Here is a 57,523-nt window from a genome sequence, read left to right on the forward strand (position 1 = left end):
AATCGATTACATTGGCTTTGAAAGGATTTGGTGATAAAGTAATCTGGCTCATCGGAATATCATTTTTCATCGCAAGAGGATTTATAAAAACAGGTTTAGGAAACAGAATTGCTTTTTTATTCATTAAAATATTCGGAAAAAGTTCGCTCGGATTAGCGTATGGTTTGGGTTTGGCAGATTTGGTTCTAGCGCCGGCCGTTCCAAGTAATACGGCTAGAGGAGGAGGAATTATTTATCCAATAATGAAATCTATGTCGATGAGTTTTGGTTCAATGCCAGATCAGCCCGAAACGCATAGAAAATTGGGTTCCTATTTAACTTTAAATAGTTATAATATGAATTTGATCGCATCGTCTATGTTTTTAACCGGAACAGCAAGTAATCCCATGTGTCAGAAGTTTGCTTTAAATCTCGGAATTAAAATCACGTGGATGTCTTGGGCAGCTGCGGCAATAGTTCCTGGATTATGCGCTTTTTTTGTAATTCCGTTTGTGTTGTATAAAATATATCCGCCAGAATTAAAAAAGACTGGAGATGCACCACAGATTGCCACGCAGAAACTAAAAGAAATGGGGGCAATAACACGAAACGAATGGATGATGTTATTAACGTTTTTTATTCTGCTTTTCCTTTGGATGACAGGAGATTTATTTTCAATTGATGCCACAACTACAGCCTTTATTGGATTAGTGATTTTGCTTTTAACCTCAGTTTTAACTTGGGATGATGTCAAAGCCGAAAAAGGAGCGTGGGATACTATTGTTTGGTTTTCTGTTTTAGTAATGATGGCCAGTTCGCTAAACGAATTAGGATTTATTGCCTGGTTCAGTGATTTGGTAAAAACAGAAATTGGCGGATTAAGCTGGCAGATGGCTTTTCCTATTATAGTTTTGGTTTATTTCTTTAGTCATTATTTATTTGCCAGTGCAACGGCGCACGTTGCGGCAATGTATGCGGCTTTGCTTGGTGTTGGAATTTCACTTGGTATTCCTGGTTTGTTGCTTGCGTTTATGTTGGGATTTATAGGTTCGCTATACGGGACTTTAACGCATTATGGCCACGGACCAGCTCCCGTTTTCTTCGGGAGCGGTTACGTAGACCTAAAAAGCTGGTGGGTTAAAGGATTGATAACCGGATTGGTTATGCTCTTTATTTATATGGTAATCGGAGGATTATGGCTCCGATTAATCGGCGATTTTTAGATTCTGATTCCAGGAGGAAGTAATTCTTTGTATCGAGGATTTTTTTTGAAGAATGCCACAATCTTTGGGTGAATAGGGACAACTCTGTAATTTTTTTCGCCGCTTAAATCTAAGACATTTTTAAGCAGTGTATTAATAGCTTCTTCGTTTTGATAAGAATCCGGCGTGTTGATTTTGGTCAAAAAAATCTTTTTTTCTTGAAATGAATATTCAACTGCCAGCATTCCTTCAGATACTGTGGCTTCAAATTGGCGCGCAAAAGTGTTGTCTTTGATTTCCATAGTTGCAATTGTTTCCATAGTAATTAGTGTTTTTTGGTTATGTTTAAATAGTGAATTTGGGACGGGAAATAAAACTGAAAGAAAATTCTTTATAAGATTTTAGGTCAGAATTTATTTCAAATACAAAGGTAATCATTTGATTTTCAATATTAAGTTAATTTTTTGAGAAGACCTATTTTTTTTGGAATCGATTACATAATTAAGGCTTGAAATTTGATTAAGATAACAGTAAAAAAAGTTAATTTTAGAAAATAATTGTAATCGTAATCTCTATTGGGTGCTATGAGTAAAATTCCGGTTTATTTTATGCCAGGTTTGGCGGCAAGTCCTACTATTTTTGAAAGAATAAAACTAGACGAAAATATTTTTGAAGTATATTTTTTAGAATGGGAAATTCCGAAACAAAAAGAATCATTATCTGATTATGCGCTTCGTATAGTTAAAAATATAAAACATGAGAATCCTGTTTTAATTGGTGTTTCGTTTGGCGGTATTTTGGTTCAAGAAATGGCAAAACATATAGAGGCTCGTAAAGTGATTATTATTTCGAGCGTAAGAAGTAATGCTGAATTCCCGAGAAGGATGAAGTTTGGAAAAAGAACAAAAGCATACAAATTGATTCCGCTGCAGATTTTATTGAATGTAGAAAAACTAGCTAAGTTTTCGTTTGGTGAAAGAATAAATAAGCGCATTCAATTGTATGAAAAATTTCTTTCGGTACGAGATATTCGTTATTTGCAATGGGCAGTAGAAACTGTTATCCGATGGGATAGAAATAGTGTTGACGAAAAAGTAATTCATATTCATGGAGATAATGATTACGTTTTTCCTATAAAATATATCAACAGCTGTATTGTCGTAAAAGGAGGGACACACATTATGATTCTCAATAAATATAAATGGCTGAACGAGAATCTGCCTTCTATTATATTGGAAGATTAAAAGGTTTAAATTCCAATTTTAACTTGAGATTTCTTTGACAAAGTATTTTTCACCTTTTTTGTCATCCTGACGAAGGAAGGATCTTCGTAAGCAGCTCTACAAAGATTGTCGATTCTTTCCTCGGATAAAAAATCTAAAATAAAAAAAATCCCAAACTCTTTTGGAATTTGGGATTTCATATTTGGAATTTAAAAAAATCGTTAGATTTTCTTCATTTGTTCTTTCATCATAGTAATCTGTTCTTTCAGCATTCCTTGTTTGTCTAATTTCTTAGCTTCATTAAGTAAATTAGTAGCTTCCAATTTTCTTCTGCGTGACATAGCAACTCCAGCAAGGTTTAATTTAGCTACAGCTAAATCCATATCCATAGATAGTCCAAGTTCGATTGCTTTTTTAAAATGTTTCTCTGCTTGGTTGATATTTGTTTGAGACAACATGATACCTTGTAAGTAATTTAAATATCCTTGTTGTTTTCTTACTAATGCACCTTCTGGATTTCTAATGTATGATAACCATTTTTTAGCGCCTTCAAAATCTTGTTTTCTTAATTTAAGGAAGGCTAAAAGGATAAATTCGTTTTTAAAATAAAGAAAAATTGGAATTGCAGTAAGTAAAATAAGGAAAACACCGTTCCCGATATTACTTTCTGTAAATTGCCAGATGCCAGCAACCACAAGAAGTCCGGCCAAAATAAGTTTAATATTTTTGTGAAACATAATTATTGTAAATTTGTGATTGCAAATATAGTAAAATGAATTAAAAATATTTTTATTAAAGTGCTTGCCAGAAAAAAAAGTCTTTGTATATTTGCACTCGGTTTTTGAACAACGATATCCAAAACCAAAAAAGAGTTAATAGATACCATTTTTAAAGATACAAAGCAATGAGCAAAAGAACCTTTCAACCATCGAAAAGAAAAAGAAGAAATAAGCACGGATTTATGGACAGAATGGCTTCTGCGAATGGAAGAAAAGTTCTAGCGCGTAGAAGAGCAAAAGGAAGACATAAATTAACTGTTTCTAGCGAGCCTAGACACAAAAAATAATGTTTGTATAAACATACATAAGGCGATTACTTTTTTAGTATCGCCTTTTTTTATACCTTGTCGGTAATAATTTTCCCAACATTCTAGTTTAGAATACACTACGAATGTTTTTAGAAGACTTTTTATAACTACACAATACATACAAAAAATGCCTAAAGACACATCAATAAAATCAGTTTTAATAATAGGTTCAGGACCTATTGTTATTGGCCAAGCTTGCGAATTTGACTATGCGGGATCTCAATCTGCACGTTCAATTCGTGAAGAAGGGATTGAAGTTATCTTGATCAACTCTAATCCAGCAACTATTATGACCGACCCATCTATGGCCGATCATATTTATTTGAAACCTTTAACTACAAAATCGATTATTGAAATTCTGAAGGAACATCCACAAATTGATGCAGTTTTACCAACAATGGGAGGGCAAACGGCTTTGAACTTGTGTTTGGAAGCAGACGAAAAAGGAATCTGGCAGGATTTCGGAGTAAAATTAATTGGTGTTGATGTTAATGCAATTAATATTACTGAAGATAGAGAGCAATTTAAACAGCTTTTGCAAAAAATAAATGTACCAACTGCGCCTGCAAAAACGGCTACTTCTTACTTAGAAGGAAAAGAAATCGCTCAAGAATTTGGTTTTCCATTAGTAATTCGTCCTTCGTTTACACTTGGAGGAACTGGAGCAGCGGTTGTTTACAAAAAAGAAGATTTTGATGAGCTTTTAACAAGAGGTCTTGAAGCTTCTCCAATTCACGAAGTTTTAATTGATAAAGCTTTAATGGGATGGAAAGAGTACGAGTTAGAGCTTTTAAGAGATAAAAATGACAACGTTGTAATTATCTGTTCGATCGAAAATATGGACCCAATGGGAATCCACACTGGAGATTCGATTACAGTTGCGCCAGCGATGACATTATCAGATACAACTTTCCAAAAATTACGTGACTACGCAATTTTAATGATGAGAAGTATCGGAAATTTTGCTGGAGGATGTAACGTACAATTCGCAGTTTCTCCAGATGAAAAAGAAGATATTGTAGCAATCGAGATCAACCCTCGTGTATCTCGTTCTTCTGCTTTAGCATCAAAAGCTACAGGTTATCCAATTGCTAAAATCGCTTCGAAATTAGCTTTAGGATATAATTTAGATGAATTACAAAACCAAATTACTAAATCTACTTCGGCTCTTTTCGAACCTACTTTAGATTATGTAATCGTTAAAATACCACGTTGGAACTTCGATAAATTTGAAGGTTCAGACAGAACTTTAGGTCTTCAGATGAAATCTGTAGGTGAGGTTATGGGGATCGGACGTTCTTTCCAAGAAGCGCTTCATAAAGCAACTCAATCTTTAGAGATTAAGAGAAATGGTTTAGGAGCTGACGGAAAAGGATATAAAGATTACGAACAAATTATCGAGAAACTGACTTACGCAAGCTGGGATCGTGTGTTTGTAATTTACGATGCAATCGCAATGGGAATTCCGTTGAGCAGAATCCACGAAATTACAAGAATCGATATGTGGTTCTTGAAACAATACGAAGAACTTTATGTTTTAGAAAAAGAAATTTCTAACTATAAAGTGGGCGATCTTCCAAAAGAATTATTGTTAGAAGCGAAACAAAAAGGTTTTGCAGACAGACAATTGGCACACATGATGAATTGTTTAGAAAGTGAAGTTCACACTTTACGTATGGAGCAAAAAATCAACCGTGTATTTAAATTGGTAGATACTTGTGCAGCTGAGTTTAAAGCACAGACTCCTTATTACTACTCAACATTTGAGGCAGAAATCGAAAAAGCAAACGGAGAACGTTTTGTAGATAACGAAAGTATTGTAACAGACAAAAAGAAAGTTATCGTATTAGGTTCTGGACCAAACAGAATTGGGCAGGGAATCGAATTTGATTACTCTTGTGTACACGGAGTTTTAGCAGCAAAAGAATGCGGTTACGAAACGATCATGATTAACTGTAATCCTGAAACGGTTTCTACAGATTTTGATACGGCTGATAAATTATACTTCGAGCCAGTTTTCTGGGAGCATATTTATGATATCATCCAACACGAAAAACCAGAAGGTGTAATTGTTCAGTTAGGAGGACAAACAGCTTTGAAATTGGCTGATAAACTTTCTAAATACGGAATTAAAATCATCGGAACTAGTTTTGATGCATTGGATTTAGCAGAAGACAGAGGACGTTTCTCTGACTTGTTAACTGAATTGCATATTCCTTTCCCAAGATTCGGAATCGCTGAAACAGCTGACGAAGCTTCAAAATTAGCTGATACTTTAGATTTCCCACTTTTAATTCGTCCTTCTTATGTATTAGGAGGTCAGGGAATGAAAATTGTAATCAACAAAAAGGAATTAGAAGAGCACGTTATCGATTTGTTGAAAACAATTCCTGGAAACAAATTACTTCTGGATCACTATTTAGCTGGAGCTATCGAAGCTGAAGCTGATGCAATTTGTGATGCTGATGGAAATGTGTACATCATCGGAATTATGGAACACATCGAGCCTTGTGGAGTTCACTCTGGAGATAGTAACGCAACATTGCCTCCTTTTAACTTAGGAGAATTTGTAATGCAGCAAATTAAAGATCACACGCATAAAATTGCAAGAGCTTTAAAAACGGTTGGATTAATCAATATCCAGTTTGCAATTAAAGATGATACCGTTTACATTATCGAAGCGAATCCAAGAGCTTCTAGAACGGTTCCGTTTATTGCAAAAGCTTACGGAGAACCTTATGTAAACTATGCTACAAAAGTAATGTTAGGTCATAATAAAGTAACTGACTTTGATTTCAATCCACAATTAAAAGGATATGCAATTAAACAACCAGTTTTCTCTTTCAGCAAATTCCCGAACGTAAACAAAGCGTTAGGACCAGAAATGAAGTCAACAGGAGAAAGCATCTTGTTTATTGATGACTTAAAAGACGATCAATTCTACGAATTGTACTCTAGAAGAAAAATGTATTTGAGTAAATAATCTCAGATTCTATTATAAAAGAAAAGCTCCAATGAAAATTGGAGCTTTTTTAGTTTTTATAAAATTTAAATTATTTTTTATAATAAGATTCTTTAGCATTTTCATAATCAAAATATCTTTCTTCATTTGCTACCCATGAAAAATCTAAACCTATAATTTCATTGTATTTTTTCTTATTGTTGTAATTCCCGAAAAATTTTTCTTCTTCAAGTGCAATTGAATCTTTTTTAATTTTTCCATTAATTACTGCAATATAAAAATTATCATCTGGGATGTCTGCCCATTCTGTGTAATATTCAATTGAAAAATCTTCTAATTTATATGTTTCGATAATATCAATTATAGAATTAATGCTTTGCTCACTCTCTGATGAACCTCCCATTATGTTATAAAATGGAAGTGATTTTAAATATTCTATATATTCAATAATAGTATCAAAATTATCGGCTTCTTTGATAAAATATTGAATTGTATTTCCGTCGATTTTTAGAGGTATAATTACCACATCATTTTCTAAGAAATGAATTAAGTTTTTATCGTATTTATATTTTTTTTCTGTTACAATTGCACAAATTTTTTGTCCCATAAAACGATTATTTATAAATTAAAAAAGCTTCAATAATTAGAAGCTTTTTTGTTCTCTTATTTCTGAAATTACTCACTTTGATTAAAATTCATATTATCTCTAGTATTTTTCTGAACAGAAATAGCACCAAAAAGAGCTAGTAAAAATGCAAATGCATAAAAACCTTTTTCGCTTGGCAGAATCGTCGCATTCCACAGTCCAACCACTAAAAGAACGATTGATAATAAAGTTCCGAACCAGCAGATTCCGTAGTAAATATCAGTAACAGGAAGTTTTTCAAGTCTATCTCTTACGCTTTTTTGCAAAGAAACTACAGCAAAAAGTCCGAACATAAGAACTGTGAAATAATATCCTTTTTCGTTTAATAACATTTCAGCTCTCGCAAGTCCAACGATAAATCCAACTGTTCCAGCTCCAAGAGCCACCCACGATGCCGCTATAAAGGCATTTGATGTTTTTTGTATCATAATTATGGTTTAATTAGTTTTGAGATTCAGTTTTTGGTAGTTTAAAATCTCATTTGGTAAATGTAATTAATTTTGATTAGCATCAAAATAAAAAGCAAATTAAATTAGTAAGTTTTATCTTTCTTATTTTGTTTTTAAAACTTCGATAGCTTCAGCTATAACTGAGTCGCTTTTATTCTCAATATCTTTTTTTGTGTTTTGAATTTCAATCTTTACAGGAACTCCAATATCTTCTAATAATTTTTTGTCTGTAGAATAATAGCGTTGATTTGACAGCGTAAACATAATATTTTTAGAAAGTTTTGCATCAAACATATCCGACATCATTCCAGAAGTATTGGTGCCGATTGTAGTTACGTTGGGCTGTTGATAAAGTGAAATTGTAAAATCTTCTGCAGAACTCGCAGTTTTGTCGTTGGTTAAAATAACGATTGGTTTTAAATATTGGACTCCATTATTAGGTTCAATTGTTATGGGTTTTAAAGGAGAAAAATTTTCATAATCTCCTTTCTCTTTGATAGATTTATAATGCGTAATTCTTTTTTCTGATGCAAATCGTTTTGCCAGAAGTTCGCCGGCATGACCACCGCCGTTTGCTCGTAAGTCAATTATAATTCCTTTGGTGTCGGTAAAAGATTTTAAAATACTGTCAAAAAGGGTAAGCATCAAATCGATGTCTTTTTTTTCTTTTTTGTCATCAAAAAGACTTTCAATTGTTCCGAAACATCTTGAAATTCGAATAAAACCAAAATCAGTGCTTCTACAACTGTTGTATAAATAAACCTCTTTGAATAAAGGACCGCTTCCTTTCATTTTAGAAAAACCATTATTTTCTAAAGTCAAAATACTAGTTTCCCATAATTGTTTTTGAGCGCCTTTAAATTCTTCCAAAAAAGGAGATTGTTTTTTGTATTTGTAAACTACTTCTTCGCCTTTTAAAATGGTGATATGGCCATCTTTTAGTGGTTCGACCATTTTTTCTAATGTTTGAAGAAGTTGCTGTTCGGAAGTTTCTTTTGAGATTAATGGACGAAATTTGGTATAGGTTTCATCCCAATTGACTTTTTTTAGTTCGAAAAAAGCGTAGTGATCTTTAAAAGTATTCCAAAAAGTCTCAAAATCTTTTTCCGGCTGGCTCAGCTTTTTTGAATTTTGACTATTTATTGGTGTAGAGAATATTAAAAGTAAGAGCAATAAATAATAGTTTTTCATTTGGTTAAAGTTTTAAATTTGAGTTGGTTATCAAATTTAAATAAAAAAGGAGTCCCGAATTGAGACTCCTTTAAAAATAAAGTAAGATGTTTTATTTTTTTAGTAATTGTTCCAAAGGTTTTAACTGTTCCATATCAATTTTTGATTTTTGAAGAACAGACATCAAAGTCATGATATTATTCGGATTCATGTTGTCTCCTAAAACTCTTACAACTGCAAAACCATTTTCTTTTCGGTTAGCAAAAATGACAAACTCTTTAATGTTATCATCACTGCCTACATAACTTACAGAAGCGCCGTCTTTACCCGAACCAAATTTCATTAATTCTTGATATTTCGGATCTTTTAATATGGCTTTTACTTTGGTTCTTTCTGTTTCAAACTGCGCCTGATTCGTTTGATCTGCTTTAAAAGCCAGAATATTCATTTTGTCAAAAGAATTTAAAGCTTCGTTTTGTTCGGCAGATAATTTAGATTTTTCTACATTTAATATGTTTGGCGAAATATCCAGCGCGATAAAATCTTTCTTCTCCGAGTTCTCTACAAAATATTTTTGAAGAGAAGGTTCAGAATTACAACTTACTAAAGTAAGCAAGAAGAATAGGGCTGAGGTAAAAACAGTTGCTTTCATATTATTTTTTGCCTTTAGAAGCTTTTTTAAGATCAGAACCGCCTGGTAATTGCATTTTGTCTGTTAGGACAGAAATTTCATTTAAATCAAAATTACCTGTTAGAGACAACAAGACCGTTTCGTCGTTTTTCGCTCCGTCAACAAACATCAGCAATTCTTTGATTTGTGTGTCACTAGCGCCGGATTTTACCATGATGCGTACATTTTTGCCGCTATCATTTACTCGCATTAATTCTTCAAGACCTGCTGTTTTAATGTATTTGTCAGCAGAAGCTTTCATGTCTGCTTCCACTTTAGGATTTTTAGTTGTAAACACTTTTAAGTAATCTAATTTCTTGATTAAGTTAATGTATTGCTGTGTTTCTTTGTCAGAAGCATCTACTTTTACTTTGCTCATTAAGTCAAACATTTTTTTGTTGACAATTACAGAGGTTACATCGTCTTGACCATCAAATTTGTCAAAAGCACTTTGAGCGTAAAACAACTGCGTGAATAAGGCAAAAACTAAAGTTAAAAAGACTGTTTTCATACTATTGGTATTATTTTTTCTGTTTTCTAAGATTGTTGATTTCATTTTTGATTGATTTTATTGTTTAAATATTTTACTTTTTGATTTTTCATATTCGTTAATGTATTGTACACTTTCAATACCCACATTAACATTGTTTGATAATAATGCTAAAGCTTTCTGCGTTGCCGCTAATGCTTCTTCAGGATCATCATAAGTCCCTAATTCTGTCTTAGAAGCCACTGCAGTGTTTGTTTTGCTTTCGCTGACATAAAAATAGGTTCCAATTCCCAGCAAAACCACAGCCGAAGCCGCAATCGATAACCACGCTGTATTTCGTTTCTTAGTTTGTAGTGGAATCTCATACGTCGATTTCTGTTCTTTTGCATGAGAGAAATAGCCAAACATAGGCTTGTATTGCTCCAAATGCTGCGCAACATTTGATGAAGAAAAGTATGCTCTTAACTGATTTTCTTCGGCAATAGAAGTTTCTCCCTGAAAGTATTTTTCTAATAGATTTTCTATATTATTTAGTTCCATAAAGGTGTGTATTGATCATTGATTCTCTAATTTTTTTTCTCGCTCTCGAAAGTGCCACTCGAATTGCAGTTTCATTCATGTTTACAATTTTGGCAATTTCATCAAATTCATATTGTTCAACGTCCCGAAGCTGTATTAATAACTGCATTTGTTCCGGCATCTGATTTATAATTTTTTCGACCCATTCCAGCGTATCTTCATCTTCTATTTTTTTATCTAACCTGGGTTCTCGATCTGTAAAGTTGTTATGGACGATTTGAAGATTACTGGCTCTTTTAGATTTTAATTGATCCAGACAATAATTCTTTGTCATTGTCATGGCAAGTGCTTCTACACTATTATAATCTTCCAGGTTTTCTTTTTTGTTCCATAATTTTACCATTACTTCCTGAGTAGCATCTTCGGCCTCTTCTGTACTGGTAAGCAATCTTTTTGCCAGACGAAAAACTTTGTCTTTAAAAGGATTTATCAGTTCTATAAATACATTTTGGTTCATTAATCGGTTGGTTAGTGATTAGCTTATATAGTCAAGACGAAGCACAATTCTATTTGTTACAATAAAAAAAAATATTTTTTTTCTGTAAAAAAATACTGCACAGAAGTTAAAGATAAAACTAAAGATAGTACTTTTACGTTAATACGATTATAGAAACCTACACGATATGAAAACACCTTTAAAAAGCGTTCTTTTTATTTTTTTTCTTGCCTTTTCTTTACAGTCTTGTGAAGATAATGATGATAAAGCGGCTCCAGCGTCTTTACAAGTAAATGATTTTATTTGGAAGGGATTGAATGAAGTTTATTTATGGCAGGCTGATGTCCCGAATTTAGCTGATAATCGTTTTGCAAGCCAGAACGAATTAAATGATTTCTTAAAAGGATATAGCAAACCAGAAGATTTATTTGAAGATTTATTATATAAACCAGAAAGTAAATTCCCAAATGGCGATGCTGTAGATCGCTTCAGCTGGATTGTTTCCGATTATACCGTACTTGAACAAGAATTAAACGGTGTTTCTAAAAATAACGGAGTTGATTTTAGATTAATGCGCATGGCAACTGGATCTAATGATGTGGTTGGATATGTACGTTATATTATTCCAAATTCGGATGCTTCTTCAAAAGCTATAAAACGTGGTGATTTGTTTACCAAAATCAACGGAACTCAACTTACGGTTTCTAATTATCAGCAATTGTTAGGTCAAGACAGTTATACTTTAAACTTTGCAGATTATAACGGAAGCACATTTGTGGCAAACGGAAAATCGGTTTCTTTAACTAAAACTGTTTTAGAAGAAAATCCAATTTTTATCAATAAAGTAATTACTTCTGGAAGCCATAAAATTGGTTATTTAATGTATAATGGTTTTTATTCTGATTATGATGAAAAATTAAATCAAGCTTTTGGTGAACTGAAATCACAAGGAATTACAGAGCTGGTTTTAGATTTACGATACAATGGAGGAGGATCTGTTCGTACTTCGACTCGATTGGCTACTATGATTACTGGACAGTTTGGAACTAATGTATTTTCTAAAAGACAATATAATGATAAATTGATGCAAGTTTTTAGTCCAGAAAGTTTAAACGAAAGATTTGTATCCGATATTGATGGTAAAGCAGTAAACAGCTTAAACCTAAGTAAAATTTATATTATTACAACAGCAAGTACAGCATCTGCAAGTGAATTGATTATTAATGGTTTGAAACCTTACATTAGCGTTGTACAGATCGGAGAAACTACTACTGGTAAAAATGTAGGTTCATTTACCGTTTATGATTCAGATACGTATGTTACTAAAGAAGGTTTGAATAAAAATCATAAATATGCCATGCAGCCTTTAGTATTTAAAATTGCTAATGCATCTGGTTTTGGAGATTATCAGCAAGGTTTAACAGCAGATTATCCACAGATTGAGAGAATTTCGACTTACGGAGTTTTAGGAGATCCTGCAGAGCCTTTGTTAAGTAAGACTATCTCGATTATTACAGGTAATACGGCTAAAAGAAGCGACAATGATTTAGAAGTTAATCCAATGCCTTACGTAACGGATTCAAAAATCATCAACGGACTTCGTCACGGAATGTACTTAGAAACGGCTCCGCAAGAGTTAGTAAATCTAATTAAGAAATAGAAAAAGAAAAAGGCTTTCAGAAATGAAAGCCTTTTTTGCGAATAAACAAAAACAATTCTAAAAGTAAAAGTTTAATCGTTAAAATAGAAACCGTTTGGATTGATTCCTACACTAAGTGTATTTGATAAAGTTCCTGTTAAAGAATAGATGTAAATATTTCCTGCATCAGAATAATTAACAGCATCTGAAAAGTAAATTTGATTGTTTTTTACAGCAAAACCATAAGGAATATTGATTTTTGATGCTTTAAAAGTTGAAGCGGTCGGCAAAGATGTAGAGCTTACTGCAGTTGTATAAACTTCATTTCCAATTGTATAATACAGTTTGCTGCTTTCGATATCTAAGAATCCAGGATGTGTTTTCTCAGAGAAATTAATCGTAGAGCTAATTGTGTTACTGCTTAGGTTTAACTTAACAATTTTACCAGCAGTTTCTACATCAGCATAAGATGGTTTTCCAGCGCATAAAATATATAATGTTCCATTATCTTTTTCTAGTACACTTGGTACATCTCCAACCACAAAATTTGTTGCAACGGTATTTGTAGCTGCATTAATGATTGTTAAAGAATTTCCTTGATTCCAGCCGCCTTTGTGTGCTACATACAACTTTCCATCATTTTCGATAATTTGCTCTGGACCTTCAACAACGGGAATAGTTGAAGTTATGGTATTTGAAGAAAGATCAAGTACCGCTACATAATCATCAGAAGAACTTGCTGGATCTCCCCAGTTTGTTACATAACCTTTTCCGTTTGCAAAAGCAATAAATCTCGGATTAATTAAACCTGTAGTAATTGTTGCAATAGATTTAAAAGTATAACGATTAACAAGTTCAATTTTGTTAGAAGCATTTGTAACGATATAGGCTAAATCTCCATTAAAACCGATACTTTGTGGTGTGTCGCCAGATGTTTTATTATTAACCAATTTAAATACATCATTCTCAACCTTAAGATCGTCAGACAGGTAAGAGATAGTTCCATTAGGAGTACCGTTATTTCCTTCGTTTACAACAAATATTCCTCCATCATAATTACCACGTGGAGCTTGAGTCTCATCATCATCGCTGCTGCACGATACAAAAAAAGCCGACGCAAAAATGACAGTTAAAAAAAGTTTATTAAATCTTTTCATGTATTTAAAAATTTAGGTTAATATATATAGTATAATTTCTTCCAGGCATTTGTCTGCTGATAACAGGCTGGTAATCTTCATTTAATAAATTCAAAACTTGAACGCCAAGTTTGAAACTGTTTTTTCTTCCAAAATCATAATCAGCACCAAGATTGGCAACATTATAAGCTTTTACGATTCCAGCTTTGCTGTTAAAAGGCGTGCTGTAAACTTCACCATTGTATAAATATTGAAAGTATGATGAAAGTTTTTTCCAATTATAGGATGCTGATGCCGTCACTTTATGGTAGGGTACATAAATCAATTGTTTGTAAACCAATTCACCAGCAATGAGCTGTTTGCTTTTTGAAACCGTATAGGCATAAGTCCCGTTGATAGTAAAGTTGTGATTGTTTATTTTGGTTTTCCATTCTAAAAGAACTTCTGCTCCATAAGTTTTTACATGATCAGTATTTTCTGGAGACCACACATCACTGCCGCTATCTGTAGGAACCCAGCGTAATAAATCCTGAATATCATTATAATATCCTGTTAGAGAAACAGAAAAGTTTTTAAAGAAAAATTCGTTTCCAATTTCGGTTTGATAGGAAGTTTCAGGTTTTAAGTTCGGATTGCCGCTTCCTTCCCAGAATAAATCATTGTAAGTCGGCATTCTGTAATTCTTCGAAGCATTAAGTTTTATTCGATAAAAATCAGTCAATAAATATCGAGTTCCAAAAGAAAAAAGAAATGGATTTCCGTAATTGTCCGTTAATTCCTGACGAATGCTTACCGAATAATCCCATTTTTCAGAAACTAAATGACTTAGTAATAAACTCCCTGAACTAACTTCTCTTTTAACATCATTAATACTTGATCCGTAGCCTTTATTTCGGCTATAATCCACAATAGTGTTTAGTTTGATTTTGTCATTTACATCAAAAGCCAAATCATATTTGAGGATAGAAGTTTCTACTTTTCCAAAAGTGAAATAATCAGAAGTAATAGTTGGGAAATATTTATAAGATTCTCCAATATGAGCCGCTCTTAATTTTGAAGTAAAACGATTCAGTCTGCTTTCCCATTCTAAAAGATTTCGGGTATTAAAATCGTCGTATTTTGTTTTGGTAGCAGTCGGGGTTGTTAGAGAAAAATGACGCTCAGAGTCATAAAACTGACTGTATAATTTAATGGTATTTTTAGAATCAATTTTATATCCAAAAGCCGTATTCATGCTCGTATTATAATATTGCCCATTTAAGTTTTTCTCGTTTTGATTTCCAGGATATTTAAAATCATTATCAGAGCTGTTTCTAGAAATACTAATTTGAAGACTGTACTTATCAGATGAAACTGCGGCTTTATAATTGGCGCTGTAAGTATTAAAACTTCCTGCGCTGAAAAATAAATGATTTGTAAATCCTTTTTTAAAACTCAAATCATTATTTAGGTGAATACTGCCGCCAATTGCACCGCTTCCGTACAAAATACTTCCTCCGCCGGCTTTTACAGTAATAGAATTAAAATCTCTCGTGCCGATAGTATTAAAATCGGACTGTCCTAAAAATTGAGAATTGATATTGATACCGTTCCAGATAACTGCTGTCTGTGCACTTGTAGTTCCTCTAAAAGATGGGCCAGATGTCATTCCGAGACCATTTTCTTTAAAATAAATTACCGTGTTAAAGTTTAAAAGAGAAGTTAGTGATGCTTGATTGGTATTGATGATCGAATCACTTATGACTTGAATTGACTGAGAACTACAGAATTTTTTAAGATTGCTGTCTGAAACTACAACTTGTTTTAAATTCGTAATAGAATCCTGCTGCGCCAAAATAAATTGGCACATGAATAAAAAACAAAAAATGACGAATTTCTTTAAAATCATAAATTTCTACACTCTTGTTCCCGAGAGCTTGATATTAGTTATAAAGGCAGGTCTCCTGGCTTGCGTCTTGTTGTCTTCCTTCCCATCACGCAGGGCGTGGCAGTGGATTGTAGTAACAACAAGCATTCATTTTGAACTAAGCTTACAGTTGCGGGTACAGCTCAAGATTATACTTGATTCCCTTTTAATGTGCTTTTTTATAAAAACACAACCTTAAATTTGTGCAAAGATAAAGTTAAAACTATCGATTTTTCAAATTTGTTTCACATTTTGAATCAAATTCTAAACAAAAGAGCTGTTAAAGCTTAATTCTAATAACCTTGCCAAAATCAACATTATTTTGAAAAGCATCTTTTAATGGCAAAGAAGTTTGATGACATAAGATACTTCTGATACTTCCAGCATGCGCCACAATTATAATTGGATGCAAAACGTCTTTTGCGAGTTTTTCATTTAGAAAAGATTCAGTTCTTTCGTGAAGTTCAGTAAAGGATTCGCCATTGGAAACTTTTATGTTCACAAAATCTTCCATCCACGGATTTAGCTGGTCCTGCGGAATTTCATTCCAAGATAACATTTCCCAGTCTCCAAAATTCATTTCCATCAAACGAGGATCTTTCTGGTAAGAATGAATTTTCATGTTTTTTTGAATATAGTCTGCTAAAATCACGCATCGTTTAAGCGGACTTGTAAATAGTACTGCTTCAGAAGGTAACTGGGAAAGTATATTTTTAAAAACTTCTTCAAATGGTTCAGCTATATTCACATCGGTTTGTCCGTAGCAGATACCTTTTTCGCAAACCGTTTCGGTATGACGGATTAAATAAATTTCCATAAAATTAAAACACTGAGATAAATGATTACTTCACTGACTTGCTGTGTGGCGCCGAGACAGTCGCCTGTATAGCCGTCAATCCATTTTTGAAAATAACGCGCCAAAAAAAAGCGGGTCAAAAAAACCGGAATCAAAATCAGAATAAACAAATGATAAAAATAAGAAAGAACAATCAAAGGCAGTAAACCAAAGAAAAAGGAACCAAAAACTTCTTTCCAAGTATATTGCTGCGCTATAGGTTTGCTTTTACTCGAAGCATCGTCACGAGAATATTCATGTGTAAAAATGATACTCACTGCCGATAAACGACTTAAAGCATGAGCATTCACAAACAACAGAAAAATAAGAAAAGGAAAATCTAAATTGTTTGTTTGAAAGATAGAAATGCTTTCGGATAGCAATTTAAATTTTAAAAGAAAAAGTAAAACGAGTCCGACAGCTCCGTAAGCTCCAATAGCGCTGTCTTTCATAATCGTTAAGATTTTTTCTTTTGTCCATCCGCCTCCGAAACCGTCGCAGACATCTGCAAAACCGTCTTCGTGAAAAGCGCCTGTTGTTAGAATAGAAGCAATTATTGCCAGAATTGCAGCAGCTTCAATCGATACAAAAAAAGAAAAAACATAAAAAGCGAGAAAAGAAATACTCCCGACAATCCATCCAATAAAAGGGAAATATCGTGTGGCTTTATTTAAATAATCAGGATGATGTGTGATGTTTTTTGGACAAGGAATCCTGGTGTAAAACATTAAACAAGTAAAAAAAATATGGAGTTCTTTTTTCATTAAATGGAAAAGATTTTTATTGATATTTTCATTGAGATTGAATTTTTATTTTTTACTTACCCCAGCACTTTCAAAACTAGCCATTTCATTTAAAAAAACTTCAGCAGATTTCAGAACTGGAAATGCAATCGCACAGCCCGTTCCTTCGCCGAGGCGCAGATCTAAATCTAAAACAGGTTTAGCGTCTAAGTAATGTAATAATTTCTGATGCGCTTTCTCAGCAGAACAATGGCAAAAGATGGCATTTTGTTTGATTTTCGGGTTCATTTTATAGGTAATTAAAAAAGCAGTTGTGCAAATAAAACCGTCCACGAGTATGAGCATATTATTTTCAAAAGCGCTTAACATCCCGCCAGCCATTTGAATAATTTCGAAACCTCCAAAGTAGGCCAGCTGTTGTTTTAATTCGGCTTGACCGGAATAATTTTCAATCGCTTTTTTTAGGATATTTTGTTTTTGAATTAATTTTTCATCTGAAACACCTGTTCCTTTTCCGGTACATTCTTCAATAGAAAAACCCGTCAAAAGACTCATTAAAACAGAAGCCGTTGCTGTATTTCCAATTCCCATTTCGCCAAAACCGATACAGTTACAGTTCGTTTTTGCAATAGTAGTGACAATCGATTTTCCTTTTTCAAAACACAATTCTAATTCACTTTCGCTCATTGCGGGTGCATGAAGAAAGGATTGTGTGCCGTTTCCGATTTTGGCATTTATCAGTTTGGTGTTCGTCGGGAAATCATAATTTACTCCTGAATTAACAATCGACAAAGTAATATCATTTTGTTTGCAGAATACATTGATTGCGGCACCTCCGTCTAAAAAATTAGAAACCATTTGGCGCGTAACATCTTGCGGATAGGCACTGACACCATGATTAGCGATTCCGTGATCGGCAGCAAAAACTACAATATTCGGATTTATAATTTTCGGATTTAAAGTTCCAAAAACAGAAGCTATCTGAAAAGCCAAAGTTTCTAAAGTTCCTAAGGCGCCAAGCGGCTTTGTTTTAGAATCTATTTTTTCTTGTAAAAGAATATCAAAATTCTTTTCTTCTGGTTTTTCTGAGGTCGAATGTGAACTACTTTCTGAAGTATTTTTTAAATGAAGAGTTGTAATTTCTTTGCAATCGGGTGTTTCCGATTTTTGTCTCCAATGCAGTTGCTGCAACATCGGCTGATTATTGTAATTCGTTGCAGGTTTTCCGATACAGAAATAACCCAAAGGCTCTATATTTTCTGGAAGATCTAGGATTTTTTTAAACTGATAATAATTTAGAATAGAAACCCAGCCCATTCCAAAACCTTGTTCTGTAAGAGAAAGCCAAATATTCTGTGCCGCGCAGACCGAACTAAATTTTACTGCCTCGTTACTTCCGATGGTTCCGATTGTAAATTGATTTAAAACCGAACGATCGTAAGCGATAATAAGTCCGATTGGAGCTTCTTCTATAGCTTCAAGTTTAAGAGAATTGTAAAGTTCTTTTTGCTCTGGATTATCTGTCAAAGAAGCGGCTTTTTTATTGTATTCTAAAAATAGGTCTTTAATAGCCGTTTTTACTTCTTCTGATTTTATGAGGAAATATCGTGTAGCATCTGTCAAACCGACCGATGGTGCCCAATGTCCTGCGCGAAGTGCTTTTTCAATTACTTCGTCTGGAACTTTATCGTGGGTAAAATGTCGGGTGTCGCGTCGGGATTTTAGTATATCGTCTAAATGGCTCATTTTTAAATACCAATTTTAAGAGTTCCAAATTCTAATCTTCATTATAGTTCGAATATCGAATCGCTGTAAAGAAATAGAATTGTAAATATTGTAAAGTTACGCTATCAGTTTGGAATTTGGAATTTAAAAATTTTCGAATTTCTATAAATCAGCCTTTTATTTTAACGGGAATTCCGGAAACCATCAAAATAACTTGATCGGCTTTTGAAGCCAAAAACTGATTCATCCAGCCTTGAAGTTCAACAAATTTTCGTCCGATATGAGTTTCGGCATGAACGCCCATTCCGATTTCGTTGGTAACAATAATGATATTTGTATCTTTTTGATTTGCAATTGCTTCAAACTCTTTTTTAGCTTCATCAAGACTTAAACTAACATCATTTTTAGTATCAACAAAAAAATTCGTGAGCCATAGTGTTACGCAGTCAATTAAGGCTGTTTTTTCAGAGAAATCAATTTTACTGAGGTATTTTTCTTCTTCAATATTAGTCCAGCGCTGGTCACGTTCTAGTTGATGACGATCAATTCTAGTTTGAAAATCTTCATCCCATTTTCTCGCTGTAGCAACATAAATTGGATTTCCAGAAAGTTGCAAAGCCAGATTTTGAGCATAACTGCTTTTTCCTGATCGTTCTCCGCCGGTTATTAAGTAAATCATTTTTTGGTTAAGGGTTATGGGTTAGGGCTTATTAAGGTTTAGAAGTTTTGCTTAAGGTTTAAAGTTAAACGACAAGAATTTTTAAATTTTTGTTGCAGCGAAACTATGTAAAATATTTAATTAAATCGAAGCATAACTTTTTCCTTTTAACTCCTAACTTAAAACTAATAAGGACAATGTCGGCAGCCGTTACCGCAGCAACTTCCTCTTTTAAGATGAAACCAGGATTTAAAAACATAATTTCCGTTTTCAATATAATAATCAATTCCTTCAATTAGTTTTTCGGTTTTGGGTAGTGATTGTGCTTTATTTTGAGTGGCTTTTTCGGGTGTAATTGTTTCTAAGTACGCGTCAATTTTGTCTTCGCATGCCTCTTTAAAACAAGCTGGACAAAGACAGTCTCCATCTTCAGAAAGACTAAAAATGGGAGGGAAGTCATTGCACCAGCATTTATTTTCTATAGAAATATCTCCACAGCTGAAACTAGTATCACAACTGGAACATTTTTTTGTTTTGACTGCGTTCATCAAATAAAAATATTATTTGTTTAAATTTGTAAGAATAAAGGTAAACAAAAAAAATAGAAATTGATTTACCTTTGCTTCGACACAAAACGCAAAATATGAAATATTTTTTTCCTAAACTATTTATCGTTTATTCGTTTTTCCTTCTTATTGGATGTAAAAAGAATGAAACGGAAAATCTTGTAAAAGCTGATACAGCAAAGAATACTATAGAATATGCTTCTGGACTTTCGATAGTAAAATACGAAGGCTATTCTGTTGTAAATGTGATAAATCCGTGGCCAAATGCTAATAAGAATTTCATTTATATTTTAAAAGAAAAAGAAGCCAAAATTCCAGACAGCTTACAAAAATATACTACTATAAAAGTACCGTTAGAATCTATTGTTGTTACTTCGACAACGAATATTCCGTATTTAGAAATGCTTGAGGTGGAGAACAAATTAGTTGGTTTTCCGCATACAGATTACATTTCATCAGAAAAAACAAGAAAGCTGATTGATCAAGGTTCTGTGAAAAATGTTGGACAAAATGAAAAACTAGACATGGAGAAATTAATTGATCTGGCGCCAGATTTAATTGTCACTTTTGGAGTAGATAACAACAATCCGATGCTGGATAATTTAAAGAAAAGTGGTTTAAATGTTTTAATTCAAGGCGATTGGATGGAACAATCACCCCTTGGAAAAGCGGAGTGGATTAAACTGTACGGAGCTTTGTTTGGTAAAGAAGAGAAAGCCGCAGAATTATTTAATAAAATTGTAGAAAGTTATAATCAGGCTAAAAAATTGGTTGCTGAAAAACCTGCGTCAGCAAATGTTTTATATGGTTCCATGTACGAAGATGTTTGGTATGTAGCAAAAGGTAAAAGCTGGGTAGCACAATTTATGAAAGACGCGAAAGCAAATTACTTATGGGCAGATCTTGACGGAACTGGAAGCGAAGGTTTGTCTTTTGAAAAAGTTTTAGACAAAGCCAAAACGGCACAAGTCTGGATTGCTTCTGGAGCTGTAAAAACATTGGATGAATTGGGAAAAAGCAATCCGCATTACACAGAATTTGATGCTTTTACAAACAAAAATGTGTATAATTTCGAAACTAAATTGGGAGCAACCGGCGGAATCATTTATTATGAATTATCGCCAAGCCGTCCAGATTTGGTATTAAAAGATTACATCAAGATTTTTCATCCGGATTTAATGTCAAGCTACGAATTTACTTTTGCAACAAAACTGAATTAAATTGGCAGATAAAAAACGAAATACCTTTTTGTTTGTATTACTGGCCTTGGGTCTTGTGTTTATGTTTTTTTCGAGCATCAGTTTAGGCTCGGTCAATATTCCGTTTAAAGAAGTGTATTCAAGTTTAACGGGAAGCCACGCTAGTAAATCGACTTGGGAATACATTATTATAAATTACAGATTACCAAAAGCCATTACAGCCGTTTTGGTTGGCATCGGGTTATCAATAAGCGGTCTTTTGATGCAGACACTTTTTAGAAATCCGCTTGCAGGACCTTATGTTTTAGGACTAAGTTCGGGCGCTAGTCTTGGTGTTGCCTTTGTAATTTTGGGAGCTGGATTTCTGCCTTCCTTTTTGCAAACGATCGCTTTGTCTTCTTACGGAATTGTTTTGGCATCGACCTTAGGAAGTACTCTGGTTTTGTTATTAGTTCTGGTCGTTTCTCAAAGGCTTCGTGATACAATGGCAATTTTGATTGTCGGATTAATGTTCGGAAGTTTTACTACGGCAATCGTTTCGGTTTTAACCTATTTCAGTACCGCAGAACAATTACAGAAATTTACGTTTTGGTCTATGGGAAGTCTTGGAAATTTGTCTTGGTCAACAATCATTATTTTGGCAGTTTGTGTAATCATCGGACTTTTGCTTAGTGCCAGCAGTATAAAACCTTTAAACGCATTGCTTTTAGGCGAAAACTACGCAAAAAGTATGGGATTGAATTTTAAAAAAGCGCGTTTGATTATCATATTTGCAACCAGTACTCTGGCAGGAAGTGTAACAGCTTTTGCGGGACCAATTGCTTTTATAGGTTTGGCGGTACCGCATATTGCAAAACTCACTTTTCAAACCAGTAATCATACGGTTTTATTTTGGAGCACATTGTTTTTTGGAGCTATAATAATGTTGTTTTGTGATATTGTTTCAGAAATGCCAGGCTTTGATGTTACGCTTCCAATAAATGCGATCACGTCTATAATTGGTGCGCCAGTCGTAATTTGGCTTTTGGTTAGAAAAAGAAATTTTAAGTAAAATTGATTTTGCCACAGATTTCAAAGATTAACGGATTTATACATCAAAAAAACTTAGAACCTTAGCGTCTTAGTGACTTAGTAGCTTAAAAATGAACTCAATTCTAAAAACTTCAAACCTAAACATCGGTTACAAATCCAAAAAAGAAACGGTAACCATTGCCGAGAATCTAAACCTAAATTTAGATTCGGGAAAACTTATTACCCTGATTGGAGCAAACGGAATAGGGAAATCAACTTTATTGCGAACCATTACCGGGATTCAACCCTCTTTGGCTGGAAATGTGTTTTTGAATGGAAAAGAAATTAATGCTTACAGTCCGTTAGATTTGGCGCAGAATTTAAGTGTGGTTTTAACGGAGAAATTACCGCCGAGCAATCTTTCTGTTTTTGAATTAGTCGCGTTAGGACGCCAGCCGTATACCAATTGGGTCGATTCGCTTTCGCAAAATGATATAGAAAAAGTGCAAGAAGCTATGTCGCTGACCCAAATTGAACATTTAGCCAGAAAAAAACACTTCGAAATTAGTGACGGACAATTACAAAAAGTTTTGATTGCAAGAGCTTTGGCACAAGATACGGCATTGATAATTCTGGACGAACCCACAACACACTTGGATTTGCTTCATAAAGTTTCCTTATTCAAATTATTAAAAAAATTAACGCACGAAACCCAGAAAAGCATTTTGTTTTCGACTCATGATATTGATTTAGCCATTCAGTTAAGTGACGAAATGATTATCATGACACCCGAATTTGTAATTCAGGATCAGCCGTGCAATTTAATTTCAAAAGGGAGTTTTGATACTTTATTTAAAGATGAAAACATCATTTTTGATGCTGAAAAAGGAAAGTTTATTGTGACTTAATTTTTGAAGACTTTCACTCGTTTATTAGGAGCTTTATCCCGCTCTCCGCTGTATCTTTTATTTTTTAAAGAAAAAAATAAAAGGATGTCGCTACGATCGGGGCTAGGGCATTCGGTTTCAAAAGAAAAAACTAAATTTTTGCAGCTCTTTCATTTTCAAATCGACCTCTATGTATAGTAAGTGCGTGTTTTAATTCTCGAGTACCAACACCAAATTCTCTGATATCAAATTTCATAACCTGCCCTGAATCTTTTATATAATAGATAAGGTAATCTATATAACCTTGGTCATTATTAATGTATTCATTAACAATTCTTTCATTTTCAATATTATCCCAAGGCTCCAGCATTTGACCTCTATACTGAATTCCTATAGAATTAATTAGAAATTGAATTTCATTCATTCTCTTTATAGATTTTATTAAATACGGAATTTGAAATAAAAAAATGCTGCCTGCTATGAGTAATGATAAGTAATCATTTTCAATTAAATAGTAAATTAAAGTTCCAGCTAATAATAACAGAATCAATATTCTAATAAGAATAATTGTTCGACTATAATAAATTTTAGTTTCTTTAGAATAGCTGAGATTATTTAAATCAACAATTGGTCTCATATTATTTCTTCAAACCAATTTGTCTTTTAGCTTCTCCAACTACAAAAGCAACCGAATTGGCAATATTAAAACTGCGGATTAATTTTGACATCGGAATCGTTAAATGATTATCAAACAAAGCCAAAACTTCTTTGCTCAAACCCACACTTTCTTTGCCAAAAACCAGCCAATCACCATCTTGAAAATCGGTTTCCAAATATGATTTTTCAGCGTGTGAACTCATCAAAAAAACACGAGATTTATCTGGAATCTGCTGCATCCATTCTTCCACATTTTGATATTCGGTAACATCAAGATGAACCCAATAATCAAGCCCAGAACGTTTTAGGTTTTTATCATTAATCACAAATCCAAAAGGATGAATTAAGTGCAGGCGGCTTTCGGTACCCACGCACAAACGTCCGATATTGCCGGTATTATTTGGAATTTCTGGTTCTACAAGAACTATGTTTAGCATTTTATTTTTTTTAAAGGTCCTAAGATTCAAAGTGACTAAGGTTCTAAGGTTAAGAATTATCTAATTGTCGCATTCACAAATTATCTAATTAATTATCTAATTCAAAATCAATCACTTCGCGTACTTCTCCCGCTTTTAAGCTTTGCAAATATACATTTCCTACACGAACACGAACCAATCTTAATGTCGGAAAACCAACAGCAGCAGTCATTTTTCGCACCTGACGAAATTTTCCTTCTCTCACCGTAATCGAAGCCCAGGAAGTAGGACCATGACGTTCGTCTCTAATTTTTTTGGCTCTTGGTCCAAAATCAGGAATATCAGTTACAATAGATGCTTTACACTTTTTCGTTTTGTATTTACCGCCGTCCAAACCAATTTCAACACCATTTTGAAGTTTTTCTATGGCTTCAGGCGTAATTACACCATCAACTTGTACATAATATTCTTTATCTACTTTTTTGCTTCTAACGAGTTCGCTCATGTTTCCGTCAGTTGTTAAAAGTAATAAACCTTCAGAATCTTCGTCTAAACGTCCAATCGCCATTGTTCCTTCGGGAAAATCATGTAATTCGCCCAAAAGCTTTTTCTTTCGCTTCAGCTCATAAACAAACTGACTTAAATAGCCGTAGGGTTTAAAAAGAATAAAATGTCTGTGCATGCCGTATTATTAGACTGCAAAGATAGTTTTGTTTAAAGAGATTGAAAGTAAAATCGATGCTAATTCGGCTGTTTCATTTTTTTGAGCCATTGATATACGAACCACACGACAGTAAATCCGAATACAACAAATAATACATTGTAATATGCTGCAAAGAAATCGTGAAAATAACTTCCGATAAAAAGATAAGCCGAAGCCATGCAGAGTTTGATTAAGATAAATTCGGCATTTGACCAGCTGGTTTTGATTTTGAAGAAATTCATATCGTTTGTTTTTTGAGTTTCTAAAAAGATTTTGAAGCAAGAATTGTGTTTTTGGAAGGAACATTAAAAGTACAAAAAGACAGCTGTAAAATGATACAAAAAGAGATTGATTTTCATTTGATTACATTCTTTTACTCTTCATTACTCAAAAGAAAATTCAAAGAAAAAATGACCTAAAGCAATGTTAAATGACTTAGTTTTCGTTCTTAAAATTCGTAATATTATAATAGTAACACAAAAGGATAATGTCATGGAAAATAATAATTTAGGAACAAAAAAGATAAACGGAACGCAGAAAAATATAGACGAGAAAGGTAAAAACGTTTCTCACGATAAAGATTTGAAAGATCCAAATTTAAAAAGAGAAATGGTCACCGATGCTGACGGAGATAAAAAAATAGTAGAAAGAGCCAGAAACGAAAACGAAGATATTCCGAATAAGATTCCGAAAGTCTCAAAAGATAATCCGAACTCCAATCGAGGAGTTGCTACCGATGAAGAAGCGAAGAAAACGGTAGAAAATAAAGACCGAAACTCTGATATAACGCCAAATCGATATCCTAATTCTAATCCTGATAATCACAAAGAAAGAGGAAATATGAAATTGGATGAAGATGAATAAATATATTAATACGAAATTTTTAATGAAAAAATATCATTTTAATATCAAATAACATAACATTAGCGCTTAGCGTTAATCTTATTGTAAACTCTTGTAAAATCAAGGCTTTCGGCAAACATCTTTGTAAATTAGAGGTATCAATTTTAAAACATTTATAAAATGGCACTTTTAGAAAATAAAGTAGCTTTTGTATCTGGAGCCGGTTCAGGAATCGGACGCGCAGTTGCAGAAGCCTACGCTCGAGAAGGAGCAAAAGTAGTATTGTCAGATATTAACGTAGAACACGGTGAAGAAACGGTAAAAATTATAAAGGAAAAGGGCGGAGAAGCTTTTTTCGTAAAAGGAGATTCTTCGAGTGCCGCAGATAATAAGCACATGGTTGAAGTGACAGTTTCAAAATACGGCCGTTTGGATATTGCGTGTAACAACGCCGGAATGGGCGGACCAGCAAAACCAACAGGAGAATACGAACCAGAAGCTTGGGACAAAGTGATTGCGCTAAACTTAAGCGGTGTTTTTTACGCCTGCCGTTATCAATTGGAACAAATGGAAAAAAATGGTGGCGGGAGCATTGTAAATATTGCTTCAATTCACGGGCAGGTTGCTGCGCCAAATAGTGTCGCTTACACAGCAAGTAAACACGGAGTTGTTGGTCTGACCAAAAATATTGCAGTAGAATATGCTCAGAAAAACATTCGTTGTAATGCGGTCGGTCCTGGTTATATTGAAACCGCCTTATTAAAAGATAATTTGAACAAAGATATGATGAATGCTGTTGCGGCCAAATCGGCGATGAACCGTTTAGGAACCGCAGAAGAAATTGCCGAATTAGTAGTTTTCTTAAACTCTGATAAATCTTCTTTCACCACGGGAAGTTATATTATTGCCGATGGAGGTTATACGGCAGTATAATACTCAAAAAATATATTTTTTTAGAAAGCAGTAAACTTTTTGTTTACTGCTTTTTTGTTTTAAAATAAGCTAGTGTTTGTAGGAAACACGGAGCTTTTAGGACGTTTTGTGAATTAGAGTTTTGTTGAAGTATGTGCTAAAATGTGGGTTTTTTGTTGTTTTTAATTTAGGATATTAAAAGTATTATTGTGTTTTGTTAAATTATATTTATAATTTTATAAACATTAAATTTATGGTTATATAATATTCCCTTAACTTTAAAGGCGATAAATTTGATTTCTAAAAACTCTATTTTTTAACGTATGAAAAAACTCTACTTTTCGCGCCAAATTCTGGCTTTATTATGTTTTTTTGGATGCTTTGCGGGAACACTCTCAGCCCAGACAATGCCGACTGCTCAAGTACTTCCTTATAAACAGGATTTTACAGGCTTAGGAACAGCTTTTCCTGTAGGAATTCAAGGTTGGTCTGCAAGTACACCTTCAAGTTTACCTACACCTTCAAGTTTTACAACTTCAGGGACTATAGCAGGAAATAAAGGGTTAACTGCGGGTTCTGCTAGCTCTACTTCTGGAGATGTTTACAATTTTAATGACAAAATAGGACTTTTGAATGCGGGAAGCTTCCTTGATCAAGCAATAGGACTTGCATTAGAAACTACTAATTTCTACGGAATTCAAGTACAATATGATGTGATGGTAATTCGTAATCCAACAGGAGTCGGAAGTCCAGCAACAACTAGAATTAATGAGTTCGTATTACAATACAGAGTCGGAACAACAGGAGTATTTACAACTTTGCCAACTACTGTTTATGTCAATAATTCAACTCAGAAAATAGGGGCAGGAGATACTTCACCTCAAAATCTTCAAGTTATAAAAGTAACATTGCCTTCGGATTGTGATAATCAGCCGATAGTTCAGATTAGATGGATCGCAAGGCAATTGTCAGGGACAGGCTCTCGTCCTTCTTTTGCAATTGACAATATTGATGTAAATAGCGATCACACAGCACCGGTAAACGAAACTGGATTTCCAAAATCTGCCAATATATCTTCAACACATTTTGATTTTTCGAATAAGTTGAATGAAGAAGGAAAAACCTATTACGTTTTACTTGCAGGCGGAAGCACAGAACCAACTCCTGCTCAAGTAAAATTGGGTCTTGATGCTAACGGAATCGCTGCTTTACAAGCTGGTTCTTTAGATATTGCTGATGCGGCGCAAGCTTACACTAAAAACTTTGCAGGCTTAACAGCTTCTACGGCTTATTCTGTTTTTTCTGTTTCGGAAGATGAGTATGGAAATCTACAAACAGCGGTAAATAAATTAGATGTTACAACAACAGCAACTCCATTGCCTGTAATAACAGCGTCTGTAGGTGCGGTAGATTTAGGTTTAGTGGAGATAAATACAGAATCGACATCTAAAAGTTATCAAATTCAAGCAACAGATCTTTTAAGTGATTTAACGGTTAGTGTTACGCCAAATTTTTCAATCTCGAAAGATAATGTAACGTTTGGTTCAACGCTTACATTTGTTGCGGCGGACTTTGCTTCAAATGCTTCACAAACGGTTTATGTAAAGTTTAATCCAAATTTGGCTTCTGTTTATACTGGTCAAATCACGCATGAATCTACTTCTGTCATTAAAAATATATCATTACAAGGAAGAGGAATTAATCCGTATGTTCAAAATTTTGATGATCCAAATGTATTAAGTAATAGTGGCTGGACACAATATGATATAGCAGGAACCGCTAACAAATGGGCATACACTACAACAGCAAGAAATGTAAATTCTGGAACTGGAGCGGTTCTTATGAACGGTTATTCAGACAGCGGAGCAAGTAAAGACTGGTTGATTTCACCAAAATTACGTTTGGATACTTTTGATAAATTACCATTATTATCTTTTTATTCTCGTAAGTACTTTCAGGGACCAGCTTTAAAATTAATGGTTTCTACAAACTATGATGGAGTAAGCAGTCCTGAAACAGCTACATGGACAGAAATTGACGGCAGTTTTCCAACTACAACAGATTCGTACGTTCAATCTCAATATATTGATTTAACAACTTATAAAACAAGTAATACTTATTTGGCTTGGGTTTATGAAACTGCAATGGGAGGCGGTACAGGAAATGCTGCAGAATGGTCTTTTGATGATTATGCCATTACAAATGAATCTGGTTATGTAGCTTCAAACCCAGTTTTAGATTTTGGAACTATAGACCAAAATACTATTTCTGCTTCACAATCTTTTGCTTTCAGAGCCAAAGGATATGGAGATGTAACAATTACTGCACCTGCAGGTTATCAGATATCTTTAGATAATAGTACATTCCAAAACAGTGTTGCTTTGACAGAAGCAGATGCTTTTGCTGGAAAAACATTATATGCGAGATTTGCACCGACTGCAAAAGAATTTAAAATTGCGGGTCCATTGACAGTTACAGGAACTTCATTAAACAAACAAATAGGTTCTTTAACTGGATCTTCACTTCCAAAAGCAGAAACTTTTGATGTGGTAACTTATAATTTAGAATTTTTTGGCGCTCCAACCGCTGCTTACGGACCAGCTAATAAAACATTACAGCTGGATAACGTAGCAACAGTGATGAACAAACTAGATGCCGACGTGTATGTAGTTCAGGAAGTTTCAAGTGATGCTCAGATTGATAATTTGATTCAAAAACTAAATGTAAACGGGAAAACATTTGATAAAGCCATTTCAACATCATGGTCATATTCTTGGGATCCGACTTCAGATCCAACTTTCCCGCCTCAAAAATTAGTTGTGATTTATAATACTCAAACTACGACGGTTAAAAAGACACGCGTTATGTTTAAAGATCTTTATGATGAATTACGTGCCGGAACAAAAACTTTGGCTAATTATCCTGGAGGTTCTAGCAGCAGTTTCTTTTCTTCTGGACGTCTGCCATATATGGTGACTCTGGAAACGAATCTTAATGGCGTTAAAAACGAAATTAATTTTATAGATCTTCACGCTCGTGCTAACAGCGGAACGGATATCGCACGTTACAATATGCGTAAATACGATACGCAGGTACTAAAAGACAGTTTAGATGCACATTATCCAAAAGCTAATTTGATACTTTTAGGAGATTACAATGACGATGTAAAAGCTTCAGTTATTCCAGGACAGCCATCTTCTTATGAAGCTTTTGTAACAGATACCAATAATTATAAAGCTTTGACATTAGAAATCAGCCAAGCGGGTGCATTCAGCTTTTTAAGTTCAGGCGGATTTTTAGATCATATCACCATTTCTAATGAATTAGTTGATCAATATATTCAAGGTTCTACGGCAGTTTATGATCCTCGTAACGATATAACAAGTTATACGACTACGACTTCTGATCACGGACCTGTAATTGCTCGTTTTCAGTTGAAACAAGATGTATTGTCAACGCCGGATTTTGCTAAAAACAAATATTATGTAAAAGCTTACCCAAATCCAGTGACTGATGTGGTGAGTTTTGATGTAAAAACTACAGCAGACAGAAATCTGAAAATTAGACTGTACGACATTAACGGACGCACGATTGGAAATCCGATTAGTGTAAAAAATGAAGATGAAATAAGTACTACTGTTGTTTCTGTGAGTAATTTACAGGCAGGATTTTATTTCTATACCGTTTCAGAAAATAATAAGGTAATATTTAAAGATAAATTGGTTAAAAAATAATTGTTTTTAAATTTTACTAAAAAGGCAGTCCGTTTAAGACTGCCTTTTTTTATGCTGAAAAATTATTTTTCGGATAGTAATTCTTGAAGTTGATTCAGATTAAAATTGTTTTTATCTAACGAGAAAAAATAATCAAGCTGCCATTTTTGCGTTTTTTGCGCTTGTTTACTCGAAGTTTCGTCCCAAGGAGGGTAAACACGTGTGGCTCTAATTCCTTCTTTAGTTATGGTCGAAAAAATGCCTTTTGCTGCTAAAGCCTTTTTAGGAAAAATAAACATTCCCCAGTTTTCATCTTTTCGAACACTTATCATCACAAAATTGATTGGATCAGAATCGTCAAAAGGTGCAATGATTCCCTTTTGATTTCTCTTCCATAAAGTAACAAACTGACCCGTTTTCGTAGGCGTAATTTTGGCTTCTCTGTAACAGATTTTTTTGTTTTGAATCTCAAAACGATAAGCGTTGTATCCTTCGCTTTCATTTTCTTTTGTTAAAAGCGAAAGTTCTAGAAGATTATGATTTGAAAATAATTCCTGAATCTGCAGCAAATTAAATGGAATAGAATGGGTTTTAAAAGTCATTTATTTAAAAAAATATTTTTGAAATTTACATCAAAATATCTTTTAAAACGACACATTCAAACCAAAATTTAATCCCCACTGAAATTGATTGAAAGATTGACTGTTCAGCGGATTAATATAATAATTCATAGCTGGCTCTACAAAAACATTGGTTTTTTTGTACACACGATATTGCAGTGTACTGCTTAATGTTGAACCATACACATAATCGTTTGCATTAATATTTTGTCCAAGAGATTGTCCGTCAAGAGTTACAGTGTTCGAAATCAGTTTTCCGACAAAACCTCCTGTATTTAAATTGATGCTCGCTTTATTTCTGTTAAAAATAGAATATGAAACCTCTAATGGCATTTCGATGTAACGTAAACTTTGATCCAAATTACCATTTTTTACATTTTCACTTGCCGCTGCCTGCTGGCTGTTAGAAGGCACAAACAAGAAATCTGAATTTCCAGTTAATTTATCAGCCGAAGCAACTTGCGAATTGTAATAATCACTTGTTGTAAAAAATGCCGTATTTCTCGCGTTCATATACGAAACATTGGCTACACTTTGTCCGAGTTCATTGATTTTAAGCCCAGAACCAACAGCCCATTTCTTATTGATTTTATAAGAAGTTTTTACACCGTAAGTACTGGTTTGCTTAGAATCGTTTACATTGCCCAGCGTTTTGTCGTTTTTATAATTTTCAGAATTGGCAACTCCTGCGTACAAGGCAACTGCCCATTTTTCTTTTTTAGATACTTTTTTATCCTCTTTTTCGTCTTCCTTATCTTTTGTAATTTCAGGAGTCAAAATTCCTTTTTCTAAGTTTTGAAGCACTGCTAACTGCGCAGAATCCTGTTTAGTTAAGGCGTCACCAAACTTCGATGTGTTTTTAGAATTCTCAGTTTGATTCAATGCAATTGCTTTTTCAGAAACAACATTTCCATTTTTAGAATCTGTTTTATTCAGACCTGTAGCCGTTTTATTCCTAGCATTTAATTCAGGACTTAATGCGATATTCGGAATATTTGCATTGTTGTTAGTACCAAAATTAAAAGTGCCGTTTTTATTAGTTGTATTGTTGAGGTTCATATTTCCATTAAAACCATTGCTTTGAGAAGATTTTTTAGTATTCGATGCTACTTTTTGCTCTTCAAAAGCATTTGTAAACGGATCCTTAACTGATGCGTTAAATCCTTTAGTTTTTCCAAAAACAACATTTTCAGCAGGAATTCCCGTTACTGTTTTTTTGTTCTTAGCGATCAATGTATTTGATTCGGCTACTGCATGATTTTTAGCCGTAATATTTACATCTTTACCAACTTTAACTGAATTGGTATTGTTGTTTTTTTGAATTTTACCATTAGAATTCAAATGTTCAGCACCTTTTTTGTTTTTAGAATCTGTATCAGAATAAACATAACTCGACTGCTGATTAAATCCGTTTGAAGAATTGTTTAACTGCTCTTTTGCAATTACAGATTCTTCTTTATTCAAATTAGATTTAGTCTGATTTTTTTGAATTTTAGCATTAGAATTTAAATGCTCAGCACCTTTTTTGTTTTTAGAATCCGAATCAGAATAAACATAACTCGACTGCTGATTAAAGCCGTTTGAAGAATTGCTCAACTGCTCTTTTGCAATAACAGATTCTTCTTTATTCAAATTAGATTTGGTTTGATTTTTTTGAATTTTAGCATTAGAATTCAAATGTTCAACACCTTTTTTGTTTTTAGAATCTGAATCAGAATAAACATAACTTGACTGCTGATTGAAATTGTCTGAAGGATTATTTAACTGTTCTTTTGCGATAACAGATTCGTTTTCGTTTGAATTAGATTTAACTTGCTGATTGTTTTCGTTTTTCTTTGCAGGCGTTGTTTTATTTGAATTTGGAGTTGTTTTATTGTCTAATACTATTTTTTCTGTACCGTTAGTATTTAGGTCAAAGTTTTTGTTTTCGAGAGCTATAAAGTATAAAATAGAAGGAAGCAGTAAACCTAATAATAAGCATGCCGCAGCCGACCACCAAAGAATAGCTCTCTTTTTCTTTTTTGGTTTGTCTAATTTCTCTTCAATCTGTGCCCATAATTCTGGAGGCGGAACACTCGAGAAGTCTTCCATTGAAGAGAAAATATTTTCTATTTTTTGCTTTTTCATGCTGTCTTAAAATTTTTTATGCTCAAAATTCGCTTTTGCAAAATGTGCTTGGCGCGATTTAAATTTGATTTTGATGTCCCTTCTGATATTTTGAGAAGTTCGGCAATTTCTTTGTGTTTTAGTTTTTCAAAAACATAGAGGTTAAAAACCGTCCGGTATTGATCGGGTAAGTCTCGAATATATTCCAGCAGTTTTTCCTGCTCTATCGGAACCACTTCGAGTTCTTCCTCCTCAATAAAATCAGTATCAGGATCAAAAACATCCAAAAAGAAACTTTCTTTTTTCTTTTTATTTAAGGTTTCGATGAGTTTATTGATAAAAATTCGTTTCAGCCAGCCTTCAAAACTTCCTTCAAATTTGTATTGACTTATTTTTTGAAAAGCGATTACAAATGCTTCTTGAAAAACGTCTTTTGCATCGTCTTCGTTTTTCATATATTTCAAACAAATACCATATAAAACAGGAGAGAACAACTGATAAATTTTCAGTTGTCCCTCTCTGTCATTTTTCATGCACAGTTTGATATATTTTTCTAAATCGTCTTTCAAGAAAAGGTTTAAATTTGGTGTTGCAAAAATAGTTTTAAATAGCTTACAAAACTATCTTTTAAAAATAGTGCGAACACCATCTTCGTTGTTAGTTATAATGGTTAGGTTTTGATTATCAAGTTTTTCTATGGCATATGTCTTGCCTTCAAACGTGATAAGGTCGTGTTCGGTCTTGTCAAAATGAGCAATCCCTTTTTCTATTTGATAAGTATTATTTCTAATTTCTACATCATTTTTATAAGTAATAATTCTACCTTCAGATGTAAAAACAATTTTCTTAGTAAAACCAATTGTTTTTGGTGTCGAAATATACGGATTAGCATTTCCTCCAACCGATTTTTCCCAAGTCCAAGTATTGATAATTGATCCTCCAGCAACTTTTTTAGAGTCTAGAGAATAACTAGTCGTAAAAAGACAAATTGCAATAAAAAAGAAAAGATATTTTTTCATAATATATTAGTTTGTAGCAGCGATTTTTTCTCTAACAGCTTTTTTGAAAGCAATAACCGCCGCACTTTGGTCTGCAGTATCATTGTTATCAATATAGACTTTAGTAACAGAAGCGCCTTGAGTCAATTCAAAATAAACACCGCCTTCAGCTGCAGTATTTGGCGAACCATAGATTTTAGTTTGTCCTTTTAGGTTTAAAATTTCTGTTGGAATAACTTTAGAAAACGTAGTATATTCAGTTCTTTTAGTTGTAGTTGTATAGCTGTATTGCTCAAAATTATATTGATTGAAAACCACGTTTTGGAACTTCAAAATATTAAAATCATTAAGCTGAATAAATTTCTGAGTACCGCCTGATACACTTGTAAAGTTTCCAATTACAATATGATCTGGACTTTCATTTGTTTTATTGAAAACAATAGATTTGTTAGTTTTTGGAATTAAAATGTAATCTGCTGGATACGTTGGATTCTGAGTCAGCGTTTCTCCCGCCACTGGATTTTTTTCGTAGAAATTAATGATCATTTCACATTGATTTTCTACAATCGAAGTAATTTTAATATCGTAACCGCTTGTTGGTTTTGCACCAGCAAAAATAGCAACCAAGTAGTTTTTAGAAAAATCAATATTAGGATCGCTTGGAACAGAACAGCTATTGACGTGTTTCGTAAAATACTGATCCATTTTTTCTGTAGACGATGCAATCAAGGCAACAGGGTTGTTGTAAAGCGTTTTTACAGTGTAGTTACATCCTAATGCAAATTTAGAAAAAGCAACTTCTGTATTGGCGCCACAATCAGTATAAGTATCTTCATTATTAAGAGAACAGGCGCTGAATCCGAAAGCTATAAATAAGCTAAGCAATAATTTTTTCATGATGGTATTAAAATAGGTTTATATCATGTAGATGAAACTTTTAAAAAAAGGTTGCGTCCAGCATTAAAAAAAAATAAAATGTTGATTTAATTTGAATTGAATATGAATTCGTGAAATTTTTATTTTTAAAATTTTCTACTACGTATTATTGCGTACTTTTACGTAAAATAAACTTAGATATGTTAGATTATTTACCGTTTTTACTGGGTTTTGCAGTGGCGCTTGTGATTGGGATTTATGTTGGAAAATTACTTTCTGGATCAAAATCGCAGTCTGATAAAGCAATTTTAGAAGAGCGAATAAATGCTGTAAACAGTCAGCTGCAAATGCAAAAAGAACAGTTTGAGAGCGAAAAAAATAATTTTCAGAAAGTAATACAGCTAACGAATTCTGAAAAAGAAAACATCAGAACAGAAAAAGACAGTCTTGCGATTCAGCTTTCTAAAAAAGAAGTTGATTTTGAAAATTTGTGGGAACGTCATAAAGAACAGAAAAGTGAGATCAACGAGCTTCAGGAAAAGTTTACCAAAGAATTTGAAAATTTAGCCAATAAAATTCTCGAAGAAAAATCGGCTAAGTTTACTGAACAAAACAGCGAAAACATGAAAAATATTCTGTTGCCGCTTCAGGATAAAATTCATGGTTTTGAACAAAAAGTGGAGCAGACTCATAAAGAAAGTATTGATTATCATGCCGCGCTTCGCCAGCAGATTTTGGGTTTAAGCGAAATGAATGCCCAAATGAGTAAAGAAACCCTGAATCTAACCAAAGCACTAAAAGGAGACAGTAAAATGCAGGGAAATTGGGGCGAATTGGTTTTGGAGCGTGTTTTAGAAAAATCAGGTTTAGAAAAAGGGCGCGAATATGAAGTACAGCAAAGTTTTATGAATAATGAAGGAAACCGTGTTTTTCCAGACGTAGTTATAAATCTTCCCGACGGTAAAAAAATGATTGTCGATTCTAAAGTTTCACTCGCAGCGTACGAAAAATGGATTAATGAAGAATCAGAACTCTTAAAAACTGAATTTTTAAGAGAGCATGTTATCTCAATAAAAAGACACGTAGAGCAATTAGGAAATAAAAATTATCATGATTTATATCAAATAGAAAGTCCTGATTTTGTACTGCTTTTTATTCCGATGGAACCCGCATTTGCCATCGCTTTAAACGAAGATCCAACATTATACACAAAAGCTTTTGACCGCAATATTGTAATTGTAACGCCAAGTACACTTTTGGCAACGCTAAGAACAATTGACAGTATGTGGACCAACCAGAAACAGCAGGAAAATGCTTTTGAAATTGCAAGACAAGCCGGAGCTTTGTACGATAAATTTGAAGGTTTTGTATCTGATTTAGTTCGAATTGGAAATAAAATTAAAGATACAAAAACAGAATACGAAAGCGCTATGAATAAACTCGTTGAAGGAAAAGGAAACTTGGTGACGAGCGTAGAAAGATTAAAGAAAATGGGAGCAAAGGCCAAGAAATCGCTTCCGGAAAATATCATTGCCAGAGCTTCTAACGAAGAAGAAAACGAATTACTGAATTAAAAAAATAAAATATTAAACCTATAAGTCTGTAAGTCGTATGAGTTCATTTAATTCAAAAACTTATATTTCTAATGACTTGTATGGTTGAAATTAAATACCAAAAAACAAACAAAAACATGACTACAGATTTTAAACCCGTTTCTTCCTCAAAAATTAGCATATCAGAATTAATGCTTCCGTCGCATACCAACTTTAGCGGCAAAATTCATGGAGGTTATATTTTACAATTATTAGATCAAATTGCCTTTGCTTCGGCATCCAAATTCAGCGGTAATTATTGTGTAACTGCTTCTGTAGATACAGTTAATTTTTTAAAACCTATCGAAGTCGGCGAATTGGTAACCATGAAAGCTTCTGTAAATTATGTGGGAAGAAGTTCGATGATTGTCGGAATTCGTGTGGAAGCAGAAAATATTCAGACTGGGGCAATCAAACATTGTAATTCGTCTTATTTTACAATGGTTGCCAAAGACAAAGAAGGCAAAAGCGTACAGGTTCCCGGATTAATTTTATCGAATTTACAAGAAGTACGCCGTTTTAGAAAAGCCGTAAAACATATAGAAGTTCGAAAAGAAGTTGAAGAACACGAAAAACTAACCAACATTAACTCGATCGAAGATTTGGCTAGTTTAGAGAAATATAATGTCTTGCTGGAAATTAGCTAAAAGCTAGCAGTTGAAATTTTAAAAGGAAATTACAGATAAATTTCTACCTTTAAGATATAAACTTTAAAAATTTAGAAAATGATAAAATTCGGATATACTATATTATACGTTGAAAATGTAGAAGAATCTATTGCGTTTTACGAGAATGCTTTCGGATTCTCGAGAAAATTTGTGTCGCCAGATAATGATTACGGAGAATTAATTACAGGAGAAACTACTTTATCTTTTGCATCAAAAAAATTAGCAGCTCAAAATCTTAAAGAAGGATTTATAGAAAGCAGTTTAGAAGACAAACCTTTTGCCATAGAAATTGGTTTTATAACAGATAATGTTCCAGAAATGCTACAAAAAGCGACCACTTTTGGAGCCGTTATAGTTTCTGAACCGGTAGAAAAACCTTGGGGACAAATTGTAGCGTACGCAAGAGACTTAAATGGTTTTTTAATAGAGATTTGTACAGAAGTGCAAGGATAATTTGTTTTTCATTTCGGTGTTACTAAGATATAATTTATAAATCTATATGATATCAATTGCCTCCAGCTTTAGCTGGGGATAATAAATTAAAAAAACTACAATGGCTTTAGCCAAACTGCTATAGTTTGGCTAAAGCCATTTGTATAATTATTAAGACCCCAGCTAAAGCTGGAGGCAATTGATATTTGTGACATAGATAAAACATTGTAGTTTTTTGAATTTATTATCGCGTTACGCGTTATCGCGGATTTGTAATCCGTGCCCGCAACGTAACCATAAAGTTTTAAACACTACGGGCTAGAATTTGTAATCCTAGCCAGCAGTGTGTTTTTAACTAATTTTAGGTCCAAAATATTTCACAAATTTTTAGGATAAAGCCACAACCATTGTGGTAAAAAAATCGTAACTTTAAGTATGAAGTTCAACGAACTGATATTCACGGAGTACTGCCGTTTGATTTTTTTTATTCACCTGAAATCTTAATTTTTTCGTTTCTCTTAAATGGAAAAAAATCGAATGACATAATTGTTTAAATGCAGACGATTATGAAAACAACTACATTATTAATTTTATTTTTTACCGCCTTTTCAGTCTTAGCGCAAGACAAATTTTTTACCACTGCCGGCACCGTAAATTTTGAAGCTTCTGTTCCTTTTTTTGAAGAAATAAAAGCGGTAAACAGACAAGTTGTTATTTTTTTAGAGCCTAAAACCAGTAGTTTTATCTGCACGGTTATAATCAAAGATTTTCAATTTAAATTGGATATGATGCAGCAGCATTTTAATGAAAATTATATGGAGAGCGATCGTTATCCGAAAGCAGTTTTTAAAGGGAAAATTCAGAAGTTTGATTTGAAAGATATTAATGAAATCGAAAAACAATACCAGATAAAGGGCAGACTAAGTTTAAAAGGAAAATCAAGAGAAGTAATAGTAAGTGCTTTTATCAAAAAAGTAGCAGACGGAATTCAAATAATATCCGACTTCCCCATAGCAGTTTCTGATTTTGATATTAAAATTCCAAACCCAATTGCGGGTAAAATTGCTAAAACGGCGAATACAGAATTAACTGGAATAGTTCGTACGCAAGAAATGCTGTTGACTTTAAAATAAGACGCAGATTAAACAGATTTGCTTTTGCAAAGACGCGGATTTACACTGATTTTGTTTTAGATCAAAAGCGAATTAATATTTTTAATATGAATTGCCTCCAGCTTTAGCTGGATGTTTTAAAATTTTTAATAAATGGCTTTAGCCAAACTATCGTAGTTTTGGCTAAAGCCATTATCGTTTTTTGCAATTAAGCATCCAGCTAAAGCTGGAGGCAATTCATATAAAAATGGAATAAATATAAATCTGTGTAAATCCGCGTCTTTGCAAAAGCAAATCCGTTTTATCAGCGTCCTAAAAGCACCATTTATTTGATACAATTAATCAATGTTTTTTCTAAATCTGTAAATTGAAATTCAAAGCCTGTTTGCTGTATTTTTTCAGAAGAAACACGTTGTCCTTCTAAGATCGCTTTGCTCATTTCTCCCAGCAAAAGGCGAAGGAAAAATGGCGGAATTTTTGGAAGCCAAATCGTATAACCGAATAAGTTTGCCAGCGTTTTAGAAAATCTAGAATTTGTAGTATTGTCGGTCACGCAGGCATTGTATGGTCCTTCGAGTTTTTCGTCAGTAATTGCTTTTAGATAAATTCTGCACAAATCATCGATGTAAATCCAAGGAAGATATTGTTTTCCGGAACCCATAACGGCTCCAAAACCTGATTTGAAAGTAGGAATCATCTTTTTCATAAAACCTTCATCTTTTCCCATCACAATTCCCGTTCTGACTTTAACAGTTCGAATCTGCAGCGCGCCAATTGCATCCACTGCATTTTCCCATTTTTGGCAGGTAATTCCCAGAAAGTCATCTGCAGGAGGCATATTTTCGGTACAGATTTTATGATTGGTTTTAGCGCCGTAAATTCCAATACCCGACGCCGAAATAAAAGCGTCGAACGTTTTGTTGTGTTTTACTAAAACAGAATGAATTAATTCGATAGGCTGAACGCGACTGTCAATAATAGCTTTTTTACGCCTTTTAGTCCATCGTTTTTCTACAATGCCTTCACCTGCCAAATGAATAATAAAATCGGCTTTTAAAACCGCCTCTTCATCAATGAAATTTTGTTTTAAATTCCATTGATAATAGGTGATCTGTGAATTGCTTTTTTTGGCAGAACGACTTAAAACAGAAACAGTATATCCATTATCCAAAAGCAGCTCAACTAAATGACTGCCAATGAATCCCGTTCCTCCTGTTAATAAGACATTTTTCGGCATAGTTTATAATTTATTTAACAGCGTGTTTTGTTTAGGGATAAGTAAAGGTACTTAAACATTGCTTACCTTTATGGCAAATTCTAAATTTAATCGAAATGACAGCTAAAAATGAGAGTATCAGTAAAGAAGATATTGTTTCTAAATACATGGAAGAAGTTTTAGAGAAGGGTCAAAAGCCAAAATCGGTTTATCATTTCGCCAAAGAAAATGATTTTGATGAAGCCGAATTTTATGCTTTTTTTGGAACATTAGAAGGTTTGGAGAAAGAAATTTTCAGAATGTTTTTTACCAATACAGTCGATCTTCTTCATAAAAACGAAGAATATCAGCAGTACGATATGAAAAATAAAATGCTGAGTTTTTATTTTACTTTTTTCGAAGTACTAACTGCCAACAGAAGTTATGTTGTTGAGGTTTTAAAAATCGATAGAAATCCGCTTAAAAATCTAGCGCAGCTTTCATTACTTCGTGAAAGTTTTAAAGAATACGTTTCAGAAATCCTTACCGACGATTATAGAATAGAAGTAGAGAAACTTCAAAAATTTCAAGAAAAAACAATTCAGGAATCGGCTTGGATACAATTAATGCTTACGATTAAATTTTGGAAAGAAGACGATTCGGCCGCTTTTGAAAAAACAGATATTTTTATCGAAAAATCGGTTAATGCTTCTTTTGAATTAATGAATGTCGCTCCAATGAATCATTTAATTGATTTGGGAAAATTTTTGTTTAAAGAAAAAGTATACAGCAGACAATGAAAACGATAGATTATATTCCAACCTCAAAAATAGAAAGAGCCGGAAAACTAGTTCAAACCGGCGCAAAAATTGGTGTTAACTACATTAAGCATTATGCTGAGAAAGTGGTTAATCCAGATTTAACCCGAGATAAACTAAACGAAAATAACGCAGAAGATATTTACGACGGTTTAAAAAGCTTAAAAGGAAGCGCGTTGAAAGTAGCGCAAATGCTGAGTATGGACAAGAATTTCCTGCCTCAAGCATATGTCGAGAAATTCTCGCTTTCGCAGTTTTCTGTACCGCCGCTTTCTGCTCCGTTAGTTTTAAAAACGTTTAAAACCAATTTCGGAAAAACGCCTTACGAAATCTTTGACGAATTCAATCCTAATTCTGTAAATGCAGCTAGTATCGGTCAGGTGCATTTGGCGGTAAAAGATGGAAAGAAACTCGCGGTAAAAATTCAGTATCCTGGAGTTGCCAATAGTATTTCTTCAGATTTAGCTTTGGTAAAACCGATTGCAATTCGAATGTTTAATCTTCAGGGAAAAGATTCGGATAAATATTTTAAAGAAGTTGAAGATAAATTAATCGAAGAAACTAATTATCTGCTTGAGCTGAAACAAAGTCAGGAAGTGGTAGATGCGTGTAGTAAAATTGAATCCATCAAATTTCCAAATTACTATCCAGAGTTTTCATCAGAGAAAATTATTACAATGGATTGGATGAGCGGGATTCATCTTTCTGAGTTCACAGCAATTAACGAAGATAGAGCGGTTGGAGATAAGTTAGGTCAGGCACTTTGGGATTTTTACATGTATCAGATTCATGTTCTAAAGAAAGTGCACGCCGATCCTCATCCGGGCAACTTTTTGGTAGATGAAAATAATAATTTGATTGCACTTGATTTTGGCTGTATGAAACAGATTCCAGAAGATTTCTATACACCGTATTTTGAGTTAATCAATAAAAATGTGATTACAGACGAGAAACTTTTTAATGATAAATTATTCGAATTAGAAATTCTTCGTCCAGACGATACTCCTTCAGAAATTGAATACTTTACAGCGATGTTTCATGATTTGTTATCGCTTTTCACAAAACCGTTTCAAAATGATACTTTCGATTTTGCAGACGAAACTTTCTTTAATGCAATTGCCGAATTAGGTAAACGTTTTTCAGAAGATACCAGCCTGCGAAAAATGAACGGAAATCGCGGTTCTAAACATTTTATTTACATGAACCGTACTTTCTTTGGTCTGTATAATTTAATGTTTGATTTGAAGGCGAAAATAATAGTTGATAATTATTTGAAATATTAGAAGATTTAAATTTTAAATTCCAATTTTTAAAATCCAAATTCCAAATTTACAAATTGGAATTTGGATTTTTTTATTAAAATTTTTCATGAAAATGTTAGACGCACTGCTACGATTGTCTTTGCAGAAAATCTTTATGAATCTGTTAAGTAAGTTTGGAATTTGGAATTTAAAAATTTGGAATTTTATTTAATTATCCCCGCTTTATAAGTCGCAATTGCGCGATCTCTGGCAAAAGCATGTTCGACCATTGGTTCATTATAACCCAAATCAAATTCAGGAATCCATTTGCGGATATATTCTCCTTTTTCGTCGAATTTCTTTTGCTGAATTTCGGGATTAAAAACCCTAAAATAAGGCGCAGCATCACAACCCGTTCCTGCTGCCCATTGCCAATTTCCTACGTTGGAGGCCAATTCAAAATCTAACAATTTTTCGGCAAAATACGCTTCACCCCACTGCCAGTTGATTAGTAAATGTTTACAAAGAAAACTTGCCACGACCATACGCACGCGATTGTGCATATATCCAGTTTTGTTTAGTTGGCGCATTCCTGCATCTACCATTGGATATCCTGTTTTTCCTTCGCACCAGCGTTTAAAATCGTCTTCGTTATTACGCCATTGAATGCCGTCGTAATTCGATTTGAAATTATGATTAATGACTTTTGGAAAACTAAACAGAATCTGAATAAAGAATTCTCTCCAGATTAATTCGCTTAAAAAAGTCTGATTTTTTTTGTTGGCCCAATTGACCAATTTTCGAATACTTACAGTGCCAAAACGTAAATGCGGCGAAAGATAAGAAGTGCTGTCTAAAGCTGGAAAATCGCGCGTTTCTTTATAATGGCTGATCTGACTTAAATTGTGTGGTAAAACTTTGATTTCGCTTCTTTCAAATCCAATTTCTGAAAGTTTTGGAAATTTAAAGTCATTTTTGGCGAAATTTGAAAACAAGGTTTCGGTTTGATATTCTTCTACACCTTTAAAATGATATTTCTCCAGCCATTTATTTTTATAAGGTGTGTATACGGTATAAGGAAGTCCGTCTGATTTTGTGATTTCTTTTTCTTCAAAAACGACATGATCTTTAAAAGAAAGCGCTTCGATATTGTTTTGTTTTAATAATTCGATAACTGCCAAATCACGTTTTATGGCAAATGGTTCGTAATCTTTATTGAAGAAAACCTTTTGAATATCATATTCTTCCAAAAGGGTTTTCCAAATTTCTAATGGTTTTCCTTTTTTGATTAAAAGGGATGAATTAATTTCTTTGAGCTGCGTGTTTATCTTTTCAAGTGAATCATAAATAAAACTGACTCTGGCATCATTTTTTGGAAGATTGTCCAGTATATCTTCATCAAAAATAAATAATGGAATTACAGGGAAATCAGAATGTAAGGCGTTGAATAATCCGAAGTTATCATCAAGACGTAAATCACGTCGAAACCAGAAAAAAGCTATTTTTTGTTTTGTCATTATATATATTTTTATAGCCACGAATTCACGAATTTTTTATAAATCATATTCAATGATAATTCGTGAATTCGTGGCAGAAAACTATTCAGTTCTATTTTTTAGAATTAAATAATTCCTCAATTTTATTGCGTCGATAATCGAAAATGGATTTGACTTTATTTTCTACAACCAATTTATTCATAATACGACCTAAAAAGCCAAAAGGTAAAGCATAATGAACAATGTCGGTCATTTTTACACCTGTTTCGGTTGGCGCAAAAAAGTGTTTGTGATGCCATAATTTATATGGACCAAAAAGCTGAATATCGATAAAATACTCATTTTCTTTTGCGACCGTAATTTCTGTAACCCATGAAACCTTAATTCCTAAAAGAGGTTTTAAAGTATAAGTAATAATTTGCCCTGGATACATTCTCTTTTCGTCAAAATCCTGAATTACAAAACTCATATTATCTGGAGTAATGGTCTGGAGATTTTTTGGACTAGAAAAAAAATCCCAGCATTGTTCTATAGTTGTATTTAAATGCTGTACGGTTTCTATTTTGTATAGTTTCATAATTACTTTAAAATCAAATTTTTAAAATTCTAAATTTGCTGTGTTTTTTTGCCACGAATTCACGAATTGTACCAATTTTTAATCTGCTAAATCTGCGAGATCTGCGAGAAACTTTTTTATCGCCACGAATTACACGAATTACACAAATCTAAATCTGCTAAAATCTGCGATATCTGCGTGAAACTTTTGACTGCCACGAATCACATCAATTTTAAATCTGTGAAAATCTGTGAAATCTGTGTTTAACTTTTTTATTACGAATTAAACAAATTTTAAATCTGCGGGAAAATTCAGAATATAGTTTACAGATTTTACATTCTATAATATTTAAAAGGAACGAATAACATTCCGAAACATTCTCCATGTTCTTTACCCATATGTTTGTGATGCATTTTGTGGGCTTTTCGTAAACCGATTAGGTATTTGTTTTTGGTGTTTTTAAACCATTTAAAACGCTGATGTATTAAAACATCGTGAATTAAAAAGTAGCAAGCTCCATAAAGTGTAATGCCACAGGCAATGAAAAATAAATAATTGAAACCGCCCTGAACACCAAAATAAAAAAGCGTAATGCTCGGAGTGGCGAAAATAACAAAGAAAATATCGTTGCGCTCAAAAGTATGCTCGTATTTAGGCTGATGATGATCGGCATGAAAATACCACATAAATCCGTGCATGATGTATTTGTGCGTAAGCCAAGTAACGCATTCCATGAACAAAAAAACACTTATAAAGATCAAAAAAGAAATCATTTTATATTTTGTATGTATTAAAGTTAGGATTTAAAACTTAAATTATTTGTTTTAATTTGCCATTTCGACTGAAAGGAGAAATGACAACAGTTGACGCCTTAGCATCTTAGTAAGTTAGAGGCTTTGTAACTTAGAACCTTAGCCCCTCAGTACCTTTCCTTAAACCATCTTAAGCTTATAAGTTACAAAACTCTGCGCCAAAAGTCCTGCTTTTGTATAATTAGATACCCTAATTCTCGAACTTCCGATTTCGTAATACGGCGTATTTTTAAGCTTTTTGAGTAATTTTTTATAATAAACATAAGCGGTATAGACGCCAAATTTAGCCTCTATCGGGAGTTTTATAATTCCTTCAAAAGCGATTCTGAAATCTTCTTCTATTTCGTTTATAATCGCAATTTTAGAATGTTCAGTAAAATTATTAAGGTCGACTCCAGGAAAATAGTTTCGGTTTAAGAGTAAGTTGTCCTCTTTTAAATCACGAAGAAAATTTACTTTCTGAAAAGCCGAACCTAATTTCATAGCTTCAAATTTAAGCTGTTCGTATTTCTGTTCATTTCCTTTTACAAAGACTTTCAGGCACATTAAGCCCACAACATCTGCAGAACCATAGATATAATCTTCGTATTCGGTTTGCGTATTGTAAGTTGATTTACTAAGATCGAGCTTCATACTTTTTAGAAAAGCCTGAATAAGATCATCGGTGATATTATTTTGCTTTACAGTTTGCTGAAACGAATTGAGAATCGGATTCAAACTGATGCCATTTTCCACAGCTTTATAATATTCAATTTCAAAATCATTTAAAAGACTTTCTTTATCAAAATCATGAAAAGAATCTACAATTTCGTCTGCGAGACGTACAAATCCGTAAATGCTGTATATGGCTTCGCGAATACTTGGCGACAGCATTTTGACAGCTAAAGAAAATGAGGTGCTGTAATTTTGTGTTACAAGCTTACTGCATTTGAAAGAAACGGTGTCGAAGATTGATTTCATTTTTTAGCTTTTAATGATTTTTGAATTAACTCGGCAACTAGTTTTCCAGAAATTAAAGCGGGCGGAACACCCGGCCCAGGAACTGTCAATTGTCCTGTAAAATATAAGTTTCGGACTTTTTTACTTTTTAGTTTAGGGCGCAGAAAAGCCGTTTGTAATAAAGTATTTGCCATTCCGTAAGCGTTTCCTTTGCAGGCGTTATAGTCGTTTACAAAGTCGTTTTTGCAGAATGATTTTTTAAATACAATACTATTTTTTATTTCTTGTTTGGTGATTTTTTCAAAACGAGAAATTATCTTGTCAAAATATTCTTCTCGAAGTGCTTCAGAATCGTTTATTCCTGGTGCAAGTGGAATTAAGAAAAAACCTGATTCCATTCCGTCGGGCGCAGCAGTCGGATCTGTTTTAGATGGGAAATTGGCGTAGAATAAAGGTTCTTCAGGCCATTTTGGATTATCATAAATATCAATCGCATGCTGATTAAAATCGGCATCAAAGAACAAAGCGTGATGCGAAATGTTTTCTATTTTTTTATTGAAACCTAAAAAGAATAGGAGGGAAGAAGGTGCAAAAACTCTATTCTGCCAATATTTCTCCGAATAAGCTCGGTTTTCTTTTTCTAATAATGTTTCAGTATGCTGATAATCGGCACCGCTTACTACAATATCGGCAGGAATATGTTTTCCGTTAGAAGTGATTCCGACAGCGGTTTTGTTTTTTACCACTATTTTATCAACTGCAGCATTGGTTTTGATTTTTACGCCAAGTTCCATAGCCAGTTTTTCGATTCCGAGAACAACGTCGAACATTCCCGTTTTAGGATGCCAAGTTCCGAGACCGAAATCGGCATAATTCATAAAATTATAAAAGGAAGGCGTTTTGGTTGGTTTTGCTCCCAAAAATAAAACAGGAAATTCGAGAATCTGAATGAGTTTTTCGTTTTTGAATTCTCTTCGGATATCCTGACTTACAGAACCAAAAAACTGATTTAGTTTTAAAATAGTTTTGGGCGTAACCAATTCTAACGGAGAAATTCCGGGACGGTAAACCAAATCTTTTATCGCAATATCATAATTGCTTTTGGCACTGTCGATAAATTTTTGGAGTTTTTGTCCGCTTCCTTTTTCGATAGTTTCAAAAGTTGATTTTATTTCGTCAAGATTATCATAAATGGCAATGAAATCTTCAATACCAAAATAAACGCGATAAGCAGGATTGAGTTTTACAAGCTCATAATAATCAGCTGTTTTTTTATTGAAATCGTTAAAAAAACGTTCAAAAACATCGGGCATCCAATACCAGCTTGGTCCCATATCAAAGGTAAAACCGTCTTTTTTAAATTGTCTGGCACGACCTCCGATAGTCTCATTTTTTTCGTAAATAGTAACGTCGTTTCCTTGCTGAGCAAGGTAACAAGCGGCGGCTAAAGAAGAAAAGCCAGAACCAAGTATTGCGACAGTTTTTCTCATTTGTTTAACAAATATAGAAAAACTTTAAACAAAATAAAATTAGATCATGTTAATAGTTTCTTCCATCGAGTCAAAAATCCTGATTCTGTCTGATAAAACTTTCTGGTCGATGTGTTCTACCATTTTTCCCATAAGCCAGATTTCGTTGTTTTTTTGAAGCAATTTCTGTCCCATAGATTTTACATATTGATTAATTACGCTTCGATCCGGCTGAATGGTCATGAAAGAAACAAACGTAATGTTCTCAAAATGTTTGGTTAAATCCTGCAGGTTTTCAATCGGCATGCTTTCTCCTAAATAAATGGTTTTGTAACCTTTATCTAGAATTTCATATTGAAGGTATAATAAACCGATTTGGTGAATTTCATTTAGCGGAAGCGATAGAACAAAAATTCGGTCAGTCTTGGTTGGTTTTCTAATTTGAAGACTTTCTGTATAAATCAATATTTTTTGTTTGATCAAATGACTCATAAAATGTTCATTTGCCGGCGTGATCGTTTCTGACTGCCATAATAATCCAAGCTCTTTTAGAAGAGGTAAAAAATGTTCTTTAAAAACTTCTTTAAACGTTTTCTCCGAAATTAACCAATCGAAAGTATTGAAAAACAACTCCTGATCAAAGTTCATCATCGCCATTTTGAAAGAAGTAATGGCGTAGTTTTGAGAGTTTTTCTTAGAAATAATTTCACGAACCAGCTGCGGAATTCTTTCCTCAGGATAGGTTGCTATTTTAGAAATCTTATATCCGTACTCGTGCAGTAACGTGATATTTAATAGTTTCTGCAGATTTTGAAGGTTATAAAGTCTAATGTTGGTGTCGGTTCGCATTGGTTCAAGGATGCTGTATCTCTTTTCCCAAATACGGATGGTATGCGCTTTTATTCCTGATAAGTTCTCAAGGTCTTTAATACTGAAAACAGTTTTAATGTTGTTTATCATTTTCTGCGATTAAGGTCAACAAAAATAAAATAAAATCTTAAATGCGACCTTAAAACTACATTAAAAAGAAAGGAAATTATAGGTTTGTTTTGAAAAAATGTATATTTTATAGTATAACATTTACATTCTTTGCACTAAATTTAATGTTTTGCTAAAAAAAGAGCAATCTGTCTATGTTATTTAGAAGATTGCTCTTAAAAGTTTTTTTTTGTATTTTACTATTTACAGAAAGTAGCTTTGTTTTTTGCGGCGCTTTGGCTACCTAATTCGATTGCTTTAGTAAAATCTTGACAAGCTTTCTTCTTGTCTCCGATTTTATTATATGCTAAGCCTCTCAAATTATAAGCAATATAATCTTTCGGATTTATTCCTAAAGAAGCCGAACAATCTTCAATTGCTTCCTGATATTTTTCGAGTTTGTAATTGACATTGGCTCTGCCGGTAAAAGCATCCGCATTCATAAGGTCAAGTTCGATCGTTTTGGTAAAATCAGCAAGTGCTCCTTTTAGATCGTTGATTTTAACTTTTGCGACACCTCTGTTTTGGTAGGCTTCTACAAATTTAGAATTCATGCTTATGGCTTTGGTGTAATCTGCAATGGCGCCTTTTGTGTTGCCAGCTTCGGCTTTTTTCATGGCTCTGTCAAAATATCCTGTTGCAGATTGTGCCCATATAGAGCAAGAAAGCATCATTAGAGATGCAAGTAATAAATGTTTCATAAACTAATTTGGGATTAGTAGGTTAATTTGAATTGGGAACGAATTTAGGAAAGATTTTTTTGTAAGGAAAGTTCTTTTTGTGAAATAATAGTAATTAAAAATATATTTTTAGTACACAAAAAGAAAAGCGATACTTTTTAAAGTACCGCCTTACATTTTTAATGAAATTGAAACATTTCTAGAATATTCTTCAATCCGTCGGGAGAATGCATCCATTCGGTATTGTCCATGGTTTCTTTTCCGACTTTGGCAAATCTTTCGAACATTTGTTTTTCGTAATGCGAAATGGCTGTTTTTAAATCAGTAAAATTTTCATTCGTCAAACTTTCACTTAATTGCAGCGCATCAAGCATCGCCATGTTTACGCCTTCGCCTGCGTATGGAGGCATTAAATGTGCGGCGTCTCCAATTATGGTAATATTAGAATGTGAGTCCCAGTATTGGTCTAATGGCATACAATGTAAAGGTCTCGGCGTAAAAGGGGTATTTGCGTATAGAAACAATTCTTGATAAACATTGTCCCATTTCGAATATTCTTTTTTAAACCATTCTAAAACTTCAGTATTGTTTTTAAAATCGATACCGCAGTTTTTGTACCAATCGGCATCAGCATTAAAACCAATATAGAAATCAATGCTCCCGTCGCCTTTTACGCTTCCGCTGATAGTTTTAGAATCGCCAAAAGCCATAATTTTACCGCCTTGTAATAAGTTGTAGATTTTTGGAGCATTTATTTCAGCATTCGGAATGTTCTTTTCTAAAATCGTAACGCCAGAATAAAAAGGTTTTATTAAAGTAACAAACGGACGAATTTTAGAATTTGCGCCGTCTGAACCAATTACAATATCAGCAAATACAGTTTGGCCATTCTTGAAAATTATTTTCCATTTATCTGCCACTTTTTCAATTGAAATAATATGACTATCCCAAACAACGGTTTCTGGGTTTAGGGAATCTAGCAAAAGACTGCGAAGCGGACCTCTGTCGATTTCGGGTCTAAAATGTGCGTCTCCAAAATCTCTTGTAATTTCTTTTTCATGTTCATCAAAGAAAATTTCTGCTTTCTCATTTAGAACACGAAGCCTGTCATTTCCAGGTCTGTAAGTCGCTTTGAATTCTTCTATCAATCCTGATTTTTCTAAAGCCGCTAAACCAGATTCTGTGTGAAGATCTAAGGTGCCGCCTTGAATGCGCTGTTCTCTATTTAAATCTCTTTCGTAAACTTTTACATCTGCCCCTTTTTGTTGTAATAATCTAGCTAAGGTTAAACCTCCCGGACCGCCGCCAATAATAGCTATTTGTTTATTATCTAATAACATATCTTTTTGTTTTATTTAATGTTCATTATTTTCATTACAAAATTATGTGTATTTTTACAGCTAAAATATTTATATATAATATAAAAATAGTCGTAAATGAAAATATCTCTTACCGATCACGGTTCTGGAATTATGTTCAGATTTGCAGAAGCTATTGGGGCAATTGTAAAAGGACGTTTTATTTATATTCCAGAAAACAAAGGAGGCGGTTTTATTACGGGGTTTAATTGGGGAAATCTCCGAATGATGATACGGAATTACCATCTTAATGAAGAAGTTTTAATTGAACGTGTCAATGAATTTGCTGAAGGACAAGAAGATGTGATTTTTTTATTGAGCAGTGTTTTTCCTTCTAACGAAAAAGAATTGGCTTCAGAAAAAGCGAGTGTTTTAATCTGTAAACACGCAGTTTCTTCGGTTATGGCAATGCCTTCAAATACTATTTTTTCGAGTATTACAATTGCGGTTTCCAAACAATATCTGCATTCTTTTTTTGGAACTGTAAAACATCCGATTGTAGAAAGTGTATTGGAAGCAAAAGATAATTTTGTTTTTGAAACTGGTATTTCTTCAGAAATTATTAAAACAGCAACTGAAATCCTGAATCAATCTGTTCCCGAAAGTTTTGAAAGTCATTTTTATAAATTAAAATGCGAAGAATTGCTTTGTTACATTTTTGCGCTTTTAATGCAACGCGAAGCAATTCCGACAAGCAATATGCATATAGAAGACATCAAAGCAATTTATGCCATTAAAACACATTTGGAAACGCATTTGGATGAACCACCGAATATTGCCAATCTAGCGATTGAAGCGAGAATGAGCGAACCCAAACTTCGAAAATTATTTAAGCAGACTTTTGGTAAAGGTGTTTTTGAGTTTTATCAATCACTTCGAATGCAGGAAGCTGCAAGACTTTTAAAAACAAATCATCTCACGATTTCTGAAGTGGGTTATCAATTAGGATTTACAAATATGAGTCATTTTTCGAGGGTTTTTGAACAGCATATTGGTATGAAACCAAAGAAATATTCGATGAAAATTTAAATAGAGATTGAAAGTAAAAAGCCTGTAAATACTGATTTTACAGGCTTTTTTTATTTTAATGAATGTGAATTAATAATTAAAGATTCGATTTACTCGTATTTTAAATAGTGTAAAACATCTGCTTTTGTGGCCAAATAGGCGCGTGATAAAACAATGATTAAAGTTAAAAGCATCAAAACAATAAAACTGGAAATAAATGGAATGATGCTGATGTCAATTCTAAAAGCAAAATTTTCGAGCCACTTTGTCAAGAAATAGTAGACAGGAAACAGAGCAAGTAGAAAACCGATTATGCAGTAAAAAATATACTGTTTGGATAATTCTTTCAATAAAACATTGGTTTCAGCGCCAAGCGTTTTTCTAATCGCGATTTCTTTCATTCTTCTTTGAATAGAATAAGATGCTAAAGCAAATAAACCAAAAAGCGTAATCAGAATTACAACAATATTTAAAAGCGAAAACAAATTCTTTTGTTTGGTATAAACTTCATAAGTTCTGGCATATTGTTTATCTACAAAATCGTATTTAAATGGATAATCGGTGTCGACTTTTGTCTTCCAGAAATTTTCAATTTCAGCCATTGTGTTTGCTATGTTGTCCGATTTTAATCGTACATACAGCATATTCATGTTTTCTCCCATATCTAAGGTTTTAATATGGTAAAAAACCATTGGAGGAACAGCGCTTTCTGGACTTAATAAATTAAAATCTTTAACAATGCCAATTATCTTTAATTTCTGACCTCTCATTAAGAATTCTTTCCCGATGGGATCTTTTATATTCATTAATTTCTGAGACGTTTCATTTATCATGACTGAGTTTATAGTATCTGACGCGTATTTTGGATCAATTTCTCTTCCTTTCAGCATTTTTATTTTCAATAAATCCAACATTCCATAATCGATACCAATAGAGCGCTGTTTAAAAAGTACTTCGTTGTATAATACTGGAGATAACGAATTGTCTGAACCATCAAAAGAAAAGATTCCGGTAGAAACTTTATCTACGCCTTTGATTTTGTTTAATTCTTGTTTTACAGCATTGTATCGATTAAAAATTTGGGTTCCAGGTTGGTCTCCTTCATAATAAGTATGAGGAAAATTTAGATTGATGGCCACGACCTGATTTCCTTTAAAACCTAAATCTTTATTGCTTAAATATTGAATTTGCTTGTAAACGATATTAGAACCAATAATAAAAAAGGAAGCAATTGCAAACTGAAAAATCAGCATTCCGTTTCTCAGCCAGATTCCGTTTTTACTTCTTTCAAAATTGCCTTTTAAGACTTTAATAGTTTCAAAATTAGAAACATAAAGTGCTGGAAATATTCCCGCAAGCAAAACCGTCGCGATAAAAATCAGGATTAATTGTACGTAAAACTGGCCCTGAATCATCGTTAAATTTTTGCCCAAAAAGTTGTTGTAAAGTGGCAGTGTCACTTCTGCAAGTACTAAAGCCAGTAAAATTGAAAAAGAACTTATTAAAACGGTTTCAAAAATAAACTGTAAAATAATATCGCTTTTTGAAGCGCCGAGAACTTTACGAACACCAACTTCTTTGGCTCTTTTTATAGCATTGGCGGTTGCCATATTGATATAATTGATAATAGATATAATCAAGATCAAGATGGATAAACCAAACATAATTAGTAAAAACTGATAATTTCCTCTTCCTTCTGGATATCCATCAATGGCAGAATGTAATCTGGCGTCTGAAAGCGGTTCCATAAAAACCTTAAAATGGCCAATTTTCTTTTCCATTTCCTGAACAGTAAAACCAGCTTGTTTTGCATTTAATACAATTACTTCATTGTAATATGCTTTTTCGAGCATTTTTCGGGTACTTTCTGTTTTTAAAGGATCTTTTATTTTTAGTAAAATTTTAAATGAGAAAAGCCCTTGCTGATTTTTGGGATTCATTAAATCTTTCATTCTTCTAAGCACCATATTTGGCGCAAGAGAAGAATTGCCGGGAATTTTGTAAACAGCATTTACAGTGCAAACACCATTTAAACAATTAATTTGCTGGCCGATTGGGTTTTTAGTTCCAAAAATGCGCAGCGCTACATTTTCAGAGATTGCGATACTGTTTTCATTTTCCAATGGCGAAGTCATATTTCCTTTTATGATTTTAAAAGGAAAGAGCGAAAAGAAATCACTCTCGACATTGATGATTTTGTCGACAAATTCTTTTTTGTCTTTGAAAATAATCTTGTCTTTTTGATACCAGCTGTCGGCATAAACAATGTTCTCTACATTAGGATCATTTTCTAAATAAGGTTTTAAACTTACAGGATGTTCTGCCATTACAGGCATGTCGGTTAATTGAACCAAAACCTGATAAACGTTGTCTTTTTCGGGATTCCATTTATTATAGTTGTGTTCGTCGTTCCAATAAAGTAAAGCGAAAATGATTCCGGCAATTCCGATGGCTAATCCCGAAATGTTTAAAGCTGAAAAAACTTTGCTGTGTTTTAAATTATAAATAAAAATGTGAATATAATTGAGGATCATATTTTTTGGTGGTAAGGTTAATAAGGAAAAAGGAGAGCTTTATTACTCGTATTTCAAATAGCGCAAAACATCAATTTTGGTTACCTGATATGCTTTTGTCAATACAATTGTCAAAGTCAAAAAGAGTAAAAAGAAAAAAGCAAAAACGAAAGGAAGTACAGGAATATCAATCCTGAAGGCAAAATTTTCAAGCCATTTTTCCAGTAAAATATACGCCGGGATAATTCCGATTATAAACCCGATTATGCAAAAAATAACATATTGTCTGGATAATTCTTTGAGTAAAATATTGGTTTCTGCACCCAAAGTTTTTCTGATGGCAATTTCTTTTGATCGTCTTTCCATAGAAAAAGAGGCAAGAGAAAATAATCCGAAAACGGCGATTAGAATTACAATGATATTCAATAAGGCGAATAAGTTTCTTTGATTTTCGTATTTCTTAAAGTTTCGCGCATAGTTTTTATCCACAAAACCATATTCAAACGGATATTCAGAATCTACTTTTTCTGTCCAGAATTTGTTAAGACTGCTTATAGTCTGCGACATATCGTTTGGTGAAACCTTTACAAAAATATGTCTGATATCATCTTTTACGCCATTAATTTTAGTGACATAAAAGAAAACCATAGGCGAAATTCGGCTTTCAAACCCGAAATAATTAAAGTTATTAACGACACCAACAATCTTCACTTTTTCTTCTCTCCAAATAATTGTTTTGTTTAAAGGATCTTTTTCGCCAAGCAGCTTTGCAGTTTCTTCATTTATTAAAACCGATGAAATAGTATCTGAAGAAAAAGCAGGACTTAATTTTCGTCCTTTCAAAAGTTTAATGTCCAGCATGTCCAGCATATTAAAATCCATTGCCATTTCTTGTACTAAGAAAGGTTTGAGATTTTTGTAATCGATACTTGACCATGAATTTTCTTGAGATCCCATTGCAAATAAAGCGGTCGAAACTCCTTCGATACCTTTTATCTGCATCATTTGTGGTTTTATGGTTTTGTATCGCTCGTATTGCGTTCCTTCTTTTCTGGCTTTAAAAGTAATATCCAAAACTTGTGCGCCTTTAAAACCTAAATCTTTTTCGGCCATAAAATTGACCTGTTTGTAAACGATAAAAGATCCAATGATAAAAAACACAGCGATTGCAAATTGTAAAACCAGCATTCCGTTGCGGAGCCAGATTCCTTTTTTACTGCGCGAAAAATTTCCTTTTAAAACTTTCAAAACTTCAAAATTAGAAACATAAATCGCAGGCAAAACTCCCGAAACAATAATTACCAAAAGTGTAATTATTATTAACTGAATATAAAACTGAGTGCCGATAAGATGAAGATCTTTCTCTAAAAAAGAGTTGTAGTAAGGCATTAGTACTTCTACAAAAACCAAAGCCAATAATGCAGAAAAAATAGTAATCAAAGCGGTTTCAAAAACAAACTGAGCAATAATCTGCGATTTTCCTGCGCCGGAAATTTTTCTTACGCCAATTTCTTTAGCTCTTTTTATGGCATTTGCAGTAGCCAGATTAATATAATTTACGATAGAAAGAACAAGAATTAAGATCGATAAACCCATGAAAATGAGTAGATATTGTAAATTTCCGTTTTGCTCAGAAAATGGCTGACTTCCCGTGTAAAGTTTTGCATCTGGCAATGGTAATAAACTAGTTTTAACGGGTTCGCCATATTTTTTTATAAATTCATTTACTGTTATACCTTCTTGTTTTGCATAGACTTTAGTACAATTATCAAAGAAAATACGGTCCATCGTTTTTACGACTGCTTCCGTCGCATTTGGATTCTTTAATTTTAAAACCAATCCGTAATGGTAAGTCCATTCGTTTTTTGTACGTTGTAAATCATATTCTATTAGCGTTGTAACGGCTTGTGGCATTACAGACGATTTTTCGTTTATTCTATAAACGCCTCGAACGGTAAAAACTTTATTGTCATATTTGACAATTTTTCCCATCGGATTTTCTTTGCCAAACAAACGTTCTGCGGCTTCTTCAGATATAGCAATGCTGTTTAAATCCTGAAGTGCTGTTTTTGGATTTCCATGAATAAACTGATAAGGGAAAAAAGAGAAAAAATTATTTTGAGCGGTAAAAATCTTATTGAACATTTCTTTTTTGCCCTGATATGAAATAACATCTTTGGCATATTCTGCATAAAAGTAACAGTAACTTTCTACGTCAGAAGAAACAGCTTTTAACATCGGTCCCGTTGTAGCGGCATTTGACGTCCAGATATTATGGTTTCCGATGTCATTTAGAACCGAGAAAATTTTATCTTTTTCAGGATTCCATTGATCATAAGAATGTTCGTCGTTCCAAAAAAGAATCGCAAAAATCAACGTCGCCATTCCGATTGACAATCCTAAAATATTCAGAATCGAAAACAGCTTATTGTTTTTAATGTGATAAAAAAACGTATTAATCCAATTTTTCAGCATCGTTCTAGTTTTTAGAAGTTACCAAAACATCTACATTTCGATGATTCATTTTTTCAGAAAGAATAATTCCGTCTTTCATCAAAATGGTTTTTTGCGAAAAAGAAGCATCGTAATCGGAATGTGTTACCATCAGGATTGTAGAACCGCTGGCGTGAAGATCGGTAAGGAGTTCCATCACTTCATTTCCGTTTTTACTGTCCAGATTTCCTGTAGGTTCATCGGCCAAGATAATTTTCGGATCGTTTATTAAAGCTCTTGCCACCGCGACACGCTGTTGTTGTCCGCCCGAAAGTTGCTGCGGAAAATGTTTTAAACGATGTGAAATTCCTAATTTGTCAGCAATTTCGTTGACTTTCTTTTTTCTTTCTGCTGATGGGACATTATTGTAAATCAACGGCAATTCGATATTGTCAAAAACCGATAACTCATCAATTAAGTTGAAGTTCTGGAAAATGAAACCAATGTTTTCTTTTCTGGCTTTAGACTTTACTTTTTCTTTTACGCCAACCATTTCTTCGTTGAGTAATTTATAACTTCCATCAGAAGCGCTGTCCAATAATCCGATGATATTTAATAAAGTTGATTTTCCGCTTCCAGACGGTCCCATAATTGAGACAAAATCGCCTTGATTTATTTTTAATGAAATTTCGCTTAATGCTCTGGTTTCTACTTCTTCGGTTCTAAAAATTTTTGAAAGCTTTTCGATTTTAATCATGATTGATGTTTTTAATGTTTTTGATTACTACTTTTTGTCTTCCGAAGTAAAAGAAACAAGCCCGAAAATTAAGATAATTTACGTTGCTTTAGAAATGTTTATTTTGTTATTTTTACTCCAGAAAGGTCTTAATAATTAATGGTTTACAAGTCATAACATGATTTTCGTGCCAAAAAATTAAAGTTTGTAACTGTCTAATTTTGATGTAATTAATTATAAGAAAAAAGTTATAATGTCCATAAGTGGACACCTTTTGTCCAAAACCGAACAAGAATGAAAAAAACAAATGCTTCAATTTTAATTATAGACGATCAGGAAGACATTCTTTTTGCGTCAAAATTGTATCTGAAAAAATATTTTGAGCATATTTATACCTTAAATAATCCAAAAAATATAGTCGATTTATTGGCTAAAAATGCCATTG

At 33.4% G+C, this 57,523-nt stretch carries 56 protein-coding genes and 1 riboswitch (2 of these 57 only partly in view); of the genes, 19 read left to right on the forward strand and 37 right to left on the reverse strand.

Going from position 1 to position 57,523, the window contains the following annotated elements; translation table 11 throughout:
• Positions 1-1,202, forward strand: partial view of an anion permease gene (locus ACFSC2_RS03705; RefSeq protein ID WP_379816268.1) — the 3' portion only. Its footprint begins 229 nt before the window's first position; 1,202 of the gene's 1,431 nt are visible here — the last part of the coding sequence; its start codon lies beyond the left edge, outside the window; the stop codon is at positions 1,200-1,202.
• Here ACFSC2_RS03705 and ACFSC2_RS03710 read toward each other — a convergent pair.
• Positions 1,199-1,501 (reverse strand): GNAT family N-acetyltransferase, encoded by a 303-nt coding sequence (locus ACFSC2_RS03710; protein ID WP_228012126.1) that lies wholly within the window; start codon positions 1,499-1,501, stop codon positions 1,199-1,201. The two genes, ACFSC2_RS03705 and ACFSC2_RS03710, sit on opposite strands and share 4 nt — an antisense overlap.
• A 264-nt stretch (positions 1,502-1,765) precedes the next feature.
• On the opposite strand from ACFSC2_RS03710, the gene ACFSC2_RS03715 reads away from it, so the two are divergent.
• Complete coding sequence (locus ACFSC2_RS03715) at positions 1,766-2,425, forward strand: alpha/beta hydrolase family protein (protein WP_379816269.1); 660 nt, start codon at positions 1,766-1,768, stop codon at positions 2,423-2,425.
• 200 nt (positions 2,426-2,625) lie between these two features.
• Here ACFSC2_RS03715 and ACFSC2_RS03720 read toward each other — a convergent pair whose 3' ends face one another.
• Positions 2,626-3,141: a DUF2892 domain-containing protein gene (locus tag ACFSC2_RS03720; protein ID WP_379816270.1), complete on the reverse strand. Its 516-nt coding sequence runs from the start codon at positions 3,139-3,141 to the stop codon at positions 2,626-2,628.
• Between the two features lie 167 nt (positions 3,142-3,308).
• On the opposite strand from ACFSC2_RS03720, the gene rpmH reads away from it, so the two are divergent.
• Together rpmH and carB are read left to right on the forward strand one after the other, a co-directional pair.
• A complete protein-coding gene (gene rpmH, locus ACFSC2_RS03725) occupies positions 3,309-3,470 on the forward strand; it encodes a 50S ribosomal protein L34 (protein WP_008464848.1) in 162 nt (53 codons plus the stop codon).
• A gap of 148 nt (positions 3,471-3,618) precedes the next feature.
• Positions 3,619-6,474: a carbamoyl-phosphate synthase large subunit gene (gene carB, locus ACFSC2_RS03730; protein ID WP_379816271.1), complete on the forward strand. Its 2,856-nt coding sequence runs from the start codon at positions 3,619-3,621 to the stop codon at positions 6,472-6,474.
• A gap of 70 nt (positions 6,475-6,544) precedes the next feature.
• Here the strand turns inward: carB and ACFSC2_RS03735 are convergent, their stop codons facing one another.
• The 7 genes from ACFSC2_RS03735 to ACFSC2_RS03765 form a co-directional block, all read right to left on the reverse strand.
• Positions 6,545-7,060, reverse strand: a complete 516-nt coding sequence (locus ACFSC2_RS03735) for a hypothetical protein (RefSeq protein ID WP_379816272.1) — start codon at positions 7,058-7,060, stop codon at positions 6,545-6,547.
• A gap of 68 nt (positions 7,061-7,128) precedes the next feature.
• Positions 7,129-7,527 (reverse strand): inner membrane protein YiaA, encoded by a 399-nt coding sequence (gene yiaA / locus ACFSC2_RS03740; protein ID WP_379816273.1) that lies wholly within the window; start codon positions 7,525-7,527, stop codon positions 7,129-7,131.
• Between the two features lie 123 nt (positions 7,528-7,650).
• Positions 7,651-8,739 (reverse strand): S41 family peptidase, encoded by a 1,089-nt coding sequence (locus ACFSC2_RS03745; protein ID WP_379816274.1) that lies wholly within the window; start codon positions 8,737-8,739, stop codon positions 7,651-7,653.
• A 91-nt stretch (positions 8,740-8,830) separates the two neighbouring features.
• Positions 8,831-9,370: a DUF4252 domain-containing protein gene (locus ACFSC2_RS03750; RefSeq protein WP_379816275.1), complete on the reverse strand. Its 540-nt coding sequence runs from the start codon at positions 9,368-9,370 to the stop codon at positions 8,831-8,833.
• 1 nt (position 9,371) lies between these two features.
• Positions 9,372-9,899 (reverse strand): DUF4252 domain-containing protein, encoded by a 528-nt coding sequence (locus tag ACFSC2_RS03755; protein ID WP_379816367.1) that lies wholly within the window; start codon positions 9,897-9,899, stop codon positions 9,372-9,374.
• A 57-nt stretch (positions 9,900-9,956) separates the two neighbouring features.
• On the reverse strand, positions 9,957-10,418 hold the full coding sequence (locus ACFSC2_RS03760; protein ID WP_379816276.1) for a hypothetical protein: 462 nt from the start codon (positions 10,416-10,418) through the stop codon (positions 9,957-9,959).
• On the reverse strand, positions 10,405-10,914 hold the full coding sequence (locus ACFSC2_RS03765) for an RNA polymerase sigma factor (protein WP_379816277.1): 510 nt from the start codon (positions 10,912-10,914) through the stop codon (positions 10,405-10,407). Before ACFSC2_RS03765 ends, ACFSC2_RS03760 begins: the two co-directional genes overlap by 14 nt.
• A 166-nt stretch (positions 10,915-11,080) precedes the next feature.
• Here ACFSC2_RS03765 and ACFSC2_RS03770 point away from each other — a divergent pair, with 166 nt between their 5' ends.
• Positions 11,081-12,553 (forward strand): S41 family peptidase, encoded by a 1,473-nt coding sequence (locus ACFSC2_RS03770; RefSeq protein WP_379816279.1) that lies wholly within the window; start codon positions 11,081-11,083, stop codon positions 12,551-12,553.
• 71 nt (positions 12,554-12,624) lie between these two features.
• Here the strand turns inward: ACFSC2_RS03770 and ACFSC2_RS03775 are convergent, their stop codons facing one another.
• The 7 genes from ACFSC2_RS03775 to ACFSC2_RS03805 all read right to left on the reverse strand — a co-directional run bounded on the left by ACFSC2_RS03775 (position 12,625) and on the right by ACFSC2_RS03805 (position 20,083).
• Complete coding sequence (locus ACFSC2_RS03775; RefSeq protein ID WP_379816280.1) at positions 12,625-13,689, reverse strand: YncE family protein; 1,065 nt, start codon at positions 13,687-13,689, stop codon at positions 12,625-12,627.
• A 4-nt stretch (positions 13,690-13,693) separates the two neighbouring features.
• Positions 13,694-15,517: a TonB-dependent receptor plug domain-containing protein gene (locus ACFSC2_RS03780; protein WP_379816281.1), complete on the reverse strand. Its 1,824-nt coding sequence runs from the start codon at positions 15,515-15,517 to the stop codon at positions 13,694-13,696.
• Positions 15,518-15,584: 67 nt separating this feature from the next.
• Positions 15,585-15,787, reverse strand: a riboswitch (cobalamin riboswitch).
• A gap of 67 nt (positions 15,788-15,854) precedes the next feature.
• Positions 15,855-16,391: an alpha-ribazole phosphatase gene (gene cobC, locus ACFSC2_RS03785; protein ID WP_379816282.1), complete on the reverse strand. Its 537-nt coding sequence runs from the start codon at positions 16,389-16,391 to the stop codon at positions 15,855-15,857.
• A complete protein-coding gene (locus tag ACFSC2_RS03790) occupies positions 16,376-17,173 on the reverse strand; it encodes an adenosylcobinamide-GDP ribazoletransferase (RefSeq protein ID WP_379816283.1) in 798 nt (265 codons plus the stop codon). The genes cobC and ACFSC2_RS03790 overlap by 16 nt, the downstream gene beginning before the upstream one ends.
• A gap of 45 nt (positions 17,174-17,218) precedes the next feature.
• Positions 17,219-18,898, reverse strand: a complete 1,680-nt coding sequence (cobT, locus tag ACFSC2_RS03795; RefSeq protein ID WP_379816284.1) for a nicotinate-nucleotide--dimethylbenzimidazole phosphoribosyltransferase — start codon at positions 18,896-18,898, stop codon at positions 17,219-17,221.
• Between the two features lie 148 nt (positions 18,899-19,046).
• Complete coding sequence (gene cobU / locus ACFSC2_RS03800; RefSeq protein WP_379816285.1) at positions 19,047-19,556, reverse strand: bifunctional adenosylcobinamide kinase/adenosylcobinamide-phosphate guanylyltransferase; 510 nt, start codon at positions 19,554-19,556, stop codon at positions 19,047-19,049.
• A gap of 164 nt (positions 19,557-19,720) precedes the next feature.
• Positions 19,721-20,083: a DUF5522 domain-containing protein gene (locus ACFSC2_RS03805; protein ID WP_379816286.1), complete on the reverse strand. Its 363-nt coding sequence runs from the start codon at positions 20,081-20,083 to the stop codon at positions 19,721-19,723.
• A gap of 95 nt (positions 20,084-20,178) precedes the next feature.
• On the opposite strand from ACFSC2_RS03805, the gene ACFSC2_RS03810 reads away from it, so the two are divergent.
• The 3 genes from ACFSC2_RS03810 (at position 20,179) to ACFSC2_RS03820 (ending at position 23,219) form a co-directional block, all read left to right on the forward strand.
• Positions 20,179-21,321 carry an ABC transporter substrate-binding protein gene (locus tag ACFSC2_RS03810; protein ID WP_379816287.1) on the forward strand — a complete coding sequence of 381 codons (1,143 nt, stop codon included), beginning with the start codon at positions 20,179-20,181 and terminating at the stop codon, positions 21,319-21,321.
• 1 nt (position 21,322) lies between these two features.
• Positions 21,323-22,351, forward strand: a complete 1,029-nt coding sequence (locus ACFSC2_RS03815; protein ID WP_379816288.1) for a FecCD family ABC transporter permease — start codon at positions 21,323-21,325, stop codon at positions 22,349-22,351.
• Positions 22,352-22,442: 91 nt separating this feature from the next.
• Positions 22,443-23,219: an ABC transporter ATP-binding protein gene (locus ACFSC2_RS03820; protein WP_379816289.1), complete on the forward strand. Its 777-nt coding sequence runs from the start codon at positions 22,443-22,445 to the stop codon at positions 23,217-23,219.
• Positions 23,220-23,349: 130 nt separating this feature from the next.
• Here the strand turns inward: ACFSC2_RS03820 and ACFSC2_RS03825 are convergent, their stop codons facing one another.
• The 4 genes from ACFSC2_RS03825 to ACFSC2_RS03840 form a co-directional block, all read right to left on the reverse strand.
• Positions 23,350-23,835: a hypothetical protein gene (locus ACFSC2_RS03825; RefSeq protein WP_379816290.1), complete on the reverse strand. Its 486-nt coding sequence runs from the start codon at positions 23,833-23,835 to the stop codon at positions 23,350-23,352.
• A 1-nt stretch (position 23,836) separates the two neighbouring features.
• Positions 23,837-24,292, reverse strand: a complete 456-nt coding sequence (locus ACFSC2_RS03830; RefSeq protein WP_379816291.1) for a tRNA (cytidine(34)-2'-O)-methyltransferase — start codon at positions 24,290-24,292, stop codon at positions 23,837-23,839.
• A gap of 88 nt (positions 24,293-24,380) precedes the next feature.
• The gene (locus ACFSC2_RS03835) at positions 24,381-24,953 is read right to left on the reverse strand and encodes a pseudouridine synthase (RefSeq protein WP_379816292.1); all 573 of its coding nucleotides are present in this window, start codon (positions 24,951-24,953) and stop codon (positions 24,381-24,383) included.
• A gap of 59 nt (positions 24,954-25,012) precedes the next feature.
• Positions 25,013-25,216: a hypothetical protein gene (locus tag ACFSC2_RS03840; protein WP_379816293.1), complete on the reverse strand. Its 204-nt coding sequence runs from the start codon at positions 25,214-25,216 to the stop codon at positions 25,013-25,015.
• Positions 25,217-25,466: 250 nt separating this feature from the next.
• On the opposite strand from ACFSC2_RS03840, the gene ACFSC2_RS03845 reads away from it, so the two are divergent.
• From ACFSC2_RS03845 to ACFSC2_RS03855, 3 genes are all read left to right on the forward strand, one after another.
• Complete coding sequence (locus tag ACFSC2_RS03845; RefSeq protein WP_379816294.1) at positions 25,467-25,838, forward strand: hypothetical protein; 372 nt, start codon at positions 25,467-25,469, stop codon at positions 25,836-25,838.
• 159 nt (positions 25,839-25,997) lie between these two features.
• Complete coding sequence (locus ACFSC2_RS03850) at positions 25,998-26,750, forward strand: SDR family NAD(P)-dependent oxidoreductase (protein ID WP_379816295.1); 753 nt, start codon at positions 25,998-26,000, stop codon at positions 26,748-26,750.
• 302 nt (positions 26,751-27,052) lie between these two features.
• Positions 27,053-30,463: a choice-of-anchor J domain-containing protein gene (locus tag ACFSC2_RS03855; RefSeq protein ID WP_379816297.1), complete on the forward strand. Its 3,411-nt coding sequence runs from the start codon at positions 27,053-27,055 to the stop codon at positions 30,461-30,463.
• Positions 30,464-30,525: 62 nt separating this feature from the next.
• On the opposite strand, the gene ACFSC2_RS03860 is transcribed toward ACFSC2_RS03855, so the two are convergent.
• The 5 genes from ACFSC2_RS03860 to ACFSC2_RS03880 are packed head-to-tail and all read right to left on the reverse strand — an operon-like array spanning position 30,526 to position 35,063.
• Positions 30,526-31,044: a MepB family protein gene (locus ACFSC2_RS03860; protein ID WP_379816298.1), complete on the reverse strand. Its 519-nt coding sequence runs from the start codon at positions 31,042-31,044 to the stop codon at positions 30,526-30,528.
• Between the two features lie 42 nt (positions 31,045-31,086).
• Positions 31,087-33,189, reverse strand: a complete 2,103-nt coding sequence (locus ACFSC2_RS03865; RefSeq protein WP_379816299.1) for a hypothetical protein — start codon at positions 33,187-33,189, stop codon at positions 31,087-31,089.
• On the reverse strand, positions 33,186-33,737 hold the full coding sequence (locus ACFSC2_RS03870; protein WP_379816300.1) for an RNA polymerase sigma factor: 552 nt from the start codon (positions 33,735-33,737) through the stop codon (positions 33,186-33,188). Before ACFSC2_RS03870 ends, ACFSC2_RS03865 begins: the two co-directional genes overlap by 4 nt.
• Positions 33,738-33,788: 51 nt before the next feature.
• Complete coding sequence (locus ACFSC2_RS03875) at positions 33,789-34,187, reverse strand: hypothetical protein (RefSeq protein ID WP_379816301.1); 399 nt, start codon at positions 34,185-34,187, stop codon at positions 33,789-33,791.
• 6 nt (positions 34,188-34,193) lie between these two features.
• The gene (locus ACFSC2_RS03880) at positions 34,194-35,063 is read right to left on the reverse strand and encodes a protease complex subunit PrcB family protein (protein WP_379816302.1); all 870 of its coding nucleotides are present in this window, start codon (positions 35,061-35,063) and stop codon (positions 34,194-34,196) included.
• A 179-nt stretch (positions 35,064-35,242) separates the two neighbouring features.
• Here ACFSC2_RS03880 and ACFSC2_RS03885 point away from each other — a divergent pair, with 179 nt between their 5' ends.
• From ACFSC2_RS03885 to ACFSC2_RS03900, 4 genes are all read left to right on the forward strand, one after another.
• On the forward strand, positions 35,243-36,616 hold the full coding sequence (locus ACFSC2_RS03885) for a DNA recombination protein RmuC (protein ID WP_379816303.1): 1,374 nt from the start codon (positions 35,243-35,245) through the stop codon (positions 36,614-36,616).
• A gap of 116 nt (positions 36,617-36,732) precedes the next feature.
• Positions 36,733-37,281 (forward strand): acyl-CoA thioesterase, encoded by a 549-nt coding sequence (locus ACFSC2_RS03890; protein WP_379816305.1) that lies wholly within the window; start codon positions 36,733-36,735, stop codon positions 37,279-37,281.
• A gap of 78 nt (positions 37,282-37,359) precedes the next feature.
• Entirely contained in the window at positions 37,360-37,755 is a 396-nt protein-coding gene (locus ACFSC2_RS03895; RefSeq protein WP_379816306.1) for a VOC family protein, read from the forward strand.
• Between the two features lie 545 nt (positions 37,756-38,300).
• Positions 38,301-38,867, forward strand: coding sequence for a YceI family protein (locus ACFSC2_RS03900; protein ID WP_379816307.1), 567 nt, complete (start codon positions 38,301-38,303; stop codon positions 38,865-38,867).
• 304 nt (positions 38,868-39,171) lie between these two features.
• On the opposite strand, the gene ACFSC2_RS03905 is transcribed toward ACFSC2_RS03900, so the two are convergent.
• Positions 39,172-40,083: a TIGR01777 family oxidoreductase gene (locus tag ACFSC2_RS03905; RefSeq protein ID WP_379816308.1), complete on the reverse strand. Its 912-nt coding sequence runs from the start codon at positions 40,081-40,083 to the stop codon at positions 39,172-39,174.
• 95 nt (positions 40,084-40,178) lie between these two features.
• Between ACFSC2_RS03905 and ACFSC2_RS03910 the strand changes: the two genes are divergently transcribed.
• Both ACFSC2_RS03910 and ACFSC2_RS03915 read left to right on the forward strand, forming a co-directional pair.
• Complete coding sequence (locus tag ACFSC2_RS03910; protein WP_379816309.1) at positions 40,179-40,841, forward strand: TetR family transcriptional regulator C-terminal domain-containing protein; 663 nt, start codon at positions 40,179-40,181, stop codon at positions 40,839-40,841.
• Positions 40,838-42,142 carry an ABC1 kinase family protein gene (locus tag ACFSC2_RS03915; protein ID WP_379816310.1) on the forward strand — a complete coding sequence of 435 codons (1,305 nt, stop codon included), beginning with the start codon at positions 40,838-40,840 and terminating at the stop codon, positions 42,140-42,142. Before ACFSC2_RS03910 ends, ACFSC2_RS03915 begins: the two co-directional genes overlap by 4 nt.
• 182 nt (positions 42,143-42,324) lie before the next feature.
• Here the strand turns inward: ACFSC2_RS03915 and ACFSC2_RS03920 are convergent, their stop codons facing one another.
• From ACFSC2_RS03920 to ACFSC2_RS03955, 8 genes are all read right to left on the reverse strand, one after another.
• Complete coding sequence (locus ACFSC2_RS03920; RefSeq protein ID WP_379816311.1) at positions 42,325-43,617, reverse strand: cryptochrome/photolyase family protein; 1,293 nt, start codon at positions 43,615-43,617, stop codon at positions 42,325-42,327.
• Between the two features lie 91 nt (positions 43,618-43,708).
• On the reverse strand, positions 43,709-44,173 hold the full coding sequence (locus tag ACFSC2_RS03925) for an SRPBCC family protein (protein ID WP_379816312.1): 465 nt from the start codon (positions 44,171-44,173) through the stop codon (positions 43,709-43,711).
• A 311-nt stretch (positions 44,174-44,484) separates the two neighbouring features.
• On the reverse strand, positions 44,485-44,925 hold the full coding sequence (locus tag ACFSC2_RS03930) for a sterol desaturase family protein (protein ID WP_379816313.1): 441 nt from the start codon (positions 44,923-44,925) through the stop codon (positions 44,485-44,487).
• A 159-nt stretch (positions 44,926-45,084) separates the two neighbouring features.
• A complete protein-coding gene (locus ACFSC2_RS03935; protein WP_379816314.1) occupies positions 45,085-45,924 on the reverse strand; it encodes a phytoene/squalene synthase family protein in 840 nt (279 codons plus the stop codon).
• Positions 45,921-47,393, reverse strand: coding sequence for a phytoene desaturase family protein (locus ACFSC2_RS03940; RefSeq protein WP_379816315.1), 1,473 nt, complete (start codon positions 47,391-47,393; stop codon positions 45,921-45,923). Before ACFSC2_RS03940 ends, ACFSC2_RS03935 begins: the two co-directional genes overlap by 4 nt.
• Before the next feature lie 39 nt (positions 47,394-47,432).
• Positions 47,433-48,332, reverse strand: coding sequence for a MerR family transcriptional regulator (locus tag ACFSC2_RS03945; RefSeq protein WP_379816316.1), 900 nt, complete (start codon positions 48,330-48,332; stop codon positions 47,433-47,435).
• A gap of 218 nt (positions 48,333-48,550) precedes the next feature.
• Positions 48,551-49,051 carry a tetratricopeptide repeat protein gene (locus tag ACFSC2_RS03950; protein WP_379816317.1) on the reverse strand — a complete coding sequence of 167 codons (501 nt, stop codon included), beginning with the start codon at positions 49,049-49,051 and terminating at the stop codon, positions 48,551-48,553.
• 158 nt (positions 49,052-49,209) lie between these two features.
• Positions 49,210-50,370, reverse strand: a complete 1,161-nt coding sequence (locus ACFSC2_RS03955) for an FAD-dependent oxidoreductase (RefSeq protein ID WP_379816318.1) — start codon at positions 50,368-50,370, stop codon at positions 49,210-49,212.
• A gap of 96 nt (positions 50,371-50,466) precedes the next feature.
• Between ACFSC2_RS03955 and ACFSC2_RS03960 the strand changes: the two genes are divergently transcribed.
• Positions 50,467-51,417: a helix-turn-helix transcriptional regulator gene (locus tag ACFSC2_RS03960; protein ID WP_379816319.1), complete on the forward strand. Its 951-nt coding sequence runs from the start codon at positions 50,467-50,469 to the stop codon at positions 51,415-51,417.
• A gap of 89 nt (positions 51,418-51,506) precedes the next feature.
• On the opposite strand, the gene ACFSC2_RS03965 is transcribed toward ACFSC2_RS03960, so the two are convergent.
• The 3 genes from ACFSC2_RS03965 to ACFSC2_RS03975 are packed head-to-tail and all read right to left on the reverse strand — an operon-like array spanning position 51,507 to position 57,099.
• Positions 51,507-53,930 carry an ABC transporter permease gene (locus tag ACFSC2_RS03965; protein ID WP_379816320.1) on the reverse strand — a complete coding sequence of 808 codons (2,424 nt, stop codon included), beginning with the start codon at positions 53,928-53,930 and terminating at the stop codon, positions 51,507-51,509.
• Between the two features lie 42 nt (positions 53,931-53,972).
• On the reverse strand, positions 53,973-56,384 hold the full coding sequence (locus ACFSC2_RS03970) for an ABC transporter permease (RefSeq protein WP_379816321.1): 2,412 nt from the start codon (positions 56,382-56,384) through the stop codon (positions 53,973-53,975).
• A 4-nt stretch (positions 56,385-56,388) separates the two neighbouring features.
• Positions 56,389-57,099: an ABC transporter ATP-binding protein gene (locus ACFSC2_RS03975; protein WP_379816322.1), complete on the reverse strand. Its 711-nt coding sequence runs from the start codon at positions 57,097-57,099 to the stop codon at positions 56,389-56,391.
• Between the two features lie 273 nt (positions 57,100-57,372).
• Between ACFSC2_RS03975 and ACFSC2_RS03980 the strand changes: the two genes are divergently transcribed.
• A protein-coding gene (locus ACFSC2_RS03980; RefSeq protein ID WP_379816323.1) for a sigma-54-dependent transcriptional regulator crosses the window boundary here: on the forward strand, positions 57,373-57,523 show its beginning. The gene runs 1,199 nt beyond the window's last position; 151 of the gene's 1,350 nt are visible here — the first part of the coding sequence; its start codon is at positions 57,373-57,375; the stop codon falls past the right edge of the window.

The organism is Flavobacterium artemisiae (assembly GCF_042678225.1).
GTDB classification, from domain to species: domain Bacteria; phylum Bacteroidota; class Bacteroidia; order Flavobacteriales; family Flavobacteriaceae; genus Flavobacterium; species Flavobacterium artemisiae.

What these genes read in the sequence shown, in the direction of transcription:
- ACFSC2_RS03845 (WP_379816294.1), top strand. Translation starts at nt 25,467, where the DNA reads ATGGAAAATAATAATTTAGGAACAAAAAAGATAAACGGAACGCAGAAA.
- ACFSC2_RS03790 (WP_379816283.1), bottom strand. Translation starts at nt 17,173, where the DNA reads ATGAAAAAAGAACTCCATATTTTTTTTACTTGTTTAATGTTTTACACC.
- ACFSC2_RS03735 (WP_379816272.1), bottom strand. Translation starts at nt 7,060, where the DNA reads ATGGGACAAAAAATTTGTGCAATTGTAACAGAAAAAAAATATAAATAC.
- ACFSC2_RS03835 (WP_379816292.1), bottom strand. Translation starts at nt 24,953, where the DNA reads ATGCACAGACATTTTATTCTTTTTAAACCCTACGGCTATTTAAGTCAG.
- ACFSC2_RS03715 (WP_379816269.1), top strand. Translation starts at nt 1,766, where the DNA reads ATGAGTAAAATTCCGGTTTATTTTATGCCAGGTTTGGCGGCAAGTCCT.
- ACFSC2_RS03770 (WP_379816279.1), top strand. Translation starts at nt 11,081, where the DNA reads ATGAAAACACCTTTAAAAAGCGTTCTTTTTATTTTTTTTCTTGCCTTT.
- ACFSC2_RS03855 (WP_379816297.1), top strand. Translation starts at nt 27,053, where the DNA reads ATGAAAAAACTCTACTTTTCGCGCCAAATTCTGGCTTTATTATGTTTT.
- ACFSC2_RS03905 (WP_379816308.1), bottom strand. Translation starts at nt 40,083, where the DNA reads ATGCCGAAAAATGTCTTATTAACAGGAGGAACGGGATTCATTGGCAGT.
- ACFSC2_RS03940 (WP_379816315.1), bottom strand. Translation starts at nt 47,393, where the DNA reads ATGAGAAAAACTGTCGCAATACTTGGTTCTGGCTTTTCTTCTTTAGCC.
- ACFSC2_RS03825 (WP_379816290.1), bottom strand. Translation starts at nt 23,835, where the DNA reads ATGAGACCAATTGTTGATTTAAATAATCTCAGCTATTCTAAAGAAACT.
- ACFSC2_RS03745 (WP_379816274.1), bottom strand. Translation starts at nt 8,739, where the DNA reads ATGAAAAACTATTATTTATTGCTCTTACTTTTAATATTCTCTACACCA.
- ACFSC2_RS03945 (WP_379816316.1), bottom strand. Translation starts at nt 48,332, where the DNA reads ATGATAAACAACATTAAAACTGTTTTCAGTATTAAAGACCTTGAGAAC.
- ACFSC2_RS03810 (WP_379816287.1), top strand. Translation starts at nt 20,179, where the DNA reads ATGAAATATTTTTTTCCTAAACTATTTATCGTTTATTCGTTTTTCCTT.
- ACFSC2_RS03865 (WP_379816299.1), bottom strand. Translation starts at nt 33,189, where the DNA reads ATGAAAAAGCAAAAAATAGAAAATATTTTCTCTTCAATGGAAGACTTC.
- ACFSC2_RS03900 (WP_379816307.1), top strand. Translation starts at nt 38,301, where the DNA reads ATGAAAACAACTACATTATTAATTTTATTTTTTACCGCCTTTTCAGTC.
- ACFSC2_RS03880 (WP_379816302.1), bottom strand. Translation starts at nt 35,063, where the DNA reads ATGAAAAAATTATTGCTTAGCTTATTTATAGCTTTCGGATTCAGCGCC.
- ACFSC2_RS03955 (WP_379816318.1), bottom strand. Translation starts at nt 50,370, where the DNA reads ATGTTATTAGATAATAAACAAATAGCTATTATTGGCGGCGGTCCGGGA.
- ACFSC2_RS03960 (WP_379816319.1), top strand. Translation starts at nt 50,467, where the DNA reads ATGAAAATATCTCTTACCGATCACGGTTCTGGAATTATGTTCAGATTT.
- ACFSC2_RS03755 (WP_379816367.1), bottom strand. Translation starts at nt 9,899, where the DNA reads ATGAAAACAGTCTTTTTAACTTTAGTTTTTGCCTTATTCACGCAGTTG.
- ACFSC2_RS03910 (WP_379816309.1), top strand. Translation starts at nt 40,179, where the DNA reads ATGACAGCTAAAAATGAGAGTATCAGTAAAGAAGATATTGTTTCTAAA.
- ACFSC2_RS03920 (WP_379816311.1), bottom strand. Translation starts at nt 43,617, where the DNA reads ATGACAAAACAAAAAATAGCTTTTTTCTGGTTTCGACGTGATTTACGT.
- ACFSC2_RS03780 (WP_379816281.1), bottom strand. Translation starts at nt 15,517, where the DNA reads ATGTGCCAATTTATTTTGGCGCAGCAGGATTCTATTACGAATTTAAAA.
- cobU (WP_379816285.1), bottom strand. Translation starts at nt 19,556, where the DNA reads ATGATTTACTTAATAACCGGCGGAGAACGATCAGGAAAAAGCAGTTAT.
- ACFSC2_RS03820 (WP_379816289.1), top strand. Translation starts at nt 22,443, where the DNA reads ATGAACTCAATTCTAAAAACTTCAAACCTAAACATCGGTTACAAATCC.
- ACFSC2_RS03720 (WP_379816270.1), bottom strand. Translation starts at nt 3,141, where the DNA reads ATGTTTCACAAAAATATTAAACTTATTTTGGCCGGACTTCTTGTGGTT.
- ACFSC2_RS03915 (WP_379816310.1), top strand. Translation starts at nt 40,838, where the DNA reads ATGAAAACGATAGATTATATTCCAACCTCAAAAATAGAAAGAGCCGGA.
- ACFSC2_RS03805 (WP_379816286.1), bottom strand. Translation starts at nt 20,083, where the DNA reads ATGAACGCAGTCAAAACAAAAAAATGTTCCAGTTGTGATACTAGTTTC.
- ACFSC2_RS03885 (WP_379816303.1), top strand. Translation starts at nt 35,243, where the DNA reads ATGTTAGATTATTTACCGTTTTTACTGGGTTTTGCAGTGGCGCTTGTG.
- ACFSC2_RS03775 (WP_379816280.1), bottom strand. Translation starts at nt 13,689, where the DNA reads ATGAAAAGATTTAATAAACTTTTTTTAACTGTCATTTTTGCGTCGGCT.
- ACFSC2_RS03860 (WP_379816298.1), bottom strand. Translation starts at nt 31,044, where the DNA reads ATGACTTTTAAAACCCATTCTATTCCATTTAATTTGCTGCAGATTCAG.
- cobC (WP_379816282.1), bottom strand. Translation starts at nt 16,391, where the DNA reads ATGGAAATTTATTTAATCCGTCATACCGAAACGGTTTGCGAAAAAGGT.
- carB (WP_379816271.1), top strand. Translation starts at nt 3,619, where the DNA reads ATGCCTAAAGACACATCAATAAAATCAGTTTTAATAATAGGTTCAGGA.
- cobT (WP_379816284.1), bottom strand. Translation starts at nt 18,898, where the DNA reads ATGAGCCATTTAGACGATATACTAAAATCCCGACGCGACACCCGACAT.
- ACFSC2_RS03710 (WP_228012126.1), bottom strand. Translation starts at nt 1,501, where the DNA reads ATGGAAACAATTGCAACTATGGAAATCAAAGACAACACTTTTGCGCGC.
- ACFSC2_RS03935 (WP_379816314.1), bottom strand. Translation starts at nt 45,924, where the DNA reads ATGAAATCAATCTTCGACACCGTTTCTTTCAAATGCAGTAAGCTTGTA.
- ACFSC2_RS03830 (WP_379816291.1), bottom strand. Translation starts at nt 24,292, where the DNA reads ATGCTAAACATAGTTCTTGTAGAACCAGAAATTCCAAATAATACCGGC.
- ACFSC2_RS03895 (WP_379816306.1), top strand. Translation starts at nt 37,360, where the DNA reads ATGATAAAATTCGGATATACTATATTATACGTTGAAAATGTAGAAGAA.
- ACFSC2_RS03925 (WP_379816312.1), bottom strand. Translation starts at nt 44,173, where the DNA reads ATGAAACTATACAAAATAGAAACCGTACAGCATTTAAATACAACTATA.
- yiaA (WP_379816273.1), bottom strand. Translation starts at nt 7,527, where the DNA reads ATGATACAAAAAACATCAAATGCCTTTATAGCGGCATCGTGGGTGGCT.
- ACFSC2_RS03850 (WP_379816295.1), top strand. Translation starts at nt 25,998, where the DNA reads ATGGCACTTTTAGAAAATAAAGTAGCTTTTGTATCTGGAGCCGGTTCA.
- ACFSC2_RS03930 (WP_379816313.1), bottom strand. Translation starts at nt 44,925, where the DNA reads ATGATTTCTTTTTTGATCTTTATAAGTGTTTTTTTGTTCATGGAATGC.
- ACFSC2_RS03760 (WP_379816276.1), bottom strand. Translation starts at nt 10,418, where the DNA reads ATGGAACTAAATAATATAGAAAATCTATTAGAAAAATACTTTCAGGGA.
- ACFSC2_RS03765 (WP_379816277.1), bottom strand. Translation starts at nt 10,914, where the DNA reads ATGAACCAAAATGTATTTATAGAACTGATAAATCCTTTTAAAGACAAA.
- ACFSC2_RS03890 (WP_379816305.1), top strand. Translation starts at nt 36,733, where the DNA reads ATGACTACAGATTTTAAACCCGTTTCTTCCTCAAAAATTAGCATATCA.
- ACFSC2_RS03965 (WP_379816320.1), bottom strand. Translation starts at nt 53,930, where the DNA reads ATGATCCTCAATTATATTCACATTTTTATTTATAATTTAAAACACAGC.
- ACFSC2_RS03975 (WP_379816322.1), bottom strand. Translation starts at nt 57,099, where the DNA reads ATGATTAAAATCGAAAAGCTTTCAAAAATTTTTAGAACCGAAGAAGTA.
- ACFSC2_RS03970 (WP_379816321.1), bottom strand. Translation starts at nt 56,384, where the DNA reads ATGCTGAAAAATTGGATTAATACGTTTTTTTATCACATTAAAAACAAT.
- rpmH (WP_008464848.1), top strand. Translation starts at nt 3,309, where the DNA reads ATGAGCAAAAGAACCTTTCAACCATCGAAAAGAAAAAGAAGAAATAAG.
- ACFSC2_RS03750 (WP_379816275.1), bottom strand. Translation starts at nt 9,370, where the DNA reads ATGAAAGCAACTGTTTTTACCTCAGCCCTATTCTTCTTGCTTACTTTA.
- ACFSC2_RS03950 (WP_379816317.1), bottom strand. Translation starts at nt 49,051, where the DNA reads ATGAAACATTTATTACTTGCATCTCTAATGATGCTTTCTTGCTCTATA.
- ACFSC2_RS03840 (WP_379816293.1), bottom strand. Translation starts at nt 25,216, where the DNA reads ATGAATTTCTTCAAAATCAAAACCAGCTGGTCAAATGCCGAATTTATC.
- ACFSC2_RS03875 (WP_379816301.1), bottom strand. Translation starts at nt 34,187, where the DNA reads ATGAAAAAATATCTTTTCTTTTTTATTGCAATTTGTCTTTTTACGACT.